37 protein-coding genes and 2 pseudogenes are annotated in these 52,713 nt (G+C 41.0%); 20 read left to right on the top strand and 19 right to left on the bottom strand.

The window, feature by feature from the left end:
- The first annotated feature begins 169 nt into the window (after window positions 1-169).
- Genes ACM0OY_RS25650 through ACM0OY_RS25635 form a run of 4 tightly spaced genes read left to right on the top strand, consistent with a single transcriptional unit; the run spans window position 170 to window position 6,104 of the window.
- Window positions 170-1,279 carry a tyrosine-type recombinase/integrase gene (locus tag ACM0OY_RS25650; protein WP_414571639.1) on the top strand — a complete coding sequence of 370 codons (1,110 nt, stop codon included), beginning with the start codon at window positions 170-172 and terminating at the stop codon, window positions 1,277-1,279.
- Window positions 1,279-2,745, top strand: a complete 1,467-nt coding sequence (locus tag ACM0OY_RS25645; protein WP_414571638.1) for a tyrosine-type recombinase/integrase — start codon at window positions 1,279-1,281, stop codon at window positions 2,743-2,745. The genes ACM0OY_RS25650 and ACM0OY_RS25645 overlap by 1 nt, the downstream gene beginning before the upstream one ends.
- Window positions 2,738-5,182: an integrase gene (locus ACM0OY_RS25640; protein ID WP_414571637.1), complete on the top strand. Its 2,445-nt coding sequence runs from the start codon at window positions 2,738-2,740 to the stop codon at window positions 5,180-5,182. Before ACM0OY_RS25645 ends, ACM0OY_RS25640 begins: the two co-directional genes overlap by 8 nt.
- Window positions 5,166-6,104 (top strand): DUF6262 family protein, encoded by a 939-nt coding sequence (locus tag ACM0OY_RS25635; RefSeq protein WP_414571636.1) that lies wholly within the window; start codon window positions 5,166-5,168, stop codon window positions 6,102-6,104. Before ACM0OY_RS25640 ends, ACM0OY_RS25635 begins: the two co-directional genes overlap by 17 nt.
- Here the strand turns inward: ACM0OY_RS25635 and ACM0OY_RS25630 are convergent.
- The 14 genes from ACM0OY_RS25630 to ACM0OY_RS25565 form a co-directional block, all read right to left on the bottom strand.
- Entirely contained in the window at window positions 6,093-6,371 is a 279-nt protein-coding gene (locus ACM0OY_RS25630; RefSeq protein ID WP_414571635.1) for a WGR domain-containing protein, read from the bottom strand. The two genes, ACM0OY_RS25635 and ACM0OY_RS25630, sit on opposite strands and share 12 nt — an antisense overlap.
- A 612-nt stretch (window positions 6,372-6,983) precedes the next feature.
- Window positions 6,984-7,262 carry a hypothetical protein gene (locus ACM0OY_RS25625; RefSeq protein WP_190895136.1) on the bottom strand — a complete coding sequence of 93 codons (279 nt, stop codon included), beginning with the start codon at window positions 7,260-7,262 and terminating at the stop codon, window positions 6,984-6,986.
- Window positions 7,263-7,332: 70 nt separating this feature from the next.
- The gene (locus tag ACM0OY_RS25620) at window positions 7,333-7,701 is read right to left on the bottom strand and encodes a hypothetical protein (protein WP_414571634.1); all 369 of its coding nucleotides are present in this window, start codon (window positions 7,699-7,701) and stop codon (window positions 7,333-7,335) included.
- Window positions 7,698-8,021: a hypothetical protein gene (locus tag ACM0OY_RS25615; protein WP_414571640.1), complete on the bottom strand. Its 324-nt coding sequence runs from the start codon at window positions 8,019-8,021 to the stop codon at window positions 7,698-7,700. The genes ACM0OY_RS25620 and ACM0OY_RS25615 overlap by 4 nt, the downstream gene beginning before the upstream one ends.
- Before the next feature lie 51 nt (window positions 8,022-8,072).
- Window positions 8,073-8,447, bottom strand: coding sequence for a hypothetical protein (locus tag ACM0OY_RS25610; protein WP_414571633.1), 375 nt, complete (start codon window positions 8,445-8,447; stop codon window positions 8,073-8,075).
- A gap of 348 nt (window positions 8,448-8,795) precedes the next feature.
- Complete coding sequence (locus tag ACM0OY_RS25605) at window positions 8,796-9,245, bottom strand: hypothetical protein (RefSeq protein WP_414571632.1); 450 nt, start codon at window positions 9,243-9,245, stop codon at window positions 8,796-8,798.
- 431 nt (window positions 9,246-9,676) lie between these two features.
- Complete coding sequence (locus ACM0OY_RS25600) at window positions 9,677-10,279, bottom strand: siphovirus Gp157 family protein (protein ID WP_414571631.1); 603 nt, start codon at window positions 10,277-10,279, stop codon at window positions 9,677-9,679.
- An 87-nt stretch (window positions 10,280-10,366) separates the two neighbouring features.
- Window positions 10,367-10,534: a hypothetical protein gene (locus ACM0OY_RS25595; RefSeq protein ID WP_176727085.1), complete on the bottom strand. Its 168-nt coding sequence runs from the start codon at window positions 10,532-10,534 to the stop codon at window positions 10,367-10,369.
- A 505-nt stretch (window positions 10,535-11,039) separates the two neighbouring features.
- A complete protein-coding gene (locus ACM0OY_RS25590) occupies window positions 11,040-11,579 on the bottom strand; it encodes a hypothetical protein (RefSeq protein ID WP_414571630.1) in 540 nt (179 codons plus the stop codon).
- Between the two features lie 21 nt (window positions 11,580-11,600).
- Window positions 11,601-12,149, bottom strand: coding sequence for a GNAT family N-acetyltransferase (locus ACM0OY_RS25585; protein ID WP_414571629.1), 549 nt, complete (start codon window positions 12,147-12,149; stop codon window positions 11,601-11,603).
- A gap of 27 nt (window positions 12,150-12,176) precedes the next feature.
- Window positions 12,177-12,701: a hypothetical protein gene (locus tag ACM0OY_RS25580; protein WP_414571628.1), complete on the bottom strand. Its 525-nt coding sequence runs from the start codon at window positions 12,699-12,701 to the stop codon at window positions 12,177-12,179.
- Between the two features lie 174 nt (window positions 12,702-12,875).
- Window positions 12,876-13,103, bottom strand: a complete 228-nt coding sequence (locus ACM0OY_RS25575; protein WP_414571627.1) for a hypothetical protein — start codon at window positions 13,101-13,103, stop codon at window positions 12,876-12,878.
- Window positions 13,104-13,297: 194 nt separating this feature from the next.
- Window positions 13,298-13,933 (bottom strand): hypothetical protein, encoded by a 636-nt coding sequence (locus tag ACM0OY_RS25570; protein ID WP_414571626.1) that lies wholly within the window; start codon window positions 13,931-13,933, stop codon window positions 13,298-13,300.
- Between the two features lie 195 nt (window positions 13,934-14,128).
- Window positions 14,129-15,211 carry a tyrosine-type recombinase/integrase gene (locus ACM0OY_RS25565; RefSeq protein WP_414516185.1) on the bottom strand — a complete coding sequence of 361 codons (1,083 nt, stop codon included), beginning with the start codon at window positions 15,209-15,211 and terminating at the stop codon, window positions 14,129-14,131.
- A 224-nt stretch (window positions 15,212-15,435) separates the two neighbouring features.
- Here ACM0OY_RS25565 and ACM0OY_RS25560 point away from each other — a divergent pair, with 224 nt between their 5' ends.
- Together ACM0OY_RS25560 and ACM0OY_RS25555 are read left to right on the top strand one after the other, a co-directional pair.
- Window positions 15,436-15,822, top strand: coding sequence for a four helix bundle protein (locus ACM0OY_RS25560; RefSeq protein ID WP_265277341.1), 387 nt, complete (start codon window positions 15,436-15,438; stop codon window positions 15,820-15,822).
- Between the two features lie 141 nt (window positions 15,823-15,963).
- Window positions 15,964-16,458 (top strand): hypothetical protein, encoded by a 495-nt coding sequence (locus ACM0OY_RS25555; RefSeq protein WP_414571625.1) that lies wholly within the window; start codon window positions 15,964-15,966, stop codon window positions 16,456-16,458.
- A gap of 83 nt (window positions 16,459-16,541) precedes the next feature.
- On the opposite strand, the pseudogene ACM0OY_RS25550 reads toward ACM0OY_RS25555, so the two are convergent.
- Window positions 16,542-16,754: pseudogene (locus ACM0OY_RS25550) on the bottom strand (SAM-dependent methyltransferase); the annotation flags it as partial.
- 149 nt (window positions 16,755-16,903) lie between these two features.
- Between ACM0OY_RS25550 and ACM0OY_RS25545 the strand changes: the two are divergent.
- From ACM0OY_RS25545 to ACM0OY_RS25520, 6 genes are all read left to right on the top strand, one after another.
- Window positions 16,904-19,942, top strand: coding sequence for a hypothetical protein (locus tag ACM0OY_RS25545; protein WP_414571624.1), 3,039 nt, complete (start codon window positions 16,904-16,906; stop codon window positions 19,940-19,942).
- Window positions 19,939-23,610: a helicase-related protein gene (locus ACM0OY_RS25540; protein WP_414571623.1), complete on the top strand. Its 3,672-nt coding sequence runs from the start codon at window positions 19,939-19,941 to the stop codon at window positions 23,608-23,610. Before ACM0OY_RS25545 ends, ACM0OY_RS25540 begins: the two co-directional genes overlap by 4 nt.
- 160 nt (window positions 23,611-23,770) lie before the next feature.
- Window positions 23,771-23,911 carry a hypothetical protein gene (locus tag ACM0OY_RS25535; RefSeq protein ID WP_414571622.1) on the top strand — a complete coding sequence of 47 codons (141 nt, stop codon included), beginning with the start codon at window positions 23,771-23,773 and terminating at the stop codon, window positions 23,909-23,911.
- A gap of 115 nt (window positions 23,912-24,026) precedes the next feature.
- Window positions 24,027-27,650, top strand: a complete 3,624-nt coding sequence (locus tag ACM0OY_RS25530) for an ATP-binding protein (protein ID WP_414571621.1) — start codon at window positions 24,027-24,029, stop codon at window positions 27,648-27,650.
- A gap of 169 nt (window positions 27,651-27,819) precedes the next feature.
- On the top strand, window positions 27,820-28,836 hold the full coding sequence (locus tag ACM0OY_RS25525) for a caspase family protein (protein ID WP_414571620.1): 1,017 nt from the start codon (window positions 27,820-27,822) through the stop codon (window positions 28,834-28,836).
- 11 nt (window positions 28,837-28,847) lie between these two features.
- Window positions 28,848-32,492: a tetratricopeptide repeat protein gene (locus tag ACM0OY_RS25520; RefSeq protein ID WP_414571619.1), complete on the top strand. Its 3,645-nt coding sequence runs from the start codon at window positions 28,848-28,850 to the stop codon at window positions 32,490-32,492.
- Window positions 32,493-32,664: 172 nt separating this feature from the next.
- Here the strand turns inward: ACM0OY_RS25520 and ACM0OY_RS25515 are convergent.
- The 4 genes and pseudogenes from ACM0OY_RS25515 to ACM0OY_RS25500 all read right to left on the bottom strand — a co-directional run.
- Window positions 32,665-32,988 (bottom strand): annotated as a pseudogene (locus tag ACM0OY_RS25515) (DNA cytosine methyltransferase); the annotation flags it as partial.
- Complete coding sequence (locus ACM0OY_RS25510) at window positions 32,960-34,324, bottom strand: DNA cytosine methyltransferase (protein WP_414571618.1); 1,365 nt, start codon at window positions 34,322-34,324, stop codon at window positions 32,960-32,962. The gene ACM0OY_RS25510 and the pseudogene ACM0OY_RS25515, both read right to left, overlap by 29 nt.
- Window positions 34,325-34,372: 48 nt before the next feature.
- Complete coding sequence (locus ACM0OY_RS25505; protein ID WP_414571617.1) at window positions 34,373-35,602, bottom strand: hypothetical protein; 1,230 nt, start codon at window positions 35,600-35,602, stop codon at window positions 34,373-34,375.
- 63 nt (window positions 35,603-35,665) lie between these two features.
- Window positions 35,666-36,256, bottom strand: coding sequence for a hypothetical protein (locus ACM0OY_RS25500; RefSeq protein ID WP_414571616.1), 591 nt, complete (start codon window positions 36,254-36,256; stop codon window positions 35,666-35,668).
- Between the two features lie 306 nt (window positions 36,257-36,562).
- Between ACM0OY_RS25500 and ACM0OY_RS25495 the strand changes: the two genes are divergently transcribed.
- The 8 genes from ACM0OY_RS25495 (at window position 36,563) to ACM0OY_RS25460 (ending at window position 52,705) form a co-directional block, all read left to right on the top strand.
- Window positions 36,563-37,507 carry a hypothetical protein gene (locus ACM0OY_RS25495; RefSeq protein ID WP_414571615.1) on the top strand — a complete coding sequence of 315 codons (945 nt, stop codon included), beginning with the start codon at window positions 36,563-36,565 and terminating at the stop codon, window positions 37,505-37,507.
- A 20-nt stretch (window positions 37,508-37,527) separates the two neighbouring features.
- Window positions 37,528-38,322 carry a hypothetical protein gene (locus ACM0OY_RS25490; RefSeq protein ID WP_414571614.1) on the top strand — a complete coding sequence of 265 codons (795 nt, stop codon included), beginning with the start codon at window positions 37,528-37,530 and terminating at the stop codon, window positions 38,320-38,322.
- 14 nt (window positions 38,323-38,336) lie between these two features.
- Window positions 38,337-39,188 (top strand): hypothetical protein, encoded by an 852-nt coding sequence (locus tag ACM0OY_RS25485; protein ID WP_414571613.1) that lies wholly within the window; start codon window positions 38,337-38,339, stop codon window positions 39,186-39,188.
- Window positions 39,189-39,691: 503 nt separating this feature from the next.
- Window positions 39,692-42,913, top strand: a complete 3,222-nt coding sequence (drmD, locus tag ACM0OY_RS25480) for a DISARM system SNF2-like helicase DrmD (protein ID WP_414571612.1) — start codon at window positions 39,692-39,694, stop codon at window positions 42,911-42,913.
- Window positions 42,914-42,927: 14 nt separating this feature from the next.
- Window positions 42,928-46,899, top strand: a complete 3,972-nt coding sequence (locus ACM0OY_RS25475; RefSeq protein ID WP_414571611.1) for an Eco57I restriction-modification methylase domain-containing protein — start codon at window positions 42,928-42,930, stop codon at window positions 46,897-46,899.
- A gap of 111 nt (window positions 46,900-47,010) precedes the next feature.
- On the top strand, window positions 47,011-50,433 hold the full coding sequence (gene drmA / locus ACM0OY_RS25470) for a DISARM system helicase DrmA (RefSeq protein WP_414571610.1): 3,423 nt from the start codon (window positions 47,011-47,013) through the stop codon (window positions 50,431-50,433).
- Complete coding sequence (gene drmB / locus ACM0OY_RS25465) at window positions 50,433-52,319, top strand: DUF1998 domain-containing protein (protein WP_069072379.1); 1,887 nt, start codon at window positions 50,433-50,435, stop codon at window positions 52,317-52,319. Before drmA ends, drmB begins: the two co-directional genes overlap by 1 nt.
- Entirely contained in the window at window positions 52,319-52,705 is a 387-nt protein-coding gene (locus ACM0OY_RS25460; RefSeq protein ID WP_414571609.1) for a hypothetical protein, read from the top strand. Before drmB ends, ACM0OY_RS25460 begins: the two co-directional genes overlap by 1 nt.
- The last annotated feature ends 8 nt before the right edge of the window (window positions 52,706-52,713 follow it).

Below are 52,713 nucleotides of genomic sequence, written 5' to 3'. Positions count from 1 at the left end.
CGATTAAGCTTCTTTAAGTATATATGTACTACATTTAGATGCGTTCGCCCTGGGTGACAAGCTGTTTATATATACAACAACAACCAATTCTACAACGTGGAAAGAACAACAACAACAGCCCTAATTTTTGCGTTAGGGTAGAAACAAATTAATTTCCACAACGTAGAAAATGACCAAGGTAGAATGGGCGATATCGCCTCACACAGAGTCACGATTTAGCTGTGTCTTCGACCCTGAAACCTGCCTACCCGTAGAGCCAATCCAAAGATTTTTGAACTACTGTAGAAAGCGACAATTAGCACCGAATACAGTAAGTACATACGCTTATCGACTGGTAGACTTTTGGCGCTGGCTAGAATCCAAATCTCTCAACTGGTATGACGTTGGGTTAAATGAATTAGCAGACTTTGTGAATTGGTACTTGCTAGGTGGTGAAGTTGAAGAATCTGGTGAAAATGTTAGAGAAATTGTTGCCAAAAGAAGTCCTCGCACTGTCAATCAAGCAGTCACCGCCATCCAAGAATTTTATACCTATCACACAATTGAAGGCAGGATTGAAGAAAAACATTTCACTCTACTAGCGCATGGTTGGGGAAAACGAGGAGGCTTTCTTAGAGGAATCGCTAAAAGCAATCCTGATAAACGCAAACGCATCAAAATAAAAGAACCGAAACTCTTCAGTGGTTGTCTATTAGATGAAGAAGTCGCAACCTTAGCCAACGCCTGTACAACTTATAGAGACAGGTTAATTATCATGTTGCTGCGCTCAACAGGAGTGCGGCGCGGAGAACTGTTAGGATTACATTTGGAAGATGTCAAGGACTTAGATTTCAGCGGACGCATTCGGATTGTACGCAGAGAAGACAATCCTAATCGCGCAATGGCTAAAGGAAGAGAACGAGAAATCCCCATTATTTACCATCGTTCAGCTATTCAAGAGACCTTTCATGCCTACTTACTAGAAGAATATCCACCTCAAGCCGAAACTTTGGGAGGCGGGATGTTATTCGTCAATTTATCAAGTAAATGGGTAGGGCAAGCGATGTCCTTAGTTCGCTTAAATAAATTATTTGACCAACTCCACAAACGAACAGGAATTAAAGCACATCCGCACTTATTTCGCCATACCTTCGCTACTAGAATGCTGCAAGACAATTATCTTGACCAATATGTACAACAGCTTTTAGGACATCGTTCAATTGCCACAACGAAAGACATTTACAGTCATGTTCTCGATGAAATGACCCTAGACCAATACTTAAGAGAAGAAGAAAATTAATGGCAGAAGCATTTGCACCGCAAGCATTACAGGAGCGAATCACACTCTCTGAGTTAGGGAAACAGTGGATTAATGATCCTTTGATGAATCAAGATGTTTGGTCACTGTTAGAATTGGGTTATAGCCAAGAAGAATGCCGAATTAATGGGCATTATCATCTTTACTTTCACAAGTTTTCACTGCCTTGGTTAAAACGGCTGACCCAACTAACCATTAAAGCCAGTATTCGAGAGCGATATTCCCTCGGTCGGATTATTCATCGAGTTGGCTGTTTAAACCATTTAGATCGTTTTTTGTGTAATTATGGATATACACAACCCCAATCTTTGACAGAAGCACTCCTCCATCAATTTATTAGCGAAATTAATAGCGGTAATCGTCAGAATGCGATTGCTTACGCCCTCAATCTTTGGAAAGAAGAACAATGGTTGGAAATTGCCTTTACCCCGATTAAACTCAAAAAAAAATCTCCTAAAATTGAAACAATTCCAGAGGAAGTCCTCTACCAAATCTACGAGAAATTCGATTTATTCCCCCCGACACTTGAAAGACTTTTTCGCTTGCAATTGGTGTTAGGCTGCCGCATTGGAGAAATTCTCACTATGCCACGCCATAGCCTGAAACAGGAAGGTGACAAATGGTTCTTACTACGTTGGGTTGAAAAACGCAAACACTGGAGGTTTGTTCAGATTCATCCTCTAGTAGCTGAATTAGTTCAAGAACAGCAGAGATTTCTTGATGCTCAATTTGGGAGAGATTCTGAATTTGATAAACTATTTTGTACCGTTTATACTCATCATCAAAGTATTCCTTGGGCTGATAGAGAACTAGACACAACACTGTTCTATAAACCCCAAACAATTACCAGATTGAGAATTAGTAACTGGCTAATTAATTTTCGAGAAGTAGCAGACTTAAAAGACAAACATGGCAACAGATTTAAACTAACTAGCCACATGTTTCGCCGTACCAAAGCCAGCATTATGGCTCACTGTGAGGTAGAGGATGAATATATCGCCGCCGTACTAGGTCACGGTTCCTTAGATATGCTACCTCATTATCGTCAGCGTTCGCTTATCAGGTTAGAAAAAGAAGCTAATCTCAAAGGTTATGTGGATATGTATGGTCGAGTTACTTCTTTTAAACCGAGAAAAACTAGGTATGAAAAATTAGCTAATCTCCTCAAAGTTAGTACTCCTCTGGGAGAATGTCATCGTCCAACCATGTTAGGAGATTGTCAACATCGCTATGCCTGTTTAAGTTGTCCTCATCATCGGATAACGCCCGAAGATAAATCCCAGTTAGAAGCTGATGTGAACTGCTTGCAGCAAGACCTAATTCAAGCTCAAAAAAGCGGACAAGAAAGACGAGTGACTGAGATTGCTAACTTATTAGCTTTAATCAAAAATCGTTTTGATGGCTTGTCAGAATTGCAAAATCTTCAAGAACATAAAACTAATGGGTAAACGCAAGCATCCACCGATTTCAATTCACCAGACTCTTAACGGGACTTTACCAGTAAATTGGTCAGAGAACTATAGTCATGAGTTCGTTTGTCCTCTTTGTAATTGCGGACGATTGAGCCATTTGGCTTACGATAATAAAACACTTTGTCAAATTCAATTAGGCTGTGAGGTTTGCCACAGATACACTCCCCTCTCCTGCCAACTGAGAAAGTCTGCACCCATCTCAATTCATCAAACGCTTGACGGTACTTTGTCAGTCAATTGGAAGACAGATTATGCTGGCGAGTTTATTTGTCCCAACTGCAATCAGGGAAAAATTAACAATTTTCATCACTCTCAAAAACCAATTTGTAAACTTAGACTCGAATGTGATTCATGCTCTCAGATAACCAACTTAACTTGTGAAGTTCCTCAACACCCACCTATCTCAATTCACCAGACCCTTAACGGTACTTTACAAGTTAATTGGAAGACAGATTATGTTGGTGAGTTTATCTGTCCTCAGTGCAATCAGGGACAATTAAACAGATTTTCTTACTCAAAAGGGTCTGTTTGTAAACTGAGATTGGGATGTGATTTTTGTCATCAAGTAACATACCTGACTGGTAAATTTAAACATTTACCAATTTCCATTCACCAAACTCTTCAAGGAACTCTGTCAGTCAATTGGACAGAAAAGTATTCTGGAGAATTTATCTGTCCTCAGTGTAATCAGGGACAAATCAGCAAATTTCATTATGCTGATGGGCAAAGTCATAAACTAAAACTAGGATGTAATTATTGCTCCCTTAAGACCCAACTTTGTTGTCAAGTTCCACCTCAGTTTCACGGTTATCGCCAGCATTTAGTTTGCCCTAATCCCCTGTGCCATCAAATTGGCCCTGATGGACAGAAAGGGTGGATTTACGAGACCTTCCAAACAACTAGCAGCCAGAGTAATTGTCGCTGTTACTTCTGTCACATAAATTTTCACCCTAACGCCACAAGTTATGGCAGTTGGGTTGGGTATCAACAAGAAGAAACTTTATTGAATTTCTGTTTTGATGATGATGTTTGGGATTTTCGCCATTTTATCAAAAACTCACCCGTAAGAATCCTTAACTTTAAGTCAATTAAACCTGAGTGGTTTCGCGTCCTAGTCAAGCAATATCTATATTCTTTACTCAAATCAGGTAGGTTTTCTGCTAGTGCAAAACCGATGAATTCTCTGGTGGCTTTGCGTCAGTTTAGTCAAATTTTGAAGCCAAATAACATCCAGCATCTCTCTGAGATTAGCCGGGAACTAATTTTAAGCTTTCTCGACCTCAACCAAACTAACTGTAATCGAACGATTCGAGAAAAGCTATATAACCTCAAAGATTTTTTTGATTTTTTCGGATTAGAATCTCTAAGCTTAGTTCGTCATCGAGATATTCCTAAACAGACAATTCAGGACGTGGATTGGTTGGATGAAATCACCCGTCAAGGGATTAAACAGCATCTTGATAAAATCCCTGCTCCTGTTGCTCGTCACTACTTAGTGCAAGAATATACGGCTGCTCGTCCAGCAGATATTTGTCAGATGGCTTTTGATTGTTTAGTTGAAGAAAATGGTCAATGGTATATCAAGTTTTATCAGCATAAGGTAGAACGATGGCACAGACTACCTGCCCCTCGTGAAATTAGACAAGTCATTGAACAACAACAGCAATGGATTAGAAAAACCTTTGACTCTGATTACCCCTATCTGTTTTGTCATTTTAGAAGTATTAAACAGAGTTCTTACCCCTCGTTTCTTAGTCTCAAACCATTGCCCAATCCCCCGCAAGTAACAGCAAGTGGAAATCCAATGGTTCGTCTTATTCGTCTGTTGATAGAGCAAGAAGACATTCGTGATAGTAATGGTATTAGACCCTGCTTTACAGGTAAGATTACCCGCGCTAGTCGCCTGCAAGAAGTGAGGGCTAAACACGGAATGGAAGCAGCTCAACTCTATGCTGACCACCTCAGTAGTGAAACGACATTTCAGCACTATGCGCCTCCCACTAGGGAGCAAGTAGCGGCAGTTGATTTACCTTTTCAGGATCTGCTGCTGAATTCACAAAACCGCTTCCTCCCCTGGCAAACTTTACCTGAAAGCCTTCTCAAAAACCCGAAAGCCTACGAACTCGACCTGGAAATTTCACCTCGTCTGGTGGTTTATGGTCACTGCACACTTGACCCCAAAACAAACTGTATCTACAACCTCTATCCCAAATGTTACGGCTGTAGTAGTTTCCGCCCCAGTACGAGCAAATTACCCCTTTATGAACGGCAATATGCTGGAGAACACAAACGCATGGAGTCAGCTAAACAAGCTGGGGCAGCCCTGGCCTATGAAGAATCCAAGGCTACCCTAGAAGCAATGGATAAATGGCTATCAGATTTGAGGAAAGTTGCTAATGGCGAAGCAACCTAATCGAGAAAAACAGACTGCTGTCCTTCGGTCAGCCCAACAAAAGCGAAAAGAGCAGAAACGTGAACAAGTGTTTCGCGCTATTGAAGAGATTAAAAAAAGCGGTAAACCCTTGACCTTCCCTAACATTGCTCAAGTCGCTGGCTGTTCCATTTCCTACCTCTACAAATGGACGGAATTAACTGAATACATTCATGATTTACAGTCGCAAAAAACACAGCAACTCAACTCATTAGAGGAGAAACAACCTGGACCTCATAGCCTCAAAACTCTAAGCGAAGTATTCAAGCAACGGATTCGAGAACTGTCAGATGAAAATAGAGAATTAAAGCGACAGAATCAGAACTTGAGAGGTCATGTTGCGGAAATCTTCGAGTTGAAGTCTGAATGTGAACGTCTGCGAACACAAATTAAGCAGTTGACCACACCTGAGTCATCCCCAAAAGTTGTTTCTCTGAACTCGGTTTCTAAGAAGTCTGATAATGGCGAACTCAAGAATCCATCTCAAGAAATTACTCATTTAATTACCGAAAAGGGCATCAAAATCGGCGTTAGATTAAAACAGGAAATAGCCAAACACGAGCCAGAGAGAGTGAAGTTGGCAATATCCGCCTTTGAGCAATACCGAGGCCATAATAGCATCGAGAGTCCCGGTGCTTGCTTACTGGCAATGATTCGTGATGAAACTGAACCTAATGTTCCTCTCAAAGCGATGACTCCTCTTGAGGATGAGTTTGAACGTTGGTATTGTCAGGCTATTGAGAGTGGTTTCTGTCAAGATGTTCCAAAAAAATATTTACCCATACAGCAAGGAGAAATTCAAGTTAGAGTAAACAATGATAAATTTTCATCAGGTTATGAACTACTATCCTGGCAAATAGCTAAAGCGAAAATGGAATTAGATGAAGATTCATCAATATCTTGACTCAGGGTCAACTCTTTTATATCCTCGCTTTTCCCTTCGCTCTTGCAGTTTGTAGTAAGTTATTAAAGCAGCTTGGTAATCAGGGCAATCTAAATCTTTTGACTTGCCAAATCCTCGATAGATGGCACTGCCCCAAGTTTTGGTGATCGTCCACTCTCCAAATAGGTTTTGGCAAAGGGTTAAGGTGTAGAATCGCGTATCTCTTTGCCACTTCGATTGAAGCCATTTGTCAAGTTCGTAGGCAATTTTTACAGTCATCTCAACCATGTTTTTGCTTCGCTGGGAGCAAGACTCTATTAACCAACACAGTGATTTTAATAATTAGGCACTGAAAAGTGCGGTAATGAGTCAAAAAAAACTAGTTACATTTTGTAAATTTTTCTGCTTTGTTAAAAGGGAGTTATCGGAGGTTACGTTGTAGAAGAATTTAACAAAAGTCAGTCACATCAAGGCTTCTACGACGTGGATTCTACATAAGCCACTGCATAAGGCATATAAATTTTCTCGACGATTATCAATAAGGCAGGAAATTAGAGTTTTGTGTTGGTGGTCAAAAGCTTATTGTTGATTTGACTCGATGAAAGAGGTAATAGATTAATTAATCAAGTGTTGAATAATCATAAACTTCTGTCGTTTCTAACTCCCTTAAAAAGCCAGTTAATGCAAATGGACATTTACAATTTAGTTCTTTTTCTATCAACTCAGCATTTAGGTGATATTCTTGACACACAGCATCAAAAATATCTTCAGTGGTTAATTCGAGATTTTGATCTAATTCCCAAACTCGCTCTTCTATTAAGTGGATGTCATCTCTTTCTGGGTAGGAAATTTATGTTTTATAAGCGATTATTAGGTCAGTTATTTTGGAGACCGCCATTTTTAAATCTCCTCTGACTTCACAATATAATCATCAAAAGCCTGCAAGTTTATTAGACACCAGCCATTAGGTTGGGTTTCAACGTAAAAATGATCCGACTCGCAGACCGTATACCATGTGACTTTGAAGCCGGAATTGAGAAACTCCATTGGTCTGCTAGTTAAATACCAGCTTTGCGGTTCTTCATGATTAATACCAAAGTCTTGATGCTCCTTATAACCATGATTTTCTAAATACGTGAACAAAGTTCCAAGGATGATGTATGCCTCACTTAAACTCATTTGTTTAATCTTGTTAACAGATTTTTTGTAGATCCATGAAATGATCAGCAAGTTTAGAATGGATGTGCAATTAGATGCGATAAGCCCTTGATATAGGGATTTCTAGAAAATAAAATCCACAGATTTCCAGATACTCTTTAGAAATCTGCTCTGGGCGATTAGCAATAAAACTGCAAACATCATCTAGGGAACTATAAACATTTGTGCAGATAGTTGGGTGCTTGTAATCCCCAACCCCTACTAAATATTGTTCCTCTCCATCTTCTTTGTAAGAAGAAAGAAAAATTCTCACCACATTATCTGGATAGCAATGCCAGTTTTGTGGATCAGAAACTACAGATATTGCATCTGTAGGCATAGGCAATTCATGGTGAATTTTCCCATCTGGAAATTCAGCCTTGTGTTTCGCTATATATTCTTGAATTTTTAGTTTTGTCATTTCTGCTCCCAATCAGTTTTCTTATATTTTATTGCCTGAAAGCAAAGGCGATCACTTCTATTTCGGTAGGGGCGATCGCCTTGCTCATCAGTTAGTATTCCTAAACCGTGCAGTACGTAAAAATTTAGCTGACTTTTCCCGTTAAGTCTCTCAAGATCGCTACAACCCTCTCTACGTTCGCGCAGCGTGTCGCAGACAGACGCTACGCGAACACAGAGGTCGTTCAATTTTAACCAGCCTCGCCACAAAACCTGGATGCCAATTGGTGTTTTGCTTCGATGTTCTAGCCAGCTTCCAAGATGAGCGATCGCCCAGATCACAGGTTTATATAAACTGATAGTAGAATAAATTACTATCAGTTTATAGTTTTATTATGCTGACTGTTTAATCTTGGTTAAAGCTATTAACATTTCTTCTCGGTTGAGATGTCGTTTCTTACCTGTTTTGGATTCTTGGATAGCATAACTCCATTTTATTACAGCTTGTGAGCATCTTTTTCTTAAGTGTTGAACAGTCATCTTTTTGGTTGTAGATAGTTTATTTTTGTTTTTGTTAGATATATTAATTTTGGATTTTCCAGTTAAGGTCTCGGTTTTAATTACGCTGTGTTTTGTAGGTGTAGTGCAGTTACAGTGTTTTTCAAAAGCGATAGATATATCTAGCAAGAATTGGAAAATAAAGAGAGTAGAAAATCCGTAAATAATAACGTAGAGAAGTCCTGTTAGGATATACTGTGCTAATTCCATTGTTTTAACTCCTGTTGATATAACTAGTAACTGGCTATTTATGAAGCGATATGCCAGGTTGCCATTTATATTAAGCGTTAGCTTGTGTGATATTAAAAATAACTTTTACAATACTACTATATCGGCTTTGATGTTATCCCAAAACCAGAAATATTTAATATGGGTAAATGAATTTTAATTATTTAGTTTTGGTTGGTGTCGGGAGTGTCGGGAGTATTGATATGATAACTTTCCTGTTAAGCAAAGGTTCAGTATCAACTCAAGTTTTGATACTTTCTGTATCAAACTGATGCAGGAATAGTGATAAGATAACTTTTGAGTTTGGTTTGGTTAGATGAACCTGTTTATCTATATGTACTTAATAACTGTTCTGATATTATCTACTAACTGTACTACCATACCCAAAATAGCTCTCCAGCCAAGTATTATCCCCCAAAAACCGCTACCAAATAGACCAAATACTGACTTGAGGAAGATAACTCCCCTGTAATTTATCTCGATATTTGATTCAGCTTTGGCATAGATAAAACCATCCCCAATTTTATTTTCCAACTTCCTGATTTGTCGTTCTTCTTCTCTATCCCTTCTTTCTTCTTGTACCTTCCAACCCCAAGGTACAAATCCCAAAATAATCGAAATTGGAAGATAGAATGGCCAGCTATATATGTAGCCAAGGGAAGCATAGATGATAAAAAAGGTTAGCCCCAAACCAGTACGCCAAACTAAACACCAGAGGATAAAAAAACTGTCGATAATAGCGTTACGGATAACTATACTTCGGTTTTTGTGATATGACATTTTAAGGTTGCTCCCGATGCCTAATATTTAAGTTTTTATTTAGGGTGATTGCATCCCTTCAGATTAAACTTAAACTTAGCAGTAGTTTGAATTATCATATTGATAGTTGAAAATAGAAACTACCTAATCAATTGCAATTACCTATTTAGCCACACTAAATAAGGTTAAATATACCAACCTATCGTAACGATGTTTGTACCTAATCCGACATAGTTACTGTTGCTGTCATTGATATCTACAATTTCATCGATTATATCTTCACGGAGTTTAAATTCAGGCAAAGTTTTGATGATTTTTTGAAGAAGTTTAAAATGTTGCTATAGGTTAAAAAAATAAAAATGATTAAGATTTGACCCTTAACCATTTGATGATATTTTTGTAAAATGATGGGATATACCTATGTTTGATTCACATGGTTGGGGCGTATGCCATTAGTTGTGGTTTTTCTTGTTGCGAGACTTACTACCTGATTGCACCTTAAACCGCACCTGCTTCCCGATACTTACCTCGGCAAGATTGCTAATATCTTTACCAGATTTATAAGCTTCAAGAATTGCCTTATTATTAGCTTGGTACTTAATAACTCTAAATTCATCAGGAAAATCTTCATCATCTACTTCTACTAGTAATTTAGCGACCTTTGGTGGGTTATCCCTGATTTCAATTATCCTTTCTTTACCGATGTTTTTGTCACTAATTAATCCAATCTCGTGCAGATGGATGAGGGTGCGCTTGATTTGTTCAAGTTGAGTTTTGCGACGTGAAATTACCCGGTCGTGGAGTTCGGCTACTCGCGCTTTTCTTTCCTCCCAGGTTTCAAAGTCAAGATTTAACTGGTCAACTACCCAGGCGATCGCATCGATTTTGGTTTCGATACCATCTTGAACACCCATAAGTTCTTGTAAGAGTTGTTCTACATTACCTTGTTCGCCTAACTCGCCTGCTTCTTCTATCTGTGACCAAAGTTTAGCAGCATCTAGGCTTAATTCTTTGAGAGTGAGTTGGTTGATTTCGCGTTCAATTGCTTGAGTCATAATTTACTTTTGATATAAAAAACAACTAGCAGTTACTTGTTACTAGTTGTTGACTAAGAAGAGTTGATGCTTGAAGGGAGATTGAATTTAGTATCCGTACTGCAAGTGATAGTAGTCTGATTTTTCTTGTGCTAATTCTGCTTCGTAGTCGTAGTAATCTGCTTCGCTTATGAAGGTGCTTTTTTGTTGAATTTGCTGTGCAGATTTTACTAATTGTTTGTTAGTTGTTGGGTTAGAACTCGTAGTACTTTTCATGTCTATACAACTTCAATTACTTCAACGAAGTTGTTGCGTCAGCAAATGTTGTGATGTTGACTTAGAAAGATAATATTTCTCTTTTACCTCTATCATAACTATCTACTATTGAGTTGTTTTAAACTACTAGTTTTTCTACCACAAAGATAGTTGTCCTGGTGATACATTTCCCCGTCTGCGTGTATGAAACAGCATATGACAAGCTGTGCATAAAGCCACGAGATTTTCTGCTCGGTTGTCCTCGGGCGTATAATTGCGGTGGTGAACCACTAACGTTTTAATGCTGCGTTCTCTACGATTTAATCCATCCCTTTTATCAGTTGGACGTAAGCATTGCATACCGCAGCGCGTGCATTTCCAGTCTGATTTGGATTTGACTTCAAGTGCGATAGTATCCCAGTTTGAAGAATAGCGACTGCGGTTTTTACCAGTCATCAATCAGTTCCTTTTGGGTTGCAGAAAACTAATTTTGATTTAATTTGACCCGATATTATTGTGATTATGTTTACGCAGAAAGTTTTCCGGAAAAATTCACCTGTGACATAACTTGTGTGCGTATTGAATTAGCAGCCTTCTCTGCAATCTCTTCTCTATCAGAATCAGTAAGAACTATTGCAAGTAGCGATTTGAGAGCTTCGCGGTTAGATATAAACTCTTCACCGTATAAATCATCTTGCAACAAAGTAGCTTCCAAGTGAGGTATTAACTCAGGCGTAGGAGATAGCAACCGCTCTTTAATGCGTGCCCTTGCAGTCTCTGTTGCAGAAGTTGTACCTATACCTAAATCCCATGTTTCAATTATTAGCCTGACTTCGCGGTTGAGAGATACACGCAGCGTTGATAGACGACCAAATAAAGGAAGGTTGAGCATTAAAGGTGGTAATGCATTACCCCAATCCAAACCAGCGCCAATCGTGCAATTTGCTTCATCTTCGATGCAAACAGCCTCTTCGAGCCATCCTTCACCAAAAAGTAAATCTATAGCTTCTTGGGTTGTTATTGACTCGTTTGCCTCAGAATTATCCTTTTGCTGTTGATGGTTCATAAATTTTTACCCGATCGGACTTTATCTTCGTCTCAATACACCATACTCAAAGTAGACTAAATTATCATATTCTTCTTCCGAACCGCAGTTCAACATGTTTTGTTTTTCGTAAAATCCTTCAGACCTTGGTAAGGAATGCAACCCAATTCTACCTTCATACCCTAACTCAACACTTCTAATTCTTGCGAAATTTAATAGTGCTTGACCAACACCTTTGAATTGAGGCGGACGCTGAATTTCTATTCGGTTAGTAGGGGCAGTGGCAATGCCATCAACATAAACTAGCCTCTTACCAACATTTAACCGAGAACCGTGCATTTGTGTTTCTATTATCATTAATCCTTGAGTTTTGTTTTCGCACTCAATTGCGTAACCTTCAAGATTTTCTTGATTGGAAATATATCTTAATTTGAATATCCAATCCCAGTATTTATCTTCTTGACTAAATAACCTTAAGCTTTCTACCCAATAATTGACATAATCATCAACATGTCTTTGGACTAAATCTACCAAATAGGCTTCAACAGATGTATTATCAACACCTCTTTTTAACTCGAGTTTTCGCTGCACCTAAAGCTCCTAATTGTTAACTGATTATTAAAGCTTGTGACTGCTATTTGACTGGTAGATAAAAGAGTAAATGTGAATGCGTATATCAATAGCTTTATGCCAACCAGCAAGCACAGCATCATCTGAAATGTCTCCAAGAACTACCAAACCATCTTCTTTGTCCATATAGTAAGGTAAAGGTTCAGCGCTCAACCAACCATAAGCAATGGCTTCTTGGTCTCGCTCAAAAATTAAAACTTCTAAACTTTGTTCATACCTTGAATAGTAGTAAGGTAAATAGCAGGCTGGATACTCTCTTAGAGATTCACGATTAACTGTGTATGATTGCCAACGCAGTTGCTCTCCCTTGATTTCTTTTGGATTACCTTCTAGCCAATCATAAAGCTTTTTAGCTTGCCGCAATGCGTGGTCTTTGCCTTCAAAAACAACGCTGGGAAGAAAAATATCGCCGTCAAAATGCACCGCAACGTCAAATAAATCTTCATCTTCATCTTCATCTTCATCTTCTGCTTCTGTTATCTCAATGATTCCAGCCTTATATAGTTCGGTCATTTCCCTACATTGCTAGCTCTATCCCTACATGGTTAAAATTTTAGCTTTCAGTTACAGAATAATCAGAACACTCTGTTGGCTCTAGTACAGCACAGGGGAAGTAAATCACCCATTTAAAATCAATGAAACGCTTACGCTGTATTCATTTTTAATTTTTAATTCCGCCTTGCGGTACTAGTCCCTTGTCTGGAATCCAGGATCGGTAACTTTTGTTTGTGTAGACGAGCCAGGTTTCCCACGCCAGTCCGCACAACAGGGGGAACCCCCGCAAGCGGCTGGATCGACTTGTTCGCGCAGCGTCTCCGATAGGAGAGGCGACTGGCGTGCGGTTTCTAAGCGCCTTTTTAAGGTTAAGTTAATACCAATGAGCATCGCTGTGTCAATACCATGTGTTGCATCCAAATAAGAACTGCTATAGTTTCTGCTTTTTGCAACGCAATCAAAAACTCTGCGTCATTTTTTAGTACTGCCCTGTTAAACAAGTGAACACCTTCAAACCTTCAAACTCAGTTACCATCGCACTCATGCGCTAAGAGCGATCGCATTAACAGCGCCAATCAGTGTAAATTCAGAAATTCTTGAAAATAATAAAAATACTAACTTGCCGGATGATATAATCCCGTATTTTCGTTAAATTCCCACCCCATACCCGATTTATCCTTGCCCTTGCACCATGCCACAAAAAGCGGTGGGTGCAGCTTATTTCGTTGCTCGCGTATAGTTTCTACATTTACACCAAGTCTTGAAGCTAAACCTTCTTCGGTTAATGGTTGCATTCGGGGAGTATGCACTTTGAAGGATGAATTGTTGTTGTACGATTTATTGCCCCGCTTTTGTTGATTGTTGAGATGATTTTGAATTTTAATAATCGCCTCGGTAAACTGTGTCATTCGGGCTGTTATCCCCTCAATTTTTTCTGATAAATCGGCGAGATTATGGATTGCTCCGGTTTCGTTGCTAGATTCACTTGAAAACTGTGACTCCAGCTTATCAAGTCGTGAGCAAATAGCTAATATCGTTTCATTCGTCATACCGGGGTTACTATTGTTACTAGTAACTAAGTACTCCTCAACACTTGCCTTAATCTTAGAGTCCAAGCGTTTATCTAAATTATCGCCACCAATTGCATCAAGGTTATCTATATCATCTAGGTAGAGTTCGATAAATTGGGTCAGCGTGGCTGTTGCCGTCGTGCCTTTCTCCCGGCAACGGGCGATAAACTGCTCCCACATCTTTTGGTCACAGTTAAAAGATGCCAGTTTCTTGTTTTTCCCTGTTTGGCTCATGTCTAGGTACTATCTAGGTTAACCGGGACTGGACACGACCGAATAAGCGCGTCATCCATCTTGATAACTACCTTGACAGTATCATTTTGGAGCGCATGAGCGCGATGGCGTACCCGCCATGAACCGGTGGCGATTGCTTTTTTACCGATGTTTGCTTTTTTTACGCAGTGCGTGAGAAGTCCCAACACGCCCGACATGGTGAATGTACTTTGCAGTTGTCGCAGGCGAAGCATGGCCCAAATCTGCTTGCAAGTCGAAATCAGAAGCTCCATTTTTCTTAGCCAGCGTCGCGTGGGTGTGGCGCAGAAAGTGGGCGCTGAACTTAATTCCTGCACTAGCAGAAATTTCCGCCATCATTAACCGCAATCCGCGATCGCTTAGAGGTTTACCTCTGTCTCGACGACTGGGACTAGGAAACACCGGCTGATCATTGCTGGCATCGCCACGGTAATCCAGTAGCACCGCACTAGTTTCCGGATCGAGACTAATAGTTCTGGTTTTATTTCGTTTCCCCGTCACAGTTAATAACAGACAATCTCCATCCTCCCGAAACTGCCGCCAAAATAACCCCGGTGTAACTATGCGCTTACCATAATCAGAAGTTTGCCGCGCAATTTCTCCCGCCCTCACCCCACTGTAAAAGACGAGAGTCAACAGCAGCCAATGCATCTTATTAGTGTTGTGTTGCAAATCTACTTCAATCGCCGCTTTTTCCAACTTAGCAATCTCGCGTTCCGACAGAATGCGCTCTGCGAGCTTATCGTCCCATTGGATACTTAAGTCCTTGCCCAAGTCGATAGCAAAATAACCAATAGAAGCTCTAGTACCCCACTCCCACAAACTTTTAATCGCCGCAGTGTATTTAGCTGCCGTATTTTTACTAATTCCATAAGTATTTTTCTGCCCCCGTACTGGCTTTTCATCCTTTAGCCAAGCTAGATTTGCGTGTAGATGGAATAACGTTACCATCCTCAAATCAGATATCCCAAACCGCGACTGCATATAATCAGCAAGCTCATAACCAATTTGCCGATATGCCCGTCGCGTTTGGTCGCTTTTAATAGTGACAGAATGTACCCATAGCTCAATTAGCTGCTCCGTCGAATTAATTCTCTGGCGGTTGGGAAAATAATAATCCACAAGCGCAACCCGGGCTTCATCAAGCGGTAGAGTCACCACCTCCACAGCAAGTGATTCCACGCTTAATACAGGTAAATTTTCCATAAGATAAATCCCCAACCCCCACTGATAATTATGATGCCGAGAACTATAATTCCCGGTATCTTTATGATAGTTGTTTCCCAGACACGATCAAATTGCCCATATAAAATCATCTATATCGTATATACGCGGATATCCCGTATGCGATGATGGTAGTGAGAAGAGTCGGGGGAGTAGGGGGAGATGGGGAGGTAGGGGGAGTGAGTAAATATTAGACAGAGAAGCAAATGGTTAAAGAACTGGTTAGAAAGCATCAAGATTTAGAAATTTACAAGATGGCATTTGATATGGCGATGCAAATTTTTGAATTATCGAAAAAGTTTCCTGTGGAGGAAAGGTATTCGCTTACCGATCAGATTCGTCGCTCATCCCGTTCCGTATGTGCGAATTTAGCTGAAGCATGGAGGAAGCGTCGATATGAGGCAGCTTTCGTCGCTAAATTGAATGATTGTGAATCAGAAGCAGCCGAAACTCAAACCTGGATAGAGTTTAGTGTTAAATGTGGTTACTTGGATGTTGAGATTGGTCGAGAACTCTACGGAACCTATAACCAGATTTTGAGTGGATTAGTCAATATGATTAATCATTCAGAATCTTGGTTGATGAAGCACTAAGAGACTTGCAAGTAAATAACTATTCCATCGCTTTTGAAGTTGGGGGAGAAAGAGCATTTCCTTCCACTACTCCCCCTACTCCCGCTACTTCCCCCACTCTTCTCACTTCTCACTTCTCCACAACAAAAGCGCGAGGGACTGGTGGAATATCCGCAGATAAATATAAAACTTCTCTCAGAAGAAGATCGGGAGTTGGTGAAGCAGGCCAAGCAGCGTGCTGAGGATTTGCGCTTAACTTTTAAAGAGTTTGTGTTGGATTGTATTAGAAATGCACTTGTAGAAGAGAGTCCCGATAGTGCAGATAGTGCAACTGCTGCCGAAATTGAAGCTTTGAAAGCTCAAATTGCCGCCCTGTCAGAGAAAGTGAGTATTCCTTCTGCGACCAAAACAGAAGTGCATACCCTCCAGGAAAGGGTAAATCAATTGCGGGTGGGGATTTCAAATGAAATTAAAAAGGATAGGGAGCAACTTGCTTCTTTGGCACTGGCGCTCTCCCGACTTGAAAGCCAAATTGAACAGCTAATACCTTCCTTAAATCTTCAGGTGGATGGCGAAAGTAATGCTGATAGTGATAGCGACTGGCTTTTTGGGGAAGACTCCGGTGGTGTGGGAGGAGAAGATATTGAGGGTTTTTGAAATTCGCTATAAAACAATTGTATTGACCCAAAATAAGTCCCAATGAATTGAGATGCGCTAGTTTTCGTTGTGGATTTTCCCGTGATTGTTTTTTCCCACTTAACCACAGATTCCAGAAACACTTTAGCACCCAAATATGTTTCAACTGCCCAATCTTCGACTAGAGGTTGTTCTAGATTGAGGATGTCAAACACAAAATGTCCACCTGGTTTTAACACTCGTTTGACCTCAAAGATCACAGCACTCTAATATTCAAGTAGAAAATAGCAACTAAATCCGGTGGCGATCGCTAAATCTGTCCCTACTTGCCTAGCATTGATTTATTATGCTGTAATAGTGCAAATGTATTGCTTTTTAATGTTAAGAGCGCAAATGATGTAGTTTTTATCGCCACTATCAATTGAGGCATCTTACACTATCTCAACCATTTGTAGGAGACATGAGGGTGAATATTATTTCTCTTGGTGACAATCATTTAGCTCCCTTAGATTACAGCAGTTTACTCAATAAAATATTGGAAGTGCTGCCCAGTCAAAACCCATTCCAGTTCTCCCCAGATGACAGTCGGTTGCGGATCAATATTGACAAAATCGCCGATCAGGTTGCTAATTCACAAGTGGAAAGCCCTTTGGCATCTGCTAGCGGGATTCGTTCCGCAACTGTCAACTTTAGCGATCGCACAGGTAAAAATTTCCCAGAGCAAATCAGGCTAATCCGCGATTATTTGCAAAACCTCTTGAGTGCGGCATTACCACCAAACAAAACAGTAGAGTCAGCAATTTCGCAATTACTGACAGATTTACAGTCTTTTCAAGGTACAAAACCAGCTCTAGGATTTACTTATCCTTTCGGAGAGTATACAGGTTTGCAAAAACAGCGGCTCAGTCTTCAGCGCCACCGTTCAGGCAGTGATTCTCTCCTGAAGTTTCATAAACTAATCATCACAGTTAAAGATATCAAAGGATTTGATTCTCAACTTTCTTCCAGTCTTGATAACTATATCCAACGAGAATTTAGCGAAGAAAATGAGAGTGATTTAGAGGAATTAAGCGACACACTGGAAGAACTGATTAAAAATCAGAAATCTGACTTTTACAAGCTCAAGCGAGTCATGTACACCGAAGCTATTGGCAAGCTGAAGCGAGAGGCAAAAATCAGGTATTTAGAGTTTCTTCAGGAAAACATTGACGATAGTACAGATGGCAAAATCTATCTTCAGGATTTGATTCGGCGGCTGCGCTTGTTGGAAGAATATATCAGTGATATCAACCGAGAGGATGGTCATTACCAAGTAAGCTATGCCGGAAAGTCAGTCAACTATAGAGATTTATTTTCTCGTGCCGAAGCTTTAGATATTCTCCCCATTATTCCCTTAATCGAAGGGTATCTGGGAGAAACTAAAGATGATAATAAAGGAGAGCAGCAGTTCATTTTTGGTTTTAAGCTAAAATTTGGCGGTACAGTTCAAGCTTATGGAGATGAGCCACTTTCTGTACTAGATTATTACCTCAACCTGATCGACCCAGAAAGTCAAGAACATCAGGCAGGATTAGAAGACCCTTTTAAAAGTGATTATTTTAAAGAGAAAGTCTTAAAAATAGTTTTCTTGTTCTACTTTATCTTTGCTTCCAAAAGTGATCCATTAGCTGATGACTACGATTATAGCTCAGAATTAAATTATCAGCCTGTCTCTGTATTTGATGAAAAAGTCTTACCCATACTCAAAGGATCTGACGAGGAAGCTAAGAAGAAAATATTTGCCAAAATTAAGGAAGGAATTGAAAAATTTAACGTCAAAATAAAAATTGAAAACCTGAAGCAGCTACTGAAGAATTTTCTGCAACGTAAGCCTATCCTGAACAAGCGAGAATATCCGCTCGTTATCGGCGTGAAAAGAGGCATCCTAGAGCGGGATATGGACAGCATTTTGACCAAATCCACATTTTTCAAGCCTGTCTTTGGTGAGAGGTCACGAGAAGCCTTAAAGTATATTGCCATCAGAGAGCCTCATATTGATAGTAGTTATCTCTGCAATCTTTCTGTCAGCATCGCCGTAGAAGATATTCGCTATTTCCCCACTGATGAGCGCCAAACATTTAGCATGGCGTATGATATCACAGATATTAAAGCACTACCAATTCTTTTGGTTCCTCTTACTGAAGCAAGCTGTCAGAACATCTACAATAATTCTTTCAAACATCAAAAACCAATTTTATTCATCTACAATCATAAAAAGTTACGAGAGCAAATTTTCAACAATCCCGACTCCCCCAAAGCGTTTATTTATCGGTTTACTTTTTCTCTGCTTATTTATATCTGCCTAAAAGTACTGCTTGAGTCTGTCAAAGATAAACTTTTTATTCCCATTGTGCGGTTGCAACTGCATAGCAAGCAGAACTCTACACCAGAGGAAGAATTTATGCGATCGCTCTCTAAAACTTTATCCCACTTATTGAGCGAAGAACATCAATCCAGTACTCAAGGATTCTGTGTCAAAAACCTGAATCCTTACAAAATTGAAAATGGTCTAAGTTCTCTTTACTCTGTACTGCCCAAAAAATTTAAATTCAACGCTTCTTCCCACAACACCCAGCTAGAAAAACTAGCAATTATTATAGTCTCCAGCCGTGAAAGTGATGCCAGTTGGCGAGGTGGAGAACGAATATCAAACTTGTTAGGAGAAGTTGTGGGAGTAGAGCGTCTACAGGATGGCACAGTTCGCTTAGAAACGCTCAACACCTTCGCAGCAAACTATGAACATCAGCAGATGTTTCAAAGACCTACTATTGTCATTGATGAAGTGGACAAATTATACCGCGAGGGCTATCGGCACTTTATGTATATTGCCAAGTCGCCATATTCTAGCACTCTAAATATGACTCAGAGTGATGAAGATGAATCGCTATTTTTCATGTCCACACCTGTACTCAAGGCTTTAAAGGGAGATAAAGACGACATCAAAATATACCCAGTATTCTTTGATAAATATTATGTGGTAAATCTGGGGCGCACTGTTAGTTCTCTGTACATCCAGGACACACTTGAACTAACAGGCTTAGTTGAAGACCCCAGCAAGAAAGCTGTTGTCTTTTTCAATCTATTCAATGGAATTAAAGTCGGTCAAGATGACGAGCGTTACTACAACGGGGTAATTTCCTACGCCACCTTGCTAAATGTCTATGATGACATTCTAGATGATGAAGATATCCGTAGGGGACTAATTTATGACCGCGAAAACAATCCTATCAAAAATGATATCTTACAATATCTAACCTTATTTCACTTTTCGCGCTACGAAGCTGTTCCTAGAAGGAATCGCAACATTAGCTTTAAGCTCGATCCTTACGAAAACATAATTGGGGATGATGCAGTTGGTAAATTGTCAGTTTTCAAGCACACCACTAGGAGCGTAAGCTTTAACTCTTTGGCGTTTTTAACTGAAGTTAGACGTGCCTTGAATGTAGAAGGAGAGGAGCAGAAATGATTGCAGAAGACTTTGGACGATTATTTGAAATCGGCTTCAATGTTGGCATCCTTGCTTATATTCAGCAAAACCAACTAAATAACCGATTTGGAGATTTATATCAACGTGACTTACAAGCGTTGCGCTTTCCCCAACTGCATCGGCGTATAGTTGACCGCGCTAATGTAATTAATGATAGTGATAGCAAAATCATTGCTAAGTGGAGTATATTTTTTCTCCAAAAGGGGTTTTTATCAGGCTTAAATTTCTTTAGGGAGTACCTGGAATCAACAGGTTGGAAACATCGAAAGGTAGAAATTATATACTACCAGTGCAACTTTTGTGATGACAACAGCCTTGGTACTCGTGTTAAGGGTGAGGAACAAGCCTTTAGAGATATCCTGTCACAATTAGGAGATATCAAGGTTGATATTGGTCGCTATAAGCAGCAGGGAGAGTTTCTTAGGGCTGATACTTTAATGCTGCTACACAACGGCAAACAGTTTCGTATCCTCTCAGTGGATTTATCAGTGTTTTCGATAAAGTCAGCTGAAGATATTAAAGATTTAGATAATATAGAAGTTCTACGGCAATTACTGCTAAGTGAAATTAGTTATTTACGCTCAAAAAGTGTTTTCTCTGGACTTAGTATCGATACAGGAACAGACACCACAAAACTTGGATTAACCTTTTCTGAAGGGATTGCTCGTTATTTCACAGCTTTCAAGCGCAAGGACAAAGAGAGTGTCAAATTAATCCAAGCCGCCAGTTATGCTCATAGCTTCTATGAGTTTTTACGACAGCACTCTCTTCTCCAAGAAGCTGACCCCGTAATGTTTAACATTATGGGTTACACTGACCGGGGCGTTAGTGCCATGTCAGTAAATCAAGAAAATTTAGATATCTTAAATACCTGCCGCCGCATTTATAAGCAGCAAGAAAGTGGTCAAGCGATCGCCGAAGCTCGTCAACAAGTTCTCAGAATCATCAAAAGGAAAGCAGCTGAGAGTTTTGTTGATGGCAAGACATTTATAAACTCTCTTTTAGCAGTGCCACCTGACACAACTACTTTGGTTACTCACCAGGAACGAGTAACAGGGTTTTTCAACTCAAGTGGAGAAGTACCACCTCAATTAATGGCTCAACTCGGACTGAGTGGTAGTCTAGACCTGCGTTCGGCTCACACCGCCCTAATTGAAACTGCCCTGACTAATGACAATCCTTATCTTTTTTTAACTGGCAATCCTGGCATTGGTAAAACCACAACCATTGTGGAATTTCTCAAACAGCATCTCGAAGATGGTTTTTTGTTTTTCTATGTCAGTCCCAGAAAAAACGTCAATAAGGACGTGATTGAGAAGTTCAAGAGTCAACCGGGAGAATCATTGGGCGGGAGCATTGCAGCACCATCGGAGAATCACGGACTGTTTTGCATCAATACCAATGCAGACATTATTCAAGCTAATGGTGGACACTGTACTGTGCAGTATTTCTCTGATTTACGAGAAGGAGACTTTACAGAGCAAGCTGTTCATTTTATCGATGGTCAGGCTCTTACTGAGCGCCGTCCCTCTACATCTCAAAGACTCCAGCGCAAAATGGAGGATTTAATTCAGGATGCTGGTGAGCAGACTAAAGGAGTTTTAGATAGCATCTGTGAAGCTATTTACACAATTATAGACCGTCAACTTTCCAATAATATAGTGGCAACAATTTCGCTGCAATCTTTGAAAAAAACGGGGAGCGGCCAAGACACTCTCCGCCATTTTGAGAAGATATTTAGGAACGCCTATAACCAAAGTGAGGGTTCCGTCATTCCTGAGCAAATGAAGAAAATCTCTCAACGCATTAAACATATATTTATCATGGTTGATGAGATTACAGGAGACCATAGCGGTGTAGAATTTTTAAACCGCATCAGTTCTATTCTTCGCCAATATGATCTGACTAATTCTCAATATGGCTTTAACACCAAAATTATTGTAGCTGATGCTTCTATTGTTGACCCAGATGTCATTCAACAGCATCTTTCTACTACAGTTTCAGAACCAGACAAAATCTTTTATCGGCGAGCGTCAGAGAACAACTCCCCCCTTTCAGTACAAACTTTCAAATTTAAGGGGTTAGGCGCAACTGTCATCAATTCTAACTCCTACCCTGCTACTAGTTTAAACATTACTTACAAAGTATTTCTAGAATCTTTTAAATTTAGCAATTCAGTTTTTTTAGAGAAGAAATATAGCTTGGTCAAGCGTGTACAAGCAGAGATTGCTGAAGATATTAATGCTTTCTTGGATAACCCAGAAGCTGGACAGATAATTGTGTATATCCAGGATAAGCAGAGATTAAAAGAACTGACTGAATATCTAAAAAAATATCGAGGTACATTTCAGCCATTTACAGACTACCTAGAAATACACGCCAATATTTCAGAGCAGGAAAAAGAAGAAATCCAAAAACGTAAGAACAATGTGAAAGTGGTCTTTATGACTGCCTCAGCTAGTCGGGGGTTATCATTTCCTAAAACTAAGCATATTCTGGTTGATATCCCTCGCTTTGCCATTGAGCAAAACTTAATGGAAATTATTCAGGTAATTTACCGGGGTCGCGGTAGCTACCTTGAAGATGGAATTACCAAAACCTTAGATAATGAGGAGAAAGATTTAATTCTTTACTTCTCAGAGCGGGCTGTATATTACGCTGATGACCCGGAGCTTTCTTTACAAGAAAGTGTGCTGAGTCTTGTGAATATTCTATTAATTCTCAAGACATCTGTCATGACAAGAATTTCCGGGTCTGGGCAGATAGGTAAAAACTATTTTATGATGATTCCTATTGGTGGAAAGTCGGTATTTGCCGCTGGTGAAACATTTACGGGTAAGATATCCGGTTTAATCAAAGAACTGAAGAAAGAGCATATTCGCCGTCGCAGTGACAAGCTCTTGAAAGAGGTTTATACGAGTCTAGAGCAACTGTTAGGTCGTGTAAAGATAATCTTGAGTGATTTAGACAATTCCCAGCCGACAGAAACCCTTTCTTATCTATCAATGCGAGAGTCTTTTGCAGACCAGTTTGTGAAGTTGGTAAGTAGTGGTTTGGATCAGCTATTAAGCTTTGGCCCTGTAGAAGCCAGCCACATTAGTGGTAGTATGCTAGTAGTTTCTTTAGCTAATAAAGCCCTTCAAGAAAACTATGAAATGCGTCTAGAGCGAGAACTAAAACCTTACGCCAATAATGAACTTTTAAAAAAGTTATATTCTATTAATTCTAATCCAGCCTATCCAGAAAGTTTGCGTTCGGCAAGTTTTGGAGCAATTGAGCTAGTTAACTTACTTGGAAAACAAGTGAGCCGGACACAGTGGTTTGAGCAAAATAGTCAGCGTTTTGACCAGTATTATGCAATTCCACTATTTATATTTACCAGCAATGAGGCGATTAAAGACTATTTTTCCAGGGGTGTAGAGGAGCCAGATGGAGAATCATTCCGAGATATTTTAGCTGAATATATCCGTTGTATGTTTCCTGTAGACAACATTTTGCCCATTGGCTCTCAGTACGGGGAATTTCCATTTGTTGTCTTTAGAAGCTATAGTTTAGGCGAAATTAGGCACAAGTTATTCACAGATAAGCAGCTTTTGACTTCCAATGAGTTGAATATATTAAACTTGATTCTTTCTCAAGAAGACTAAGCAAATTCTGTGATGCTGTTTCTTACTTGAAACTCGAAAGCCGATCCTGCTGACAAGGATGCTCAGGCTGCGTTGCGTCACCAATTGAAAAAACTGTTAACTGAAGATGCAATCTTAGCTTCGGAAGTAGCGCAGTTTTGGCAGGAGGCAAAGCTAGCTAATGTGTCTGTCATTGCGGCGATCGCTCCGCTTCGTAGCTGCCAGTGGTAGTGTGAGCGGCATTATCAACACAGGTGATAACAATACAAACTTATGGAGGCGAAATGAGCAATCGATGTTTTTGGCAAGTGTACTACAATAATGTAAATACGGACGCTACAATCGAGAGAATTCTAGCGATCGCCCATAATTCCAAATCAGGTAAATTATCACAACATAAGAACCACCCGTGAGGCTTGAGCCAAGAGGCATACTCTGTGACAGATATTAATGATCTGAGGGAAATCCTCAAACGACTGGCTACAAAAACTTATACTGATGCTGACATTGAAATTTTCCGCCAATCCTTAGAGTCTGGACAAATTGTTCTGGCACCTGGCGAAAGAGCTATAGCTGTAGGTGGCGATGTTACTGATACTGTCTTCATCACTGGCGATGGTAATTTAGTTTACATTTTTAGAGGAGCGGATGCTGAAGTTGTTCGCCAAATCGTTCAAGATGTTTTGAAATCGTTTAAGGTTCCTGCCTTACTCACACACAGCGAATTCTCCAAATCAGCAGTAAAAGCAGCAGAAAGACTTGCTGGCTACTGGGAAGTTTTACTAGGAAGGGACGCACTACTTACCGAAATTCAATCCCTCCTCAATGGGTCAACAGATGTGATTGTACTGCATGGATCTGGTGGGATTGGCAAAACCCGTGTTTTGTTAGAACTTCCTAAAATTATTTCCAGTGGAACGTCCCTGCGGTACGTTCGCATTCGAGCCGAGTCTATAGAGTATGACCTAGCTTCATTGGATTGTAACAGCCGTTATGTAATTGTTGTAGATGATGCTCACCGCTTTGGACTTTTACACCAATTGGGAGAAATTTTGATAAACCCCGCACTAGTCGGCAAAGTCACACTTGTCTTAGCTACACGTAGTGTTTTCAAAGATTCAGTCATCTACAAATTAGGCTATTTGGCTGGCTATAAAGTCAATGAAATTGAGGTGCAACCTTTAGAAAACATTGATATAGATCAACTCCTACGAACCCCACCCTACGAAATTACTCACGACGATACACGCCATATTTTAGTTCGTATTGCTAAAGGAGATCCCCTGATTGCTGGTGTCGCTGCTCGTTTAGTTCAACGTGGTGAGTCAGTAATAAATCTCAGCCGAGAACAAGTACTTACCAGCCATTGTAATGACATCATCCGCGACCTGAAAGGTGAGTTTAAAGATGAGTTTAAAGAGCAGTATTATATTGACTATCTGGAGATTCTGGCGGCTTTAGGGACAATTGATCTAAATAATCAGGAGTTACGAGAGAAAGTTCAAAAAGTTGTGAATATCTCGCAATCTGATGAAGACCGAGTAATTTCTAGATTAGTGGAAACTGGTATAATAGAACGTTACTGGAAGACTATAAAGATTACCTCCGAAGTTCTGGCTGACCATATTTTGCTTCACCACTTCTTCCAGACTAAACAAGCAGACTATCAAAAGAAAATTATTGAACCATTTTTTGAATTAAAACCTAAAGAGATTTTGACAACTTTAGCAGAAGCAGAAGTTAAAGGAGAGACTCAAGCTGGTCTTTTACTAGATTGCAAATTAGATGAATTGCGTAAAATCTTAATTCAAGGAGACTACCTGACTCGACTGTCTGTTTTGGAATGGTTACAAGATTTAGCTTATCTGCGTTCCGATGATGCACTGTCGCTCGTAGCAGATATCGTGGATGAACCTGACAAGCCTGCTGAGTTTTATCAGGGTAGTTTTGGGGATAAATGGCAAATCAAACATGATTGGGTATTGGGTAAAGCTGTAGAGATTCTTCGTTATACTTACATAGGTAGTTTGCGAGATTCTATAGATTATCTGCACAAACTCGCTAGATATCGACCATTAGTAGCAGAGTATAGCCGAGTTCGAGAGAAAGCAAGTAAGGCATTAGTTGGAATTGCTGAGATTAAAGTCAATAAATTATATAATGTGCAGCTAATCCTTCTTAATAATATAGAAGTGTGGCTAAAAGAAGATTTTACAAACAACTTAGAACTGAGCATTTCTTTGATTAAACCTATGCTCAATATGGTGGTTGATAATACAAAACAAGATCCCACCAAGTATATGCGAATAATTATACAACCTGGTTACTTACAACCATCTGAATCCTTACGCAAAGTTCGAGAACAAGCTTTAGAAATACTCTACCAAGCATATAGTCAAGCATCTAACTTACCAGAGCGATTAAAAATTATTAAATCTTTAGAGTTAAAAATATTATTACCTCTTTCAACCGATTTTAGAGAAGTCACAGCAGAAACTTGGGCTTGGCTAAAACCTGACTGTCAAAACACAGTAAAATTTTTCTTAAATGTAGTGATTCCTAACGCTGAATTGCCTGTATTGGATGCTGTAGCAGAGTGGCTACGGGATGCACTACGCTTTAATCGTCACCAATTAGATGAATTAGAACTGTTAAGTCAGCAATTAAAACATAACAACCTGTATCAACTATATCGATCCTTAATTAAGAATCGATTGTGGGATGATTCTGAAGATGACTATCTCGATTTAAAAGCACTAGAAGAACGTCATCAGCAGACAATTGAGCATTATCTCAAAGGTCTTTCTCCTACAACAATAGAAAAGGTAATCTGTGAATTAGAGATGATATTATACCAATGCACAATTGCTAGTGAAAGTAGTACATTCTGGTTTGAAAATTTGTTTTACAAGCTGGGAGAAAAACATCCAGAACTTGCACAGCAAATGATAGAGAAGGCACTATATGAAAATCTAACCATCAAACAGCAACTTGGTCGCATAATTGGAGGATTATATAGGAGTAATCTAGAGTTAGCTTGGTCTTACATAAAGTCATGGGTTGATAGTGATGATCAGGTTCTGTGGCTGGCTGTAGCTGGTAGTTACCATTTTCTAAATTGGAGTGTATTTCAGGATAAAGAGTGGGAAGTTTTATACTGCCTTATAACTAAGCAATCTTCACCAGTTGATTTAAAAATTATTGAGCTTATATCGCGGTTTGCACCACATAATCCCCTGCGTTCAATTGAGTTTCTCAAAATAATTGCTAATCGTGGTGATGAAGGTGTGCTACTGCGTTTAGCAGAGGTGCTATCTTGGTCTTGTAAATATTCTCAAGATGGATGGGGAAAAAAGTTCATAACATCTGAGGATTTTTTAAACATTGTACAAAACTTTGAACGCCTTTCACGCCTAGACTATGCGGCTGAAGAGTGTTTGGCTATTCTGGGGAAAATTGACCCCATGAAAGTTATAGATTTTATAGAACGCCGAATCATAATTCAAGGTGAACAGCATGGAATAAGTGAGTATTATGAGGCAATCCATTTACCTTATTCTCTTGTTGCAAAAAGCATACAGTCTAGTACAGAATACTCTAATGTACTGCGTCGAGTGCGTGACTGGATGCTGCGAAAAGATGTTTGGTTCTATAAGACTCCCAAAGTATTAAAAGAAATTGCTATTAGCTTATCAGAGCCTTTATACAGTGTTTTAATAGAGTGGGTAAAATCCGGTGACGTTCATAAACTATATGCAGTAGCTAAAATTTTGCGTGTTTTTAATAGTGGTCAACTTTTCTACTCTTTGAGTCGAGAAATTATTTGTAATACAAATGATGAAATTATACTAAGTTATATTCGTACTTCTATTGGTTCAACACCAGGAGCGATTTGGGGGGGATTTTCAAATCACGCCAGACAGCGCCAAGAAGAAATATCTTCTTGGTTAGAAGATGAAAATTTCCGGGTTCAGCGCTTTGCAAATAAAATGAAACAATCACTACAGCAAGACTTAGAACGTGAGTTGGAAACAGAAAAATTTGAGGAACGCAATTGGTAGCGACAATCAGCTTTCTGTGAAAACTTATTGCCGGATGAAATCTTAGAAAATTTGGAGAACACTAAGTTTGCAAACACGCGCTATGTTTCTTTGCAAGCAGTAAAATGCAGTTTTGGCTGTTGTTGGCTATATTAGCAATCTGCTGTATTAATTATTTCTGATTACAGTTATGCACTCTACATTTACACATGGTTATGCTCTCCTCATTGGAGTGGGGCAGTCAGCAGAACGTCGCTTGTCCCTCCCCGTAACAGTGAAGGATATGCAAGCACTGCGGCAGATACTGGTAAATCCCAACTTATGTGCTTATCCAGACAATGACCAACATATTCGCCTACTACACGACCAGAGTGCAACAAGACAAGCAATCTTAGACGGGCTGGTGTGGTTGAAACAACAAGCAATATCTGACCCAGAAGCAACAGTAGTCGTGTACTATTCCGGTCACGGTTGGCTGGACACCAAAAATAATCGTTACTACCTGTTACAGCATGATGTTAACGCCTTTGACTGGCAGGGTTCGGCCTTAGCATCTGAGGATTTTAACAATGTCCTACATGAGATTCCCGCAAAACGACTGCTGGTAATAATCGATAGTTGTCACGCCGCAGGCATGGCAACTACCAAGGATGGAGAACAGGATCTGATACTGCCTCCTGGTGTAGTGGCAACTGCCGAACCAAAAGGTTTAATTGAAGACCTAAAGCAAGGTGAAGGACGGGTAGTGTTTACATCTTGTCGTGGTGAACAAAGTTCTTGGGTTCGTCCTGACAACTCCATGAGCGTTTACACCTATCACCTGATTGAGGCGTTAAAGGGATCTGCCAATAAACCGGGGGAAACAGAGGTTAAGGTGTCTAACCTGATGAACTACCTCGGTAAAGCAGTGCCTGAGAGTGTTAGAGCAATGGGCAAAGAGCAAACACCAAGATTTGAAATTAATACAGAAGATTTTGCAATTGCTCTCCTCCAAGGTGGCAAAGGACTGCCTGCGGAGGGATGGGATGCTGTACAGGATACTACCACCGAGCAAATACAAGCTTTAGTTCAGGCATCAGGCGATCGCAGTGTGGCAGCTGGTGGAGAAATGCGCGATAACCAGATAGTACAGGGTAATGGAAATACTGCAATACAAGGCATCAACATTGGCAGCGCAAGAGATGTGAATTTGGGGAATAATAAGTAGGAGCCATAGCAATGCCGGAAAACCTGAAAGAAATCATCAATCGTATTGAAAATGGTATAGGGACTGAGGCAGACATTCAGGCTTTAGCATCTGCTGTTCAGTCAAAACAGATTACCATAGCTACTGGAAAAAAAGCAGTGGCTTTGGGTGGTGATGTCTCTGACGTGGTTATAGTAACCGGAGACAATAACATCGTAATTAAGGGTACGAGTGCTGAGGAAGTTAAGCAGGTTTTCTGTAAAATTGAACAGATTACAGCATTATTTGAAGAAAGCTTATTGTCTATAAATTCTCGTATTCCAGTTGATACTTCTGCAATTTTAGTGACTGAACATCAAGCAGAGCTTGACCATGCGAAAGATTTAATTAATGGCTATAACTACAAACAAGCTTTGGAATATTTGGAAAAACTGAAGCTACGGATATGGGATAACGCTCAACCTATTGTTAGATACAGACTTTTGGCTAATATTGGTATAGCCAAGCTCAGTTTACATCAGTATCTAGAAGCTGGTAAATATTTTATTCAATCTCTACATTATAACTCAGAAGATGAAAATGCTCTTTACTTTGCTGCTGTTGGTAATTTGTTACTAGGACAACAGAATAAATCTGAACAATTAATACATAAAGTTTTAAAAATCAATCCTACAAATGAAAGTGCTTATGCGTTATTAATTCAACTTTTTCCAGATGAGGACATAGAAGTTATAATCAATAAAGTTCCAGAAGCTTATAGGAATTCAGCTAGAGTAGCTGGCGCTTTAGGGAATATAACAAGACAAAAACTAGATTTTGTTCAGGCCGAAAAGTGGTTGCAAATTGCAATTGATAATGATACAGAAAAATTAATTGAAATTAAAGCTGATTTAGGAACACTTTTACTAGAGTCATTTAGTAAAGATTCTCTATTAATTTATAATCAACAGCTTGATGATTCAGACAAAAACAAGATACAGAAAGCTATTCGGCTTTTAACAGAAGCCTGGAATCAGATTGTGAATACCGACTTTGGCAACCTGCATTCTGGATGGATTTTTAATTGCGGTATAGCTAAAAGAATACTTGGACTTTGGGAAGAAGCTATTAGTGACGTTAATATTGCATTACAAATTGAGCCAGAAAATCCAGTCTTTATCAGAGAAAAGGCTATGTTACTTCAGTATTACAAAGGTGACAATAGTCAAGCCATTAATTTACTCGAAGGTATTCGAGTGTCAAAAGAAGTTCCAGAAGCACCTCTGCTAATTGCAAATATTTTAGCGTTAACAAAAAATTACAGCCAAGCGAAAGAAGTTGTTAGCAGTTTTATCGAACAAAACCATGAACAACCATTACTCGAATGGGCACACAGAATTTTAATTAAATTATATATAGATACTAAAGATGTACCTAATGCAATTCAAGTATATAACTCAATTCAAGATAAAGAGCTAAAGACAGCTAATGATTTAATAAATTTGGCTTTATTGGCAAAATTTCTAGATGACAAAAATGGTGCTTTAAACTTTCTGCAAGAAGCTAGAGACAATATTAATGTATCAACTCCAGTACAATGGGTTTTGGAATTAGCGAATGCTTTTTCATTCATTGGTGAATATACAGATGCAGTAAATCTTTATGAAAAAATAGTCAATACCAACCTGGATACTCCTTTAAATCATACTTTAATTGAACTCTACTATAATTCTGGTCAGTTTCGCAAAGCTCTTAGGGCGTGTCAGTTACTTTACGAAAAGTATGGTGCTTCACAATTTGTCTGCTATATGCTGTCAGATATTCAAGAAAGTATTGGAAACTTACCAGAAGCAAAAAGAGTCTGTAATGAATATTTACAATTGTCACCTGATGACTTGCGGATGAGAATTCGTCTAGCTTTAATTAACTGCCGTATTGACGCACTAGATGAGCTAGATAATTTTTTGAATTTGCCTATTGATATAAACAACCTATCGCTTGAATTAGGTTTAAACATTGTATATTTATATGGTTTCAGAGGATTTATAGAAAAATATTTTGAAGTACTGTATCAATTAAGAAAAAAATTCTTTAATCAGGGAAAAGCCCATTTCAATTATTTCGTTGCATTTCTCGAACGCGAAACCAATAGCAACAGTTTATTAGAACACACTGAAGTTCGTGCCAATTCAGCAGTTTGCTTGCAAGACAAATATGGAACATCTTCTTGGTTTATCTTAGTAGATGACGAGAATTCAGAAGTTAAGCAGGATGAAATTAATTTAAAAAGTTTTTTAGCGCAGAAGCTACTTGGTAAAGTTATAGGGGATGAAGTCACATTAAAAGATGATTACATTACTCAAGATACTAGAAAAATAATTGATATCAAAAGTAAATATGTTTACGCTTTTCAAAAAAGTTTAGAATTACTTCAGAGTAGATTTCCAGAGACTCCTGGTTTCTGGATGGTACAAATAGATATTAACGAATCCAAAGATCAACTGCCTAAGAGTATTCAAAACGTACTTGATAAGAGTAGCGAGAATTTTCTAGAGGTTGAAAAATTATACAAGCAACACGGGCTTCCTATGGGTGTATTTGCCAAACTTGTCAACCGGGATGTATTGTCAGTTTGGGGTGGGTTAATAAACAAAGAAGATTTAGGTATACGCTGTTGTATTGGAACTGCTGAAGAGAGTAATCACGCTAACTCGTTACTCATAACTAAGCCTATTAGATTAATAATTGACATCGTTTCAGTCCTAACTTTACATGGCTTAGGTGCTGCTGATGTAGTGGTAAACGCATTTGGAAAGTTGGGAATAGCACAATCAACTATAGATATTTTACAAAAAGCTCTTAAAGATTACAGAGTAAATCAATTAAAAGAGTCTGCTTTTTTCAGAAAAGAAGGCAACAAATATTTCATTCACGAAACTCCTCCCGAATCAGTAAAAAGTTTTGCAGACTATTTAGAAAAAATGATTTCTTGGATTAATACTAATTGTGAAATCTTACCTTGTAACGCAGCTTTAGATATAGGAAGAGACGAAAGGATGGAATTAGAAGAATTAATTGGTACTTCTTTCTCTGACACAATACTAATCGCAAGCGAAGCAGGAAACTTACTCTACTCAGATGACTTGGCATTACGACAAGTTGCAAAAGCCAAGTTTGATATTGATGGCGTTTGGACACAGTTGGTTTTAATGCACTGTCAAAATATCAATGTTTTTGAAAAAGATGATTATAACGAAGCGGTAATTAAGCTGGTTCTTTCTAATTACCATTATACAAGCATAGATGCACAAGCCTTAATTGAAGCAGCTAAAAAATCTGACTGGTTGGCAAGAAGACCATTTACAAACTTACTCAGCCTTCTTAGCAAGAATGGAAGCAGTAACCTACTAATATTAAATGAACAAATTGACAGGATGTCACTAAATTCTATTATTACTGTAACTGTTAAATTTATATATGAATTATGGCGACAACAGAAAATGCAGCAGATATCTGATGAAAGAAGAGATAGTTTAGTGATGGAAATGTTAAGTGCAATGGTTCATGGGAGACAAAATCGTAGCGCTGTTATAAGAAAATTGATTACTGAAGTTCAACAGAAATTTTATTTACTACCACTGCATGGAATCCAAATTATTCAATTGATATATGCCTGGAAAGCTGTAAATATTATTTGAATTTATTTTGGGTCCGGCACTTTTAATTTTAGAAGAAGCTGTGCTTCATATTATCAAAACTGGAATGACAATAGATGAAGCTTTTGAATATTACCGCGCTAGCAAAGAAGTCATCAATATGCGTATTAATGTTACTGGAGCATTTCTACCATCCTTTCATTCTGCGTCTTCCGAAGCCAACAATAAAAACCCGCTCCCGCTTTTGCGGTACGCCATAGTCTGCTACATTCAACAGCTGAACGTAACGCGATAATCAAGGTCATCACTATTATGATGACGCTCCAATCGTGCCAGGTGGTTAGCCCAAGGCTCATCCGGCTTAGGCATTAGTTCTGGATGGGTTAGCTGTAAAATAATTAATAAAATTATGACGCAGCAATCCACGCACATTCTCAATCAGGAACGCTTTGGCGTGATAGTCAGCGATCGCTTCACAGAGAATTTGTTGGGGAAGTAGCCCATATCCGTCAATCAATTCCTGTGTGAGTACGCCTGTTTAGTGGTCTTGTTGCCCAGAGTGACGCACACAATCCGAATCCGCAGTTAAAATAATCATTTATTATCTCACCAGACCTACAGGCAAGTAACAAATTTTGCTTTCTTGTAGCCAGATGTGGAGGCGATCGCTCTTTGCTGATTTTACTTAACCCGCTTAAAGACAGCATTTCATTGACAAAAACCGATATATTCTTAAAATTGCAAGAAATTGGTAAAAATAGGCAGTTTTGCCAATTTTGGCAATTAATCTGATAACTGGTATTGCATTCTAGATGTTCCCTAACTTGCATTCCTACAGCATAGGCAAGCAATGGGGGTACCGAATTTCCGATTTCTCTTTGGGCGTGGAGTGTTGCCTCACTGAAATTAAACCAATCGGGGTAGCTGTGCAAACGAGCAGCTTCTCTAACTGAGATAACCCGTGGTTGTACTGGATGCAGGGGACGTAATGCGGTGCGGTTGCCACTCCCGGCTCTTAACGTCACGCAGAATCCATCCCATTGCAGCTTTTTTGATTTGGATTTAGCTTCTCTCGCACCTGGGGGAGTGTTGATGAATTGCTGAATTACTTCTGGTGTATGTGTTGTCGCTGTGAATCCCGTTCTAATGTTAGTTACTATACCAAGATTTGGGAATATTTTTTCAAGATACTTAGCATATTCTCCCTTCACCCAATCTGGATGCCATTCTTGAGTGTTTTGCTTGGGGAGTAGGGGGACTGGCAACAAGTCCGCGATCGCATCTCTAACCGTATGTTGAGGTTGATGCTTTGGCGGTATAATTTCTCCAAACTTAGATGCAACAAAAAACACCCTTTTTCTAGCTTGCGGAACCCCGTAATCTGAAGCGTTCAGGTTCCACTTTGAGAGAAAATAATGTTCTTCTAGCACTGCTTGGAGGGAATCGGTGATGGTGCCAAACTTCTGATTCTCAATCCCTGGCACATTCTCCATGATTGCTGCAAGAGGATTGAGTTCCAACACCAGCCGAACAAACTCCCCTACCAACGAGTTTCTCTCATCTTCAACATTTTGCAGTCCAGCAACGCTAAATCCTTGGCATGGTGGCCCACCAAAAACGGCATGAATTTCCCCGTCCCAATTTATGTACTTTGTCTGAATACAGGCGCGTATTTCTTCCCCTGTCACCTCCCGAATGTCTTTGCACAAGACTGTGGTGTGGGGGAAATTATGTTGGTACGATGCTAGGGCGATGGGATTATTATCAATGGCGATCGCGATTTCAAATCCTGCTGCTTTAAATCCCAAATCAAATCCACCCACCCCGGAGAATAGGCTAACAGCTATTTTTTTGTTTGTTGCTGTTGAGTTCATTGAGATTCTAATTAATGTTAATTTCTTGCACTTGGCTTTTAACACATGTCAATTACAATCGGAGTTCTGCCTGAGTTTTAAGTCTGCCAACCATCTGTCTAACCGACTATTACTAATTGTTTCTTCTATTAATGGGTAATCTGTAGTAAAGACTTTATATACTCCTCCTGACTCCATCTCATAAAAATTGATAATCAACCCTTCACGCTTGGCATTACTAAGCTTTTTGATTGCCTCTGGAAGCATTTGCCATACAGATTTTCTTTCCGAATCCGAAAGGAGGTTCCAAGCTTCTTCTTTAGCTTGTTGATATTGCCATAGCCCCCGGCGCACTGAGGAATAATCTAAAGCTTTCCGCAATATGTCTGCGAGGACTTCTGCATCAGTTGCTGGGACTTCATTTGTACCGAACATTCCAGCCAATGTACTTTCTACTGCCTCAATCTCATCTTCTTCAAAGTCAATGTTTGACTCTTCAGGTTCTTCCAGGTATTCTTCGCAGTCATATTCTTCTGTATCCCTTTGCCACAAGGTTTCAAGTTCTCGCTGCATTCCCTCAAGGTTTATTGGGTTGACGACACTTTCATCGTTAGCAGGAATCAATTCTTCTATGGTGTTAGTGGGTTGTTCACAAGGGATTAGTTCTCCAAAAGAGCCGATTTCATTCTTGGCTATTTCAGGTTGATGCTTTTCATATAAGTCAGCGATCGCCTTTCTGACAATTCGCTGCGGTGACAATCCCAATTCCTCTATTAACTTCTCGGTAAAGACCCCTGTTTGGTGGTCATCCTCCATAATTTTGCCGAAGGTATAATATCTATTTCCATCTGGTGTTGCTCGCCAGTTGCCATCTTTTTTTTCTTGATTCATGGCTTTGAGAATCAATCTTCTTTTCTCAATCAGTTCTAACACTAATCCACAAGTCAATCCACCAATAGGAATATCTTTCAATTCATCAATTAGGATTTTGTAGTTCACAGAACATAACCGAAGTAGTACCGATATTGGTAAAACCGCTAAGTGTTCGGGGCAACTGATAAATGCTTGAAAAATCTCGGCAATTCGGAGCGATCGCCTTTCCTCAGTACTGCCCTTGTCCCAGCCATACTCTTCTAACAGTGCGCGATATTCTTTTTTGGTGTAAGTCTGCTTGTACTCGTAGAGTAGGAAAGCCGTATGGAGGTACTCTAGGGTACTTTGCTCTATGTGGGTGGTAGGATTGGAGTCTACCTGATGCTGCTCGACGTATAATTTATTTGCAAAAGTTGTTGTAGTCATGATATTGTATGCGCGGTCTTAATCTCTAAGACCAAGTTTCCTAATTCGACTAGTTAAATTAAGTCAGGCCGCTTTTTCCCAATTTTCTGATGATGATTTGGAGATAGCAGCCAAGGCATAGCCCAAGGTATGTTTATGAATTTTGGGCATTTTGTGAAACGACATATCCTGACCCCAATCTTGGACTGACTTGGTGCCAATATGTAATACTTGCGTAAGAGTTTTGACACAAGTTGCGCGAAAATTGGCGTGAGAGACAGTTTGTAATACTTGTTGTTCGCTTAACCCTTCGAGGAGTATTTTTTCTAGAAACGTTTGAGCATCTACTTCCGGTACGTTGTATTCTCCTCTCAAGATGCTCTTTAGCTGTTTTGGCACGATTTCGGCGGCATGAATGTAAGCAAGTGAAACTTTGCAGTAGTTGGGCATCCCGTCAAAGTTGAGGTCACTTCCCCACTTGCGAACTGTTGGTCTTTGTACACCTAAGACTGCACACAGTACAGTGATACATTTTTTGCGGTATTGCGAGTCTGTTTCTTCTTCGAGAAGTTCTGGGGGACTGAGTTCAGCGATATCAAAACAGTGGCGTAAAAATTGCCTTGGTTCTAGTCCTTGTTTTGGTAGTACTTCTAGTATTTTGTAGTTCTTTTGCATCTTTAATTAGCTCTTGGACGATTTTTACCGAGTTAGCTCGATTTATCTCAAGCTCTTCTTTTGTGCTTTTTAGGTAAAGTTTACCGATTTGCCGAGTTAGTGATGCATTAAGTTAATATTACTTAATATTTAATGACGCATTAATTTTGATTAGTGCATCACTAAAATTACAAGGTTTATTGATGGTGAGGTGTTTATTTGTTCTAGCGATATAGGTTTTGATATAAAACTTAAGGTTTGTAACTAAAACCCCTGTTGTTTCTATAAACTGAAGAGAAATCTCGATAAACCAAGTTCAAAAAACGTGTGTCAAATCAGCGCGAACGCTTTTCTGGAGGGGATACTGACCGAGTATCTTTTACCCTTGCGCCCGGTGTGCGGCAAAAGGTAGATGATTTACTGCCGATATTGGGTGGCACTTTGGCGAAAACTTTAAGGCGTTTAGTTGATTTGGGTTTAGATTTAGTTGACCTAGCTCAAAAAAGTGGTAAGCCGGTTCCTCAACCGGGTAGTTTGGAGCAGATGTTTTCTGGTTATACCTCTTTGGGCATAGAACTGATATTTGCGTGTGAATCCTTGGGTTTATCAGTACCAGAAGTTGGCCAGGTAGGGGTTTGGTTTGTAGATAATCTCTCCCTTGGCTTGGGTGATATTGAAGGTATCAAGAAAGACAATGATTTTCAGGCATCACGTATATTTCGCTTAAGTCGAGAAATTCAAAAGTTTTTTCAGCAGCAGCTTAATGTCTTATCGGAAGACGAGTATGCTGCATTTCTGAAAAATTTGCATAGGGAAGCTGTTATTGGACAAGAGTTTGTAGCTGCTTGTCAGACGCTGGGTTGGCAACTGCCAGAGACAGGAAAGCTACAGGAGTGGTTGCAGGATTTGGTGGTGCGTTCGCACAGCGTCTCCGCAGTAGAATCACAATTATCAAACGAGTTATTAGAAGAATGCGATCGACTGGGGATAGATCCGCCAAAACCTGGTGAGGTTGTAGCGTGGCTACAAAATACCCGCCCTGCGGTATTTGAGCAGTCAATGCACGAACATAGGTTACCTTTTACGGATGATGGTTTGCCTTTAGGGGGGTCGCAACCTTTTTTGGAGCATTTACTTACACTAAATGCACCACCAACTGAAGATGAGGAGTATGACATTGCTCATAGGTTTGGTGTAGACCCAGCCCATCTTAAGGATTTGATATCCCGCATGAGGTTTGACAAAAACGGACAGACCAATAATTGTCATTAATAAGCTTGGGGCATAAATGCATGGATGCCATTGAAGATTCTTCTGCGTTATGGGCTTTACTATGCAAGCCTGGATGGGAAATTAAACCCAATCCAGTAAAGCATCTACTCAAAATTAAAGCTCCTGACTACCAGGAAGCATTAATGCTTTATACCAACTATCGGAAATTTCTAGCAATGTGGGCGGCATCCCTCGATTGTACCTGTGCTTTGATAGGAATTCAGGGGATGCGTGGGTCTGCATTCAAAATTCTTGCAGCAACGCCAGCATCGCAGCAGAAGTTATACGAAGACTTGATTTTTGCGAGCTTACGAAAGTCGGTTAGTTGTGATTCAGAAAGACTAGTTAATCGGAAATTTGAGAATGATATCAGCAAGTATTCAGGGTTTTACATTGCTGAAACTTGTTTGCACCCTGAGCTTAGACCAATTGTTGATGAAATATTCTCAAACCCAGATAAGAAACTTGCCTTAACACGAATGTCTGACAATTTGCAATTGATCGTGTCCGCATCAGCAGCACGGGCGATGAGTTCTGACTCCCAAGATGTGGTGCGTCGCCGAACGACTGATTTTTGGCACGCTAGAGACTACGAATGTTTTTTGCGGATGTTCAAGCAAGATGGGGGAGTGGGGTTTGAAATTACTTACCAAGCAACAACCAATCTCCCAAAAATTAATCCTTTGGCACCGTGGGCGCGGTTTACTACAAGCTATCGGTTTTTTGAAATTGATGTTGGCGATCGCACAGAAGTGTACCGTTTGGGCGAAGGTAAAGATATCACCCTAATCAGTCGTCCCAAGGTTGTTTCATAATATAGCGAGGTTTTATGGCAGTAAGATTCCTAGAAAACAAGGGCAGTGGCAATATCTTAGAAATTAGTCGAGCTAGGCTTTTAGAACTTACCCCCAATGTTTATCCCCTCACCTGGGAAGCGATTCTTTCAGGTAATGGTGATAGTGCAGCTATCTTGGGTGCAGGTTTTGCCGAACGTGAAGTTTTTTTTGGTTTTGAGGGAGTTGACTTAACGCGCTACCAACTTCCGACAATCGATTGTTACGACATTGCTCCTAACCCACCAGAAAAGTTTTTAGCTTTACGCAGCCAATACCCAAACCTACAGTTAAATTATTTTTGCGATCGCAATCTAGCAGAACTAGAACTGACAAAACTTTACGCTCCTAATAGCCTGCGGCTAGTTTCGGTTCATGGAGTATTAGATTACTTGCAACTAAATGCGGTTACAAAAACATTACTTGATATCGTGAAGGTGCAGCCAGAGGCAATATCGATACGGTTATTTTTAATGGGCAACCCGTGGTCGCGGAATTTTGCAAGTATAAAGCAACTGGCGATGGAATTAAATTCAATAGAAATTACTACAAGTGGCTTATTTGAGCCGATTGATTTTGATATATTTTGTCGTACAGGTGTTGTGCAATTAAATATTTTAGACCAGGATAAAATTGAACATAATTTGTTACCAAGTTACGGCGCGTCTCATGTCATGCCTGATAAATTAGTTGGTTATTTAAATAATCAAGGATATCAGCTTGTTGCAACTGATGTGTACTCACTTTCAAGTCAAGATTTGCAAGGGTATGAATCGCAAAATCACAATAGTAATAAAGATGTATTTTTAGATAATCCACATGGGATGTTGTTATTTTTTAAACGATAAAATACTCATTTGAATCGAGCTAATCAACGAAAATGAATCCGTCCACAATGAGAATTTATGAAATTTCGTGAGTTAAATTCTCAAAGCATAAGGCGCTCGCTACTCCAAGGAAGCTATCTCAAAGTCGTACTACAAAATATTGCTTACTCTAAAAAACTAAGTGTTATTACTATAAAATTTTAATGTTGACCTGAGTTTGAAAACTAATCTACGTAAGACTTCTGAGAAAAATAGTCTGTAAATTGCTTATAAAATAAAAGCTTTAAAATTTCCTTGATAATTAGCTAAATAATATAGCCGTATATAAAAATACTTCATAAGATGTAGCAGGTGCTAAGACTCGAATAGATTAAGAAACTATTTTATACCTGCTACTAAAAAAGCATAGTTGCTTTCTTAGCACTCTAGTCCAACCAGTCATTAGACATAAGGGTTTAGGGGAGTGAGTTTCTCATGATTAGAGGAGGGATAATACCAGCCGAGTTACAAGGGGGCAGACACGAGTGACTGACATTGTAACTGGACAGATTGTGCGCGTGCGATCGCGGCAGTATCTTGTAGAAGAAGTTGTGTCGAAACCGTCTCCAGAGCAAGACACTAAAGTTAGTCTTTCTTGTTTAGAAGATGATGCGTTAGGAGAATCTCTAGAAGTCCTATGGGAACGGGAAATAGATGCGAAAATCGTAGGGGCGACATCATGGGAATCGATAGCGAATCGAGGTTTTGATAATCCGCGCCTGTTTTCTGCTTATTTGCACACATTACGGTGGAATTGCGTAACCTCCACAGATGCCAAGCTTTTCCAAGCGCCTTACCGAGCGGGTATAGAAGTCAAAGCTTATCAATTAGAGCCGCTACGTAAAGCTTTGCTAATGCCGAGAGTCGGTTTGTTCATTGCTGACGATGTAGGGCTGGGCAAGACAATTGAAGCAGGGCTGATACTGCGTGAGATGTTGATGCGGCAAAAGGTTAGACGAGTAGTTATCTCGTGTCCGCCGTCAGTGGTAAGGCAATGGCAAGAAGAAATGGAGAGTCGCTTTGGGCTTACATTTATGATTCTTGACCGTGAGTTTATTGCTGCCCGTCGTCAAGAACGGGGTTATGGAATCAACCCTTGGATGACGCATACTCGGTTCATTATTTCCCACGCCTTGCTACGAGATGAAACCTATGCCGCACCATTACGGGACTGGCTTGGTGATTTTGCAGCTGCTTCCATGCTCATCCTTGATGAAGCTCACAATGCTGCACCTGCGAGTGGTGCAAAGTATGCGGTTGATTCCCAACTGACCAAAACTGTTCGAGACTTAGCACCGCGTTTTGAACACAAGCTGTTTTTATCTGCCACTCCCCACAATGGACATTCCAACAGCTTCGCCGCCTTGCTAGAAATCCTTGATCCCCAGCGTTTCTGCCGAGGAGTACCCGTTCGTAATCGCAAGTTGCTGGACACAGTAATGGTGCGGCGCTTAAAACAAGATTTACGAGAGATCGGAGAAGAGTTTCCCCAACGCTACGTTCTTCCTATAGTTATTGATAACCTGCCAGAAGACGCGCCCGAACTCAAATTATCCCGATTGCTGCAACAGTATCGCAATCTGCGTGAAGAACGACTTAAGGATGCAGCGAAGTCTACCCAGACCACAGCGATGTTGGTAATTACTTCGCTACAAAAGCGTCTTTTGTCTTCCATTGAGGCATTTGCTCGGACTTTAAAGGTGCATCGGACGGGGATGGAAAAACAAGCGGCTCACCGCCCATCCATACATCAAACCAGTCTCCCGTTGCTGTTTGAATCCCCTGGTGCTGATGACGAACGGGCTGAATTTTCCGAAGAGGAAGTAATTGCAGAAGAAGATGCTCAAATGGTAGCAGCTAGTATGCAAGCTGCGGGACAAACAGCCCGTGAACTAGCAATTTTAGATGAGATGGCAGATGTAGCTAATGCCTCTCGCTACCAGCCAGATCCGAGGATTCAACAACTGGTAGAGTGGATTCGCCAAAATCTTTGTCCCGATCTGGGTCAACCGAATGCTGCTTGGTTAGAACGGCGAGTAATTATCTTTACAGAATATACAGATACTAAACGTTATTTACAACAGCAGCTACAAACAGCGATCGCAGGCTCTAACCGCGAACATGAACGCATAGATGTATTTCATGGGGGCATTGGAGAAGAACGCCGCGAAGCTATTAAAAGTGCATTTAACGCTGACCCGGCGCGTCATCCCCTGCGAATCCTGATTGCCACAGATGCAGCACGAGAAGGGGTGAACCTCCAAAACAACTGTGCTGACTTGTTCCATTTTGATGTGCCGTGGAACCCGTCGAGGATGGAACAGCGTAACGGACGGATTGACCGCAAATTACAGCGATCGCCTGTTGTCCATTGTTATTACTTTGTCTTACCGCAACGCACAGAAGACAAAGTATTAGACGTACTAGTGCGGAAAACAGTGACGATTCAACAAGAACTTGGTTCTCTTGCACCAGTAGTTGAAAGAAATGTGTCGCGCTTACTGGCTAATGGGATTCGCCACCAAGAAGTAAATCATCTTGCCGATTCGATTAATCAGGCAGAACAACTCAATAACAAGGAAACAGTAAACACACAGGTAATTAATGAGGAACTGGAACAAGCGAGACTCCGCCAACAGGATTTGACTAAACAAGTTGAGAATTTACAAGAAATGTTGAAAGACTCGCGGGATTGGTTGGGACTAGATGACAATCACTTCCGTAATGCAATTTCTGCTTCTTTAGAAATTCTGGGAGTCCCAACACTTGCCCCTGTAGATGTGAATGAAGTTGCTAACAATCCTGTAACTGCCCGTTGGACAATTCCGGCTCTCGACCAGCGTACTGGTGCAGATCCAACATGGTCAACTACACTTGATACCCTGAGAACACCTCGGAAAATCGGACAAAAGCCTTGGGAATGGCGAAGAGAAGCACCGATTCGCCCTGTAGTATTTCGAGATCCTGGTTCTTTAGATGGGGATGTAGTTCATCTGCATTTAGAACACAGAATTGTCCAGCGTTTACTGAGCAGGTTTTTAGCTCAGGGTTTCTTGCACGATGAATTAACTCGTGCTTGTGTTTGTCTAACTAATGACCCAATGCCAAAAGTGATTGCACTGGGAAGACTAGCTCTGTATGGTGAACGGGCTTCTCGCTTACACGATCAGGTAATTGCAGTCGCAGCAGAGTGGTCAGATCCAACCAGTCGGGGACGCAAGAAACTTCAGTCTTTAACAGAAGGCGAGAAAGATAATGTACTAGAGTTACTTGAAACTTCCTTAGCTTCTCCCCACTTGTTGCAAGTCGCAGAAGCAGTAAAAGAGCGACTGAAAAAAAGTGCAGCCCAAGATGTAGCAGAATTAATTCCTCATCTGGAACGCCGCGCCACAGTTTTAGCAGAAAGGGCGGAAAGGAAACTCACAGAACGAGGTATTAGGGAAGCTGCTGAGATGAAGAAGATTCTGGAAGAACAGCAGACTCGAATTCTCAAGTGTCAGGAAGAATCTAAGGTAGTGCAGTTGTCTCTTCCATTCATAGAAGAACAGCGCCAATTGGATGCAGATCGTCGCCATTGGGAAAAACGCCTTCAAGCGATCGCAACCGAACTAATTTCAGAACCAGCCCGAATTGAAGCCGCCTACAAAGTAAAAGCAGTGCGGATTGAGCCAGTCGGCGTAATTTATTTATGGCCGATTTCCGGCTAGAGGGAGTATAAACAATGGCAAACGATCCAGAAATTCGCTTACATAAAGAATGGTTGGGCTTTCTCCAGCCTGTGGGGTTGGTGGTGTCTCCGCCTGCATTGTCAGCAGCCCAAGCTGTGGTTAACCGCAATGTGGTGGAACTGCAACAAACATTGCAAGAAGTTGCTAGACGTGAACCCCTCTCCGGTGATGTTGGTAAGGAAACCTTTGGAATTGACGACTTTCCTGCTTTCACTATCAACGTTTTAGGTTGGCAACCAGAAGATTTAGTTGTCAGTCCAGAAGAATTAGCGATCGCACTCCTAGATTACAACGAAGTTTTGACACCCACGTATGCTGTACCCGACCCTAATGGCAACTGGATGATGCTGGTACAGGTGCTTCCTGATGGTACTGAACTTGACAATGCAGGTGCGGAGGATAGTAAATCTACTGGTTGGCACGCCAGCCCCCAGTCTAAGTTTGAGCGCCTTTTGAAAGAAACGAAAGTTTATACTGGGCTATTGTGCAACGGTACAGAATTGCGTTTGGTTTATGCACCACTTGGAGAGTCATCAGGACACCTGACTTTTCCTGTACAGGCAATGTGTGAGGTATCTGGGCGGCTGATTTTGGGTGCAATGGAGATGTTGCTCTCGGCTGACCGACTGTTTAATGTCCCTAGCGATCGCCGTTTGTCTGCAATCCTGGAAAAAAGCCGGAAATATCAAAGCGATGTCTCTATTAAGCTAGCAGAGCAGGTATTAGAGGCATTATGGGATTTACTGCGTGGCTTCCAAATCGCAGATGCAACCACTAAAAGCAGCTTAGTGAGTGACATCGCCACCACTGCGCCCCAGCATATTTACGGTGGACTGATTACCATCTTGCTGCGGTTGGTATTCCTGCTTTACGCTGAAGATCGGGGACTGATGTCTCAAGATGCAGTTTATACACGCTACTACTCAGTTAGTGGACTTTACGAGCGCTTGCGAGAAGATGCAGGTAACTACCCAGATACAATGGATCAGAGGTATGGTGCTTGGGCGTGGTTGCTGAGTCTGTTTCGTCTGGTTTACGATGGCGGCGGTCATGCTGATTTGTACTTACCTGCTCGTCATGGACAGTTATTTGACCCAGATGAATATCCGTTTTTAGAAGGTCGTCTCCAGTTTACAGAATATCAAACAGGAGAAAGTCTTGAACCCCCTCGCGTGTCAGATGGGGTAATTCACCGGGTATTGCAAGGGTTACTGGTACTGGATGGAGAACGCCTGTCTTACCGTTCCTTGGCGGTTGAGCAAATTGGGTCTGTCTATGAGGCAGCCGCCGGCTATGAGGTAGAAAGAGCAAGTAGTCCTGCTATCGGTGTTTGGAGTAAACCCAAAGGTTCTAAATCTTCGGTGACAGTTGTTGTCAGCGTTGGGGACATTCTCAAAACTAAGGCGGGAGAACGGGCTAAATATTTAAAGGATTTTGCTGGTTGCGAAATTACTGGTAAATCCCTAACTGAGTTAAAGGATGCGAGGACAGCAGAAGATGTAGTGGCGGCGTTGGGACGCAAGGTATCACCGAAAACGCCGAGTTTAATGCCTGTGGGTTCTCTGTATTTGCAACCGGGGGAAGAACGGCGGCGTAGTGGTTCTCATTATACGCCTCGTGCATTGACTGAGCCGATTGTGAAAGAAACTCTCAGACCAATTTTATCGGCTTTGGGAGAAAACCCCACACCAGAGCAGATTTTAGAGTTGAAAATTTGTGATTTGGCAATGGGGTCGGGGGCATTTTTAGTGGAAAGTTGTCGTCAGTTGGCAGAGAAATTAGTTGAAGCGTGGAATAAGCAAAACGTATTACCTGAAATTCCAATTGATGAAGAACCGTTACTTTATGCGCGGCGGTTAGTGGCGCAACGATGTTTGTATGGTGTGGATAAAAACCCATTTGCGGTGAATTTGGCTAAGTTATCGCTGTGGTTGGCAACTTTGGCAAAGGCTCATCCTTTTACTTTTTTAGACCATGCTTTGAAGTGGGGTGATTCATTAGTTGGGTTAACTTCTGAACAAATTAAAACGTTTACTTGGTCAGAAGACAAGACTTATAAAGACCCAAATTTACCTTTGTTTAATCTAGCAATGGAGAAAGCGAAGTTTTATCGCAATGGAATTCACAATTTGGATGAAGATAATTATGCAGCCAAACGCGATTTTTACGAAAATATAGAAACAGAGTTGGGGGATATTCGGCTGAAAGGGGATTTAGTTATTGCTTCATTTTTCGCCAAAGATAAGGACAAGGCGAGAAAGGATGAGCGTGATAATTCATGGTTGAAGTTTTATCAATGGCAGAAAAATCAGGAAGATGATTTAGATGTCAGGCGAATTTGTGCGGAATTGCGGTATGGTGAAAAACCTGTTCCGGCGTTTAATTGGGAGATTGAATTTCCAGAAGTATTTGATAGAGATAATCCGGGGTTTGATGCGATTGTTGGTAATCCACCATTTTTAGGTGGTAAACGAATTAGTACAGTATTAGGAGATAGTTATAGAGATTGGTTGCCTGTAGTAAATCCAGAAGCTAATAACAATAGTGATTTAGTTGCTCACTTTTTCAGACGAGCGTTTACACTGTTACGGAAGTTTGGCTCTTTTGGCTTGATTGCTACAAATACTATTTTTCAAGGTGATACACGTAGCAGTGGATTAAGCTATATCTGTCATAATGAAGGTATAATTTACAATGCTCAAAAGCGGTTAATTTGGCCGGGTTTAGCAGCCGTTGTTGTAAGTGTAGTTCACATTTTTAAAGGTGAGTATAAAGGTGTAAAGCTGTTAGATGGGCGCGAAGTTGACTTAATTTCTGCCTTTCTATTTAAGTCAGGTGGACATAAAAACCCTGCTGTTTTATTAGCAAATACTAATAAAAGTTTCATTGGTAGCATTGTGCTGGGAATGGGTTTCACATTTGATGATTCCAACTCTGACACTACACCTATTCCAGAAATGCACCGTTTGATTGAACAAAATCCCAAAAATCAAGAGCGAATATTTCCTTATATTGGTGGAGAAGAGGTTAACTCTAGTCCGACTCATTCACATCATCGCTATGTAATTAATTTTGGTGAGATGAGTGAGACGGAAGCGCAAGAATATTCAGATTTGTATAAGATAGTCAAAGAAAAGGTTTTTCCAGAACGAAAGAATAAGCCAGGAAGCTATAGCCGTCAGTGGTGGCTTTTTGGGCGTAGAAACCAAGAGGGTAATAAAGCGATCGCCCCTCTTAATCGTGTATTGGTAAGTTGTATTATCGGTAAACATTTATCTTTTGCATTTTTACCAAATGGGATGGTTTATTCTCATAAGTTAGTAGTTTTAGCAATAGATAAAAATGCAGCTTTTACTATTTTACAAAGTCGTATTCACGAAATATTTGCACGATTTTTTTCTTCTACTATGAAGGATGATCTTAACTATTCTCCTACTGATTGCTTTGAAACCTTCCCCTTCCCCGAAAACTGGGAAATCAATTGCACCCTAGAAACTGTGGGTAAAACCTATTACGAATATCGCGCCGCCTTAATGGTTCGCAACAACCAGGGACTCACCGACACATACAATCGCTTCCACGATCCCGACGAACGCCACCCCGATATTTTACAACTACGCTTACTCCACGCCCAAATGGATCGGGCTGTCCTCGATGCTTACGGCTGGACAGATATTTCCACAGACTGCACCTTCCTACTTGACTACGAAGACGAAGAAGACGACGAAAACACCAGCAAACGCCAGAAGAAAAAGCCTTGGCGCTACCGTTGGCCTGAAGAAATTCATGACGAAGTATTAGCCCGTTTACTCGAACTCAACCAGCAACGCGCCGAAGCGGAAATTTTAGGCGGTAAAGCTGCACAGAAATCCAAGGCAAAAGGGAATACTAAAAAAGTAGCGAAATCTCGCAAGGCGACGGAAACGACTTTAACTATTCCTGATTTTCCCTCTACTTCTATGTGACAGGTTCAACGTTAGCCATACCGATGAATTCCCAAAAAAGCATAGCCATCCTAAATCATTTATGAACACTTACTGTTCCCTGTTCCCTATTCCCTGTTCCCTGCCCTCATTATGACCACATCTGCCGAAGTGCGATCGCATCTAATCCGCGCCATGCAACTAGACTTGGTGGGGCCAACCCCTGATGATGTTGAATATGCCGAGGAAATCCTCACCCAAGCTCCTTCTAAGTGGTATCTTACAGGTTTCTTAGTACCTTTTGGAGCGCCTGTTGAAGTGCGATCGGACGAAACAGCAGACGACACACTCGAACAACTTAGTAGCAGTGATACTAATGAAGATGCCAATGCTCCCGAAACCTCCTCAGCCCGTAAAGCTCACTTTCCTTCTTCCATTGGCTTGAGCTTTCTTCTACCAGAAAATACCACAGAACTGAATATAACTGTGCAGTGGGGTGACTACCAATTTCTTGAAAGCGAAACAGAATTAGATGATAGCGAGAATCCCCAGTCAGCCAAGCAAGAATTATGGCAACGCTCTCCTCATTGCATTAGTATGCCTATTTCCCTGCTGGGAAATCAGCGAAAAATTCAGATTGAAGTTCCAGACAGCAACGGCTTAAAGTTATTTGTGTCAAATCGGGCTGTAGCTTCATCACCTCAACAAAAACTCCCTGTTGGTACGCGTTCAGTTTCAGTATTCTTAGTTAACTACCGCAGCAACAATCCCAACCAAAAGCACGACATCAGTTTTATTTTTCAAGCCTGCCTCACCATCCGCACAGCTGACGCTTTTGTATCCCGCCCTAACTTGCGGGGGCAAAACAGCCAAGACAGGGACGAAGCGGTATCAAGCCTGCAATACTGCAACGATTGCGAATATGCTGTTGGACACAATGTTTCTGCTATTACTATCCTTAGCTCGAATCATATCTGTCAAGAAATTCGTACTAACTGGATGCCCACAGCAGAGGTGGCCAGAGTAGAACCAGCAGAAATTCCGGGGCTAGAACTAGGCATGGAAGCACTAGCTAAGGCAAAAGACGCGGCAACAATCTCTCAGATGGTTTACCCAATGGTGACTGCATATACTGAATGGATTACCAAACAGCAAGCCGCAGCCCCCACTGAACCGCACCAGAGAAAAATTGCTAGTGAATTATTAACCACAGCTAGCAGAATTAAGCAACGCATAGCCGCCGGATTACAAGCTTTAGACGATCCTCTGGTGTTAGAAGCTTTTCAAATTGCTAACCAAGCCCTAGCAACTGCTAGAAGACAACGCCTAACTCACGATAATCCAGACAAATCCCCTGAAGACTTTTCACCACCGAAGTGGCGACCTTTCCAGCTAGCTTTTCTGCTGTTGAACATCCTGAGCATTGCTCAACCAGAACATCCAGATCGGGAAATAGTAGATTTGCTGTTCTTTCCCACAGGTGGCGGCAAAACCGAAGCCTATTTAGGGTTGGCAGCGTTCACTCTCGTGCTGCGTCGTCTGCGCGATCCTAGTATCCACTCTGCTGGTGTCAGCGTTCTCATGCGCTACACTCTGCGCCTCCTCACCCTAGACCAATTGGAAAGAGCCGCAACCCTCGTCTGTGCCTTAGAACTAGAACGTCAGCAAAATCCTAGACTAGGCAAGCATCCCTTTGAGATTGGGTTGTGGGTTGGGCAGGGTGCCACACCCAATAAAATGGGTAAAAAAGGCGACAAAGATAATTCAGCTTGGGCGCGGACTCATGAATTTGATCGGCATTATCCTCATAAACCAAAGCCGATTCCCCTAGAAAGGTGTCCTTGGTGTGGCACGGAATTGAAAGCGCGATCGTTTCAACTTTTACCACTTGCCGATGCACCTACTGACCTGCGGGTAATCTGCGAAAATCGGAAAAAACACGCAGATGGTCAACCTGCTTGTGTATTTAAAGGCAATAACCCCCTACCCATCGTTGCCGTAGATGAACAAATCTATCGACGGCTTCCTTGCTTCATAATTTCCACCGTTGATAAATTTGCGAATCTGCCTTGGGTTGGTCAAACTGGAGCGCTATTTGGCAAGGTAACTCATTTTGATGAAAAAGCCGGATTCACTGGCCCAGCTGATGCTAAAACCAAAGGTCGAGCCTTAGACAAAAATTTACCCCCACCAGATTTGATTATTCAAGACGAATTACACTTGATTTCTGGGCCTCTGGGAACAATGGTGGGATTATACGAAACGGTTATCGATGTTCTGTGTAGTGTGACGCACAATAATAAAACTATCCGACCGAAGATTATTGCCTCCACTGCGACAGTCCGCCGTGCGGAGCGCCAAATTCAAGCTTTGTTTAGTCACAGCCAGGTAGATATTTTTCCGCCTCCTGGGCCCGATCGCCACGACTCCTTTTTTGCCGAAACCGTACCAATTACCAAAACACCGGGACGGCTTTATGTCGGAGTTGTAGCCCAAGGACGCAGCCTTAAGGTAGTTCTGTTACGAGCATACTTAGCCCTGTTGGGAGCAGCTAAACAAGCTTGGGAAGATGCCGGCGGGAAAACAAATCCGCATAATCCTGCTGACCCTTATATGACACTGCTAGGTTATTTTAATTCCCTGCGGGAATTGGGTGGTAGTCGCCGCCTAGTGGAAGATGAGGTCAACTCCCGCCTGAGTCATTATGGCGATCGCCGTCGCTATCAAGAACCGTTTAGCTTATTTTGCGATCGCAAAATTGATGATGAACCAGAAGAATTAACCTCTCGCATCAGCACTAACAAAGTTGCTAATACCAAACGTCGTTTAGCTTTACCTTTTCATGAGAAAGAAAGAGTTGATATTGCCCTAGCAACTAACATGATTTCCGTAGGGCTAGATATCACGCGCTTAGGGCTGATGGTAGTTTTAGGACAGCCGAAAACCACTGCTGAATATATCCAAGCTACCAGCCGCGTCGGTCGAGAAGCTGAAAAACCTGGTTTAGTCGTTACCTTACTCAACATTCACCGACCGCGCGATCGCTCTCACTACGAACGTTTTCAAATCTGGCATGATACTTTCTACCGCACAGTGGAAGCAAGTAGCGTTACTCCCTTCTCACCCCGCGCCATCGATCGGGGTTTATCAGGTGTCACCGTTGCCCTTGCCAGATTAGGTAATCCAGAAATGACAGCGCCTCTAGGTGCTGCTCAAATTACCCAACATCGCCTGTTTTTAAATTTTGTGGTGGATGCGATCGTTAAACGTGCAGAGGGACATAGCCCCTTAAAAGCCGATGAAGCCGAAAGTCTGCGTCAAGAAATCCGGCGACAAGTTATAGACCGTTTAGATACATGGCAACATATTGCCGTGCAAGACCAACGCCTACAATATCAACGCAATGAAATAGAGATGGCAGCCCCTTTACTACTTGATGCCCTTGACCCCAAGGCGGACAAAGAAAGTAGCGATCGGCAAAAATTCAAAGCCCAACGCAGCTTGCGAGATGTCGAGCCAGTAGTGAAACTTTTTGTGCGTGACCCTGTTGGTTTAGAAATAGAGGAAGAGGTTTAATGAAAAAGTCAAACAACAAAATAAAACCCCAAGCAGAAATCCGCCAAAGCCAACTTTTATCAACCTTTGGCCCAGGAGCGATGGTAGATTTACCTAAATATTCGGTAGTGATTGGGGGATTGACCTACTGGAAAGGTGAAATGCAGCCTATTCGTGAAGACCGTTTGAAAGATAAAGTTTGCGAAATGCTGCAAGTTAAGAATATCGAACTATTTAGTCCACCACGAGAGACTTCAGACCCGAATATGCCTCTCACTGGTGTGGATGCATTTATTTTTCCTGCTTGGTTTGTAGCTCAAGTCGATCAAACCATTCGCTTCAACGGGAAAGATTACCGTACCCGTCCCCTAGCTAACTGGCGAACAGTTAAGGAGGGATCAAAATTTGAAGGACAGCGCGTGTCATACGTACCAGTCCGCTTTGTGCAAGCTTGTATAAATGGACATCTGAGCGATATAGACTGGTACGCCTTTGCCCATAATGATTTTAAAACTACCTGTCGGGGACAACTGTGGCTAGATGAAGGTGGCTCTGGCAATGACTTTGAAGAAATTTTTGTGCGCTGTGATGGCTGTAAAAAAGCCCGTCGTCCACTTTCCATAGCTAAAGCCAAAAATTCCAAAGTTTTCGGACAATGCCAAGGGCATCGTCCTTGGCTGGGTGCTAAAGCTCAGGAACCATGTTGGGTCTGTGTCCCAGATAAATCAGGTAATATTGTCCAAACCAACGAACCAGAACATAACCGTCTTTTGGTACGTTCTGCTAGTAATGCTTATTTTGCTCAAACCCTCAGCGTGATTTCGATTCCAGATGCTGATGAGCAATTGAAAAAAGTAGTGGATCGCCATTACTTACAGGACTTGGAATATTTGGAAGACTTGGATGAAGTGCAAAAAAATCTGAAAAGGAATCCTAAGTATGCTGATTTAACTAAATTTGGAGCAGAGGTGGTTTGGGCAGAAATTCAACGCCGTCAAAGTGGAAGAAGCAGCGATTCTAAAACCATCAAACAAGTAGAAATTGAAGCCTTACTTTCTTGTTCAGCAGAAATAGGTACTTCTAATGACGAGTTTTATGCTAGTAAACGCAAGTTAGATAATTTCAATCCCGCACTATTGCCATTTATAGAACAGGTGGTGTTAGTGCATCGTCTGCGAGAAGTGATTGCCCAAGTTGGCTTTACCCGTTTTGAGGCATCCATCCCTAATATTGAAGGAGAAATTGATGATTTAAGCATTAATGTGCGGCGTGCTGATTTGGATTTTGAACGTCAATGGGTGCCTGCGATTGAGAATAAAGGCGAAGGGGTATTTATTGCCTTCAACAAACAAGCTGTTAAAGATTGGCAGCAACGGAAGGCTGTTAAACAACAGGGGCAAAAATTAGAAAGGGGTTTCAATGTCTGGCGCGATCGCAAAGGCATTCCCCCTGAAAAAGCCATTTTCCCTGGACTTCCTTATATCATGCTCCATTCCCTATCACACCTCTTGATTACAGCAGTATCTTTGGAGTGTGGTTATGCAGCTAGTTCAATTCGTGAACGCATCTATGCCAGTGATGCAGGTTATGGCATCCTTTTATATACTGGTTCTCCCGGTTCTGAGGGGACTTTAGGGGGACTTGTACAAGTAGGGAATCAACTTGAAGAACATTTGAATGTTGCCTTAGAGTTGGGAAAACTTTGTTCTAACGATCCAGTATGCGCTCAACATCAACCAGATAACGTACAAGAGGAAAGATTTTTACACGGATCTGCTTGTCACGGATGCCTACTGATCGCGGAAACTTCCTGCGAACGCCGCAATGAGTTTCTCGATAGAGCATTGGTTGTGGCTACTGTTGAAGGACTAGGAGCAGAATTCTTTCCAGATCAGGTACTTGTTTAATGGGTTTTCTCAACCTCAGTCGTCCAACCCTCGTTAATTTAGCAGCAGCTTTAGAAACTGGCAGACTTTCCCCGCCCTTTTCTATATCCAATGTAGCTAACTACATCCCTGCGGCTTTAAATCGAGACATAGTTGATGAACTCAACCGCCTCAATGTTATGGGCGTACATTCTCAGCATATTGCTTACACACTGCGACTGCTGGCAGAAGAACGAAGTACATCTCAAGCTGTGAGCGATGCCTACGGCGGGCTACGCCTACGCATTGACTTAGTTTGGACTGGCCCAGAAATTGCTGGTTCTCAAAGCCGCGATACTAGTGTTGTTGTGCGCGAGTTGTTTATAGCGGTTATCAGTCTTGTGAAGTACAGTAGCAGCAGTGAGTAAACCAACCC

Origin of the sequence: Nostoc sp. CCY 9925, assembly GCF_963920935.1 — a bacterium.
Classification (GTDB): Bacteria; Cyanobacteriota; Cyanobacteriia; order Cyanobacteriales; family Nostocaceae; genus Nostoc.
Note: the sequence above shows the minus strand (reverse complement) of the source record. Positions and strands in the feature narration are given on the sequence as shown.

What these genes read in the sequence shown, in the direction of transcription:
- ACM0OY_RS25650 (WP_414571639.1), top strand. Translation starts at nt 170, where the DNA reads ATGACCAAGGTAGAATGGGCGATATCGCCTCACACAGAGTCACGATTT.
- ACM0OY_RS25645 (WP_414571638.1), top strand. Translation starts at nt 1,279, where the DNA reads ATGGCAGAAGCATTTGCACCGCAAGCATTACAGGAGCGAATCACACTC.
- ACM0OY_RS25640 (WP_414571637.1), top strand. Translation starts at nt 2,738, where the DNA reads ATGGGTAAACGCAAGCATCCACCGATTTCAATTCACCAGACTCTTAAC.
- ACM0OY_RS25635 (WP_414571636.1), top strand. Translation starts at nt 5,166, where the DNA reads ATGGCGAAGCAACCTAATCGAGAAAAACAGACTGCTGTCCTTCGGTCA.
- ACM0OY_RS25630 (WP_414571635.1), bottom strand. Translation starts at nt 6,371, where the DNA reads ATGGTTGAGATGACTGTAAAAATTGCCTACGAACTTGACAAATGGCTT.
- ACM0OY_RS25625 (WP_190895136.1), bottom strand. Translation starts at nt 7,262, where the DNA reads ATGAGTTTAAGTGAGGCATACATCATCCTTGGAACTTTGTTCACGTAT.
- ACM0OY_RS25620 (WP_414571634.1), bottom strand. Translation starts at nt 7,701, where the DNA reads ATGACAAAACTAAAAATTCAAGAATATATAGCGAAACACAAGGCTGAA.
- ACM0OY_RS25610 (WP_414571633.1), bottom strand. Translation starts at nt 8,447, where the DNA reads ATGGAATTAGCACAGTATATCCTAACAGGACTTCTCTACGTTATTATT.
- ACM0OY_RS25605 (WP_414571632.1), bottom strand. Translation starts at nt 9,245, where the DNA reads ATGTCATATCACAAAAACCGAAGTATAGTTATCCGTAACGCTATTATC.
- ACM0OY_RS25600 (WP_414571631.1), bottom strand. Translation starts at nt 10,279, where the DNA reads ATGACTCAAGCAATTGAACGCGAAATCAACCAACTCACTCTCAAAGAA.
- ACM0OY_RS25595 (WP_176727085.1), bottom strand. Translation starts at nt 10,534, where the DNA reads ATGAAAAGTACTACGAGTTCTAACCCAACAACTAACAAACAATTAGTA.
- ACM0OY_RS25590 (WP_414571630.1), bottom strand. Translation starts at nt 11,579, where the DNA reads ATGAACCATCAACAGCAAAAGGATAATTCTGAGGCAAACGAGTCAATA.
- ACM0OY_RS25580 (WP_414571628.1), bottom strand. Translation starts at nt 12,701, where the DNA reads ATGACCGAACTATATAAGGCTGGAATCATTGAGATAACAGAAGCAGAA.
- ACM0OY_RS25570 (WP_414571626.1), bottom strand. Translation starts at nt 13,933, where the DNA reads ATGTGGGAGCAGTTTATCGCCCGTTGCCGGGAGAAAGGCACGACGGCA.
- ACM0OY_RS25565 (WP_414516185.1), bottom strand. Translation starts at nt 15,211, where the DNA reads ATGGAAAATTTACCTGTATTAAGCGTGGAATCACTTGCTGTGGAGGTG.
- ACM0OY_RS25560 (WP_265277341.1), top strand. Translation starts at nt 15,436, where the DNA reads ATGGTTAAAGAACTGGTTAGAAAGCATCAAGATTTAGAAATTTACAAG.
- ACM0OY_RS25540 (WP_414571623.1), top strand. Translation starts at nt 19,939, where the DNA reads ATGATTGCAGAAGACTTTGGACGATTATTTGAAATCGGCTTCAATGTT.
- ACM0OY_RS25535 (WP_414571622.1), top strand. Translation starts at nt 23,771, where the DNA reads ATGTGTCTGTCATTGCGGCGATCGCTCCGCTTCGTAGCTGCCAGTGGT.
- ACM0OY_RS25525 (WP_414571620.1), top strand. Translation starts at nt 27,820, where the DNA reads ATGCACTCTACATTTACACATGGTTATGCTCTCCTCATTGGAGTGGGG.
- ACM0OY_RS25520 (WP_414571619.1), top strand. Translation starts at nt 28,848, where the DNA reads ATGCCGGAAAACCTGAAAGAAATCATCAATCGTATTGAAAATGGTATA.
- ACM0OY_RS25510 (WP_414571618.1), bottom strand. Translation starts at nt 34,324, where the DNA reads ATGAACTCAACAGCAACAAACAAAAAAATAGCTGTTAGCCTATTCTCC.
- ACM0OY_RS25505 (WP_414571617.1), bottom strand. Translation starts at nt 35,602, where the DNA reads ATGACTACAACAACTTTTGCAAATAAATTATACGTCGAGCAGCATCAG.
- ACM0OY_RS25500 (WP_414571616.1), bottom strand. Translation starts at nt 36,256, where the DNA reads ATGCAAAAGAACTACAAAATACTAGAAGTACTACCAAAACAAGGACTA.
- ACM0OY_RS25490 (WP_414571614.1), top strand. Translation starts at nt 37,528, where the DNA reads ATGGATGCCATTGAAGATTCTTCTGCGTTATGGGCTTTACTATGCAAG.
- ACM0OY_RS25485 (WP_414571613.1), top strand. Translation starts at nt 38,337, where the DNA reads ATGGCAGTAAGATTCCTAGAAAACAAGGGCAGTGGCAATATCTTAGAA.
- ACM0OY_RS25475 (WP_414571611.1), top strand. Translation starts at nt 42,928, where the DNA reads ATGGCAAACGATCCAGAAATTCGCTTACATAAAGAATGGTTGGGCTTT.
- drmA (WP_414571610.1), top strand. Translation starts at nt 47,011, where the DNA reads ATGACCACATCTGCCGAAGTGCGATCGCATCTAATCCGCGCCATGCAA.
- drmB (WP_069072379.1), top strand. Translation starts at nt 50,433, where the DNA reads ATGAAAAAGTCAAACAACAAAATAAAACCCCAAGCAGAAATCCGCCAA.
- ACM0OY_RS25460 (WP_414571609.1), top strand. Translation starts at nt 52,319, where the DNA reads ATGGGTTTTCTCAACCTCAGTCGTCCAACCCTCGTTAATTTAGCAGCA.